At 73.8% G+C, this 57,054-nt stretch carries 47 protein-coding genes and 1 tRNA gene (1 of these 48 only partly in view); 18 read left to right on the forward strand and 30 right to left on the reverse strand.

The genetic code is table 11. The features are described 5' to 3' along the window. Positions 1–125 precede the first annotated feature (125 nt). The 4 genes from Q1V71_RS11670 to Q1V71_RS11685 all read right to left on the reverse strand — a co-directional run bounded on the left by Q1V71_RS11670 (position 126) and on the right by Q1V71_RS11685 (position 3,099). Positions 126–329, reverse strand: coding sequence for a helix-turn-helix domain-containing protein (locus tag Q1V71_RS11670; protein ID WP_300643985.1), 204 nt, complete (start codon positions 327–329; stop codon positions 126–128). 215 nt (positions 330–544) lie between these two features. Further along, positions 545–1,738: an acetoin utilization protein AcuC gene (locus tag Q1V71_RS11675; RefSeq protein ID WP_300643986.1), complete on the reverse strand. Its 1,194-nt coding sequence runs from the start codon at positions 1,736–1,738 to the stop codon at positions 545–547. 87 nt (positions 1,739–1,825) lie between these two features. Further along, positions 1,826–2,548 (reverse strand): hypothetical protein, encoded by a 723-nt coding sequence (locus Q1V71_RS11680; protein ID WP_300643987.1) that lies wholly within the window; start codon positions 2,546–2,548, stop codon positions 1,826–1,828. After that, positions 2,545–3,099, reverse strand: coding sequence for a hypothetical protein (locus Q1V71_RS11685; protein ID WP_300643988.1), 555 nt, complete (start codon positions 3,097–3,099; stop codon positions 2,545–2,547). The genes Q1V71_RS11680 and Q1V71_RS11685 overlap by 4 nt, the downstream gene beginning before the upstream one ends. Before the next feature lie 306 nt (positions 3,100–3,405). On the opposite strand from Q1V71_RS11685, the gene Q1V71_RS11690 reads away from it, so the two are divergent. The 3 genes from Q1V71_RS11690 (at position 3,406) to Q1V71_RS11700 (ending at position 7,767) form a co-directional block, all read left to right on the forward strand. After that, the gene (locus Q1V71_RS11690; RefSeq protein ID WP_300643989.1) at positions 3,406–4,827 is read left to right on the forward strand and encodes a trehalose-6-phosphate synthase; all 1,422 of its coding nucleotides are present in this window, start codon (positions 3,406–3,408) and stop codon (positions 4,825–4,827) included. A 115-nt stretch (positions 4,828–4,942) separates the two neighbouring features. Next, positions 4,943–6,295 (forward strand): alpha/beta fold hydrolase, encoded by a 1,353-nt coding sequence (locus Q1V71_RS11695; protein ID WP_300643990.1) that lies wholly within the window; start codon positions 4,943–4,945, stop codon positions 6,293–6,295. A gap of 182 nt (positions 6,296–6,477) precedes the next feature. Beyond that, complete coding sequence (locus tag Q1V71_RS11700; RefSeq protein ID WP_300643991.1) at positions 6,478–7,767, forward strand: aminotransferase class V-fold PLP-dependent enzyme; 1,290 nt, start codon at positions 6,478–6,480, stop codon at positions 7,765–7,767. A gap of 45 nt (positions 7,768–7,812) precedes the next feature. Here the strand turns inward: Q1V71_RS11700 and Q1V71_RS11705 are convergent, their stop codons facing one another. The 3 genes from Q1V71_RS11705 to Q1V71_RS11715 are packed head-to-tail and all read right to left on the reverse strand — an operon-like array spanning position 7,813 to position 10,132. After that, complete coding sequence (locus tag Q1V71_RS11705) at positions 7,813–8,736, reverse strand: carbohydrate kinase family protein (RefSeq protein ID WP_300643992.1); 924 nt, start codon at positions 8,734–8,736, stop codon at positions 7,813–7,815. Beyond that, the gene (locus Q1V71_RS11710; RefSeq protein WP_300643993.1) at positions 8,733–9,434 is read right to left on the reverse strand and encodes a class II aldolase/adducin family protein; all 702 of its coding nucleotides are present in this window, start codon (positions 9,432–9,434) and stop codon (positions 8,733–8,735) included. Before Q1V71_RS11710 ends, Q1V71_RS11705 begins: the two co-directional genes overlap by 4 nt. Further along, positions 9,431–10,132, reverse strand: coding sequence for a TetR/AcrR family transcriptional regulator (locus Q1V71_RS11715; RefSeq protein ID WP_300643994.1), 702 nt, complete (start codon positions 10,130–10,132; stop codon positions 9,431–9,433). Before Q1V71_RS11715 ends, Q1V71_RS11710 begins: the two co-directional genes overlap by 4 nt. 79 nt (positions 10,133–10,211) lie before the next feature. Between Q1V71_RS11715 and Q1V71_RS11720 the strand changes: the two genes are divergently transcribed. From Q1V71_RS11720 to Q1V71_RS11740, 5 genes are all read left to right on the forward strand, one after another. Beyond that, positions 10,212–11,762 carry an FAD-dependent oxidoreductase gene (locus tag Q1V71_RS11720; protein ID WP_300643995.1) on the forward strand — a complete coding sequence of 517 codons (1,551 nt, stop codon included), beginning with the start codon at positions 10,212–10,214 and terminating at the stop codon, positions 11,760–11,762. Beyond that, a complete protein-coding gene (locus Q1V71_RS11725) occupies positions 11,759–12,850 on the forward strand; it encodes a hypothetical protein (protein WP_300643996.1) in 1,092 nt (363 codons plus the stop codon). The genes Q1V71_RS11720 and Q1V71_RS11725 overlap by 4 nt, the downstream gene beginning before the upstream one ends. A gap of 127 nt (positions 12,851–12,977) precedes the next feature. Then, positions 12,978–13,673, forward strand: coding sequence for a uracil-DNA glycosylase (locus Q1V71_RS11730; protein ID WP_300643997.1), 696 nt, complete (start codon positions 12,978–12,980; stop codon positions 13,671–13,673). Positions 13,674–13,700: 27 nt separating this feature from the next. After that, positions 13,701–14,480 carry a dioxygenase gene (locus tag Q1V71_RS11735; RefSeq protein WP_300643998.1) on the forward strand — a complete coding sequence of 260 codons (780 nt, stop codon included), beginning with the start codon at positions 13,701–13,703 and terminating at the stop codon, positions 14,478–14,480. 84 nt (positions 14,481–14,564) lie between these two features. After that, complete coding sequence (locus Q1V71_RS11740) at positions 14,565–16,127, forward strand: fused MFS/spermidine synthase (protein ID WP_300643999.1); 1,563 nt, start codon at positions 14,565–14,567, stop codon at positions 16,125–16,127. A gap of 15 nt (positions 16,128–16,142) precedes the next feature. On the opposite strand, the gene Q1V71_RS11745 is transcribed toward Q1V71_RS11740, so the two are convergent. Together Q1V71_RS11745 and Q1V71_RS11750 are read right to left on the reverse strand one after the other, a co-directional pair. Continuing rightward, the gene (locus Q1V71_RS11745; protein WP_300644000.1) at positions 16,143–17,738 is read right to left on the reverse strand and encodes a succinic semialdehyde dehydrogenase; all 1,596 of its coding nucleotides are present in this window, start codon (positions 17,736–17,738) and stop codon (positions 16,143–16,145) included. 11 nt (positions 17,739–17,749) lie between these two features. Next, on the reverse strand, positions 17,750–19,381 hold the full coding sequence (locus Q1V71_RS11750) for a GMC family oxidoreductase (protein WP_300644001.1): 1,632 nt from the start codon (positions 19,379–19,381) through the stop codon (positions 17,750–17,752). Between the two features lie 163 nt (positions 19,382–19,544). Between Q1V71_RS11750 and pdxY the strand changes: the two genes are divergently transcribed. After that, entirely contained in the window at positions 19,545–20,396 is an 852-nt protein-coding gene (gene pdxY, locus Q1V71_RS11755; RefSeq protein ID WP_300644002.1) for a pyridoxal kinase PdxY, read from the forward strand. 79 nt (positions 20,397–20,475) lie between these two features. Here pdxY and Q1V71_RS11760 read toward each other — a convergent pair. The 6 genes from Q1V71_RS11760 to Q1V71_RS11785 all read right to left on the reverse strand — a co-directional run bounded on the left by Q1V71_RS11760 (position 20,476) and on the right by Q1V71_RS11785 (position 27,844). Beyond that, a tRNA-Thr gene (locus Q1V71_RS11760) sits at positions 20,476–20,547 on the reverse strand. A 34-nt stretch (positions 20,548–20,581) separates the two neighbouring features. Next, positions 20,582–24,025 (reverse strand): hypothetical protein, encoded by a 3,444-nt coding sequence (locus Q1V71_RS11765; RefSeq protein WP_300644003.1) that lies wholly within the window; start codon positions 24,023–24,025, stop codon positions 20,582–20,584. Positions 24,026–24,122: 97 nt separating this feature from the next. Next, a complete protein-coding gene (locus tag Q1V71_RS11770) occupies positions 24,123–24,836 on the reverse strand; it encodes an SDR family NAD(P)-dependent oxidoreductase (RefSeq protein ID WP_300644004.1) in 714 nt (237 codons plus the stop codon). 25 nt (positions 24,837–24,861) lie between these two features. Continuing rightward, positions 24,862–25,641, reverse strand: coding sequence for a serine/threonine-protein kinase (locus Q1V71_RS11775; protein ID WP_300644005.1), 780 nt, complete (start codon positions 25,639–25,641; stop codon positions 24,862–24,864). After that, complete coding sequence (locus tag Q1V71_RS11780) at positions 25,638–27,458, reverse strand: ABC transporter ATP-binding protein/permease (protein WP_300644006.1); 1,821 nt, start codon at positions 27,456–27,458, stop codon at positions 25,638–25,640. The genes Q1V71_RS11775 and Q1V71_RS11780 overlap by 4 nt, the downstream gene beginning before the upstream one ends. 248 nt (positions 27,459–27,706) lie before the next feature. Further along, a complete protein-coding gene (locus Q1V71_RS11785; RefSeq protein ID WP_300644007.1) occupies positions 27,707–27,844 on the reverse strand; it encodes a hypothetical protein in 138 nt (45 codons plus the stop codon). Between the two features lie 193 nt (positions 27,845–28,037). On the opposite strand from Q1V71_RS11785, the gene Q1V71_RS11790 reads away from it, so the two are divergent. Then, the gene (locus Q1V71_RS11790; protein WP_300644008.1) at positions 28,038–29,861 is read left to right on the forward strand and encodes a glycoside hydrolase family 13 protein; all 1,824 of its coding nucleotides are present in this window, start codon (positions 28,038–28,040) and stop codon (positions 29,859–29,861) included. A gap of 20 nt (positions 29,862–29,881) precedes the next feature. Beyond that, positions 29,882–31,081, forward strand: a complete 1,200-nt coding sequence (locus Q1V71_RS11795; protein ID WP_300644009.1) for a DUF4032 domain-containing protein — start codon at positions 29,882–29,884, stop codon at positions 31,079–31,081. Positions 31,082–31,361: 280 nt separating this feature from the next. On the opposite strand, the gene Q1V71_RS11800 is transcribed toward Q1V71_RS11795, so the two are convergent. The 6 genes from Q1V71_RS11800 to Q1V71_RS11825 all read right to left on the reverse strand — a co-directional run bounded on the left by Q1V71_RS11800 (position 31,362) and on the right by Q1V71_RS11825 (position 38,897). Beyond that, positions 31,362–31,931 (reverse strand): hypothetical protein, encoded by a 570-nt coding sequence (locus Q1V71_RS11800; RefSeq protein ID WP_300644010.1) that lies wholly within the window; start codon positions 31,929–31,931, stop codon positions 31,362–31,364. Positions 31,932–31,996: 65 nt separating this feature from the next. After that, the gene (locus Q1V71_RS11805) at positions 31,997–33,790 is read right to left on the reverse strand and encodes a choice-of-anchor P family protein (protein ID WP_300644011.1); all 1,794 of its coding nucleotides are present in this window, start codon (positions 33,788–33,790) and stop codon (positions 31,997–31,999) included. Then, the gene (locus tag Q1V71_RS11810) at positions 33,787–34,494 is read right to left on the reverse strand and encodes an ABC transporter ATP-binding protein (protein ID WP_300644012.1); all 708 of its coding nucleotides are present in this window, start codon (positions 34,492–34,494) and stop codon (positions 33,787–33,789) included. The genes Q1V71_RS11805 and Q1V71_RS11810 overlap by 4 nt, the downstream gene beginning before the upstream one ends. Beyond that, on the reverse strand, positions 34,491–35,372 hold the full coding sequence (locus tag Q1V71_RS11815; RefSeq protein WP_300644013.1) for an ABC transporter ATP-binding protein: 882 nt from the start codon (positions 35,370–35,372) through the stop codon (positions 34,491–34,493). The genes Q1V71_RS11810 and Q1V71_RS11815 overlap by 4 nt, the downstream gene beginning before the upstream one ends. Next, the gene (locus Q1V71_RS11820; protein ID WP_300644014.1) at positions 35,365–37,407 is read right to left on the reverse strand and encodes an ABC transporter permease; all 2,043 of its coding nucleotides are present in this window, start codon (positions 37,405–37,407) and stop codon (positions 35,365–35,367) included. Before Q1V71_RS11820 ends, Q1V71_RS11815 begins: the two co-directional genes overlap by 8 nt. Next, on the reverse strand, positions 37,407–38,897 hold the full coding sequence (locus Q1V71_RS11825; RefSeq protein ID WP_300644015.1) for an ABC transporter substrate-binding protein: 1,491 nt from the start codon (positions 38,895–38,897) through the stop codon (positions 37,407–37,409). The genes Q1V71_RS11820 and Q1V71_RS11825 overlap by 1 nt, the downstream gene beginning before the upstream one ends. Positions 38,898–39,110: 213 nt before the next feature. On the opposite strand from Q1V71_RS11825, the gene Q1V71_RS11830 reads away from it, so the two are divergent. Next, positions 39,111–41,411, forward strand: a complete 2,301-nt coding sequence (locus tag Q1V71_RS11830) for an arylsulfatase (protein ID WP_300644016.1) — start codon at positions 39,111–39,113, stop codon at positions 41,409–41,411. Position 41,412: 1 nt separating this feature from the next. After that, complete coding sequence (locus Q1V71_RS11835; RefSeq protein WP_300644017.1) at positions 41,413–42,066, forward strand: TetR family transcriptional regulator; 654 nt, start codon at positions 41,413–41,415, stop codon at positions 42,064–42,066. Positions 42,067–42,114: 48 nt separating this feature from the next. Here the strand turns inward: Q1V71_RS11835 and Q1V71_RS11840 are convergent, their stop codons facing one another. The 4 genes from Q1V71_RS11840 to cysS form a co-directional block, all read right to left on the reverse strand. Continuing rightward, positions 42,115–43,578 (reverse strand): ABC transporter substrate-binding protein, encoded by a 1,464-nt coding sequence (locus tag Q1V71_RS11840; protein ID WP_300644018.1) that lies wholly within the window; start codon positions 43,576–43,578, stop codon positions 42,115–42,117. A gap of 83 nt (positions 43,579–43,661) precedes the next feature. Further along, complete coding sequence (locus Q1V71_RS11845) at positions 43,662–45,401, reverse strand: metallophosphoesterase (RefSeq protein WP_300644019.1); 1,740 nt, start codon at positions 45,399–45,401, stop codon at positions 43,662–43,664. Positions 45,402–45,420: 19 nt separating this feature from the next. Then, positions 45,421–46,368 (reverse strand): 23S rRNA (guanosine(2251)-2'-O)-methyltransferase RlmB, encoded by a 948-nt coding sequence (gene rlmB / locus Q1V71_RS11850; RefSeq protein ID WP_300644020.1) that lies wholly within the window; start codon positions 46,366–46,368, stop codon positions 45,421–45,423. Positions 46,369–46,467: 99 nt separating this feature from the next. After that, the gene (cysS, locus tag Q1V71_RS11855) at positions 46,468–47,874 is read right to left on the reverse strand and encodes a cysteine--tRNA ligase (protein ID WP_300644021.1); all 1,407 of its coding nucleotides are present in this window, start codon (positions 47,872–47,874) and stop codon (positions 46,468–46,470) included. Between the two features lie 183 nt (positions 47,875–48,057). Here cysS and Q1V71_RS11860 point away from each other — a divergent pair, with 183 nt between their 5' ends. Next, a complete protein-coding gene (locus Q1V71_RS11860; RefSeq protein WP_300644022.1) occupies positions 48,058–49,314 on the forward strand; it encodes a C39 family peptidase in 1,257 nt (418 codons plus the stop codon). Positions 49,315–49,629: 315 nt separating this feature from the next. Here Q1V71_RS11860 and Q1V71_RS11865 read toward each other — a convergent pair whose 3' ends face one another. Both Q1V71_RS11865 and Q1V71_RS11870 read right to left on the reverse strand, forming a co-directional pair. Further along, entirely contained in the window at positions 49,630–50,370 is a 741-nt protein-coding gene (locus tag Q1V71_RS11865) for an SDR family oxidoreductase (RefSeq protein WP_300644023.1), read from the reverse strand. Next, positions 50,370–51,959, reverse strand: coding sequence for a molybdopterin-dependent oxidoreductase (locus tag Q1V71_RS11870; protein ID WP_300644024.1), 1,590 nt, complete (start codon positions 51,957–51,959; stop codon positions 50,370–50,372). Before Q1V71_RS11870 ends, Q1V71_RS11865 begins: the two co-directional genes overlap by 1 nt. Before the next feature lie 196 nt (positions 51,960–52,155). Between Q1V71_RS11870 and ispF the strand changes: the two genes are divergently transcribed. Both ispF and Q1V71_RS11880 read left to right on the forward strand, forming a co-directional pair. Then, positions 52,156–52,638, forward strand: coding sequence for a 2-C-methyl-D-erythritol 2,4-cyclodiphosphate synthase (ispF, locus tag Q1V71_RS11875; RefSeq protein ID WP_300644025.1), 483 nt, complete (start codon positions 52,156–52,158; stop codon positions 52,636–52,638). Then, positions 52,635–53,561, forward strand: a complete 927-nt coding sequence (locus Q1V71_RS11880) for an alpha/beta fold hydrolase (protein ID WP_300644026.1) — start codon at positions 52,635–52,637, stop codon at positions 53,559–53,561. Before ispF ends, Q1V71_RS11880 begins: the two co-directional genes overlap by 4 nt. 70 nt (positions 53,562–53,631) lie before the next feature. Here Q1V71_RS11880 and nirD read toward each other — a convergent pair whose 3' ends face one another. Further along, positions 53,632–53,979 (reverse strand): nitrite reductase small subunit NirD, encoded by a 348-nt coding sequence (gene nirD / locus Q1V71_RS11885; RefSeq protein WP_300644027.1) that lies wholly within the window; start codon positions 53,977–53,979, stop codon positions 53,632–53,634. Between the two features lie 204 nt (positions 53,980–54,183). Between nirD and Q1V71_RS11890 the strand changes: the two genes are divergently transcribed. After that, a complete protein-coding gene (locus tag Q1V71_RS11890) occupies positions 54,184–54,915 on the forward strand; it encodes a 2-C-methyl-D-erythritol 4-phosphate cytidylyltransferase (protein WP_300644028.1) in 732 nt (243 codons plus the stop codon). 40 nt (positions 54,916–54,955) lie between these two features. Here the strand turns inward: Q1V71_RS11890 and Q1V71_RS11895 are convergent, their stop codons facing one another. Together Q1V71_RS11895 and Q1V71_RS11900 are read right to left on the reverse strand one after the other, a co-directional pair. Continuing rightward, complete coding sequence (locus tag Q1V71_RS11895) at positions 54,956–55,516, reverse strand: 2-C-methyl-D-erythritol 4-phosphate cytidylyltransferase (protein WP_300644029.1); 561 nt, start codon at positions 55,514–55,516, stop codon at positions 54,956–54,958. A gap of 106 nt (positions 55,517–55,622) precedes the next feature. Then, positions 55,623–56,108 (reverse strand): CarD family transcriptional regulator, encoded by a 486-nt coding sequence (locus Q1V71_RS11900; protein WP_300644030.1) that lies wholly within the window; start codon positions 56,106–56,108, stop codon positions 55,623–55,625. 268 nt (positions 56,109–56,376) lie between these two features. Between Q1V71_RS11900 and Q1V71_RS11905 the strand changes: the two genes are divergently transcribed. Further along, positions 56,377–57,054 carry the 5' portion of a UbiA family prenyltransferase gene (locus Q1V71_RS11905; RefSeq protein ID WP_300644031.1) on the forward strand. 324 nt of this gene lie beyond the right edge of the window, so the window shows 678 of its 1,002 coding nt (coding positions 1–678); its start codon is at positions 56,377–56,379; the stop codon falls past the right edge of the window.

Here is a 57,054-nt window from a genome sequence, read left to right on the forward strand (position 1 = left end):
GTCCGGCGCGTCGGCGCAGGACCGGCTCAGCCTAGCCGCCGGTCCGGGGACCAGCAGAATCGGCCTCTCCCGTGGGACCCGCGGCCCGGACCCGGCGGTGGGCCGCTCGGCGGCGCGGCCGTGGCTCAGCCGGCGTCGTAGAAGCTCTTGCGGAGGTACTCGTTGGCGTCGGTCTCGCGCACCCGGAAGGAGCGGCCGACCCGCACCGCGGGCAGCTCGCCGGAGTGCACGAGGCGGTAGACGGTCATCTTGGAGACCCGCATCATCGCCGCGACCTCGGCCACGGTGAGGAACTGGGCGTCCGAGATGTCACCGGTGGAGTTGCTCATCGTGCACCGTTCTTTCTGCGCGGCTCGTCCCCCGGCTTCCCCACCGGAGGTACTACGACCACGTCCTGCGTGAGAATAGAGCCTGGTGTGACTCGTGGGGAAGGGGTCTACTCGAGCGATCTGAGTTTTACCGGCGTGTCGGCTTGAAACCCGCTCAGATTCCTTACTCACACCGATGTATCTCCGCAGGTCACACGGTGCCCGGAGGGGTGCGGCTACGGCAGCGGGTCGAGGCCGTGCAGCGGGAAGACCTCGGTGCGGGTGGCGTGCACCGAGCGGTCCAGCCACGTGGAGGGGTCGTAGCCCTCGCTCCAGTCGCGGTACGCCGGGTCGCGGCCGTCGCCCATCCGACGGGGCCCGACCCGACCGAGCCGGTGCTGCACGTGCTCGAGCCACGAGGCAGGGACGTCCAGGGTCGGCTCGAGCGGTCGTCCGGCCACCTCGGCCAGCAGGTGGGTCCAGGTGCGCGGCACGACCCCGACGATCTCGTAGCCACCGCCACCGACGGCCACCCAGCGTCCCTCGGAGACCTCGTGCGCGAGCTCGTGGAGCGCACCGATGGTGGCCCGCTGGCCGTCGACGCTGAGCATCAGGTGCGCCAGCGGGTCCTCGGCGTGCGAGTCGCAGCCGTGCTGGGTGACCAGCACCTGCGGGGCGAACTCGCGCAGCAGCGGCGGCACCACCGCGTGGAAGGCCCGCAGCCACCCGGCGTCGCTCGTGCCCGGGGGCAGCGGCACGTTGACCGCCGAGCCGGGGGCGTCGGGGCCGCCGGTGTCGGTCGAGGCCCCGGTGCCCGGGAAGAGCAGCTCGCCGGTCTCGTGCAGGGAGACGGTGAGCACCCGCGGGTCGTTCCAGAACAGCCGCTCCACGCCGTCGCCGTGGTGCACGTCGACGTCGACGTACGCCACCCGCTCCACGCCCTGCTCGAGCAGCCAGTGGATGCCGACCGCGACGTCGTTGTAGACGCAGAAGCCGCTGACCCGGTCGGCCATCGCGTGGTGCAGGCCGCCGGTGATGTTGGCGGCGTGGTCGACCCGCCCGCCCCACACGGCCCGGAAGGCCTCCAGGGTCGCGCCGACCACGTGCGCGGTCGCGGTGTGCATGCCCTCGAAGACGGGGTTGTCGTCGGTGCCGAGCCCGAAGGCCAGGTCGGCCGCACCCGTCGTGCCGGCGCGGGTGACGGCCTCGATCAGCGCGGCGTCATGGACGGTGAGCAGCTCGTCGTCGGTGGCGACCGGCGCCGGCGTCGTCCCCAGGCCGCCGGGCCCCAGCACGTCCAGCGCCTCGGCCAACCGCATCGTCAGGTCCACCCGCAGCGGCGACATCGGGTGCGAGGGTCCGAAGTCGTAGCCGGTCAGGAGGGGGTCGAAGACGACCGTGGACCGGGTGGGGGTCGGACAGGCTGGCACCCGGCGACGGTACTCCCGTCGTGCCGGGCGTACGGGGGCGCGTCCACCCGGGCACTCCGGGCACCCTGCCGCGGGACGGGCGCGTCGCTACTTCTTCTGCCGGCGCGATCCGCCGTGCCAGTCCTCCGTGCGCCCCACCTCGTCCTCGGTGACGCCGAGCGCCCGCAGCTGGGGCAGCTCGCGCAGCGAGCGCTTCATCTCCGCGAACCCGGGGAAGGTCGCCAGCCCGACGACGTGGTCCCACAGCCGCAGCGCGTCCTCGTCGGAGGGGAGCCGGCTGATGACCGGCCCGAAGAACGCCGCGCCTTCCGGAGGGCTGATGTGCAGGATCGGGGTCCCGACGTCCTTCCCGGTCAGCCCGAGCGCCTCGTCGGTGTCGGCCTGGACGACGGCGTCCCAGCGGTCGTCGTCGTACGCCGCCGCCAACCCGGCCGGGAGGCCGGCCTCCTCCAGCGCGATCCCCAGCACCTCGCGGCCGCGCTCGGGCCGCAGCGACTGCTCCGCGGGGTCGGCCTCGAAGATGCGCGAGCTGATCGCGGGGTAGAGGTCGGCCAGCACCTCGGGCCCGTGCGCGTCACGGGCGGCGGCGCAGACCCGCAGCAGGCGCAGCCCGGCGGTGTGGCCGGCCTCGTACTCCGGCGGGAAGTGGGTGTCGTAGTCGACGTGGGCGTTGAGCAGCCGTAGCGAGATCAACCGCCACTCGACGGTGTCGCCGCGCTGGCGCTGCACGGTGCGGAGCCACTTCGAGGTCATCCAGGCGAACGGGCAGACGGGGTCGAACCAGAACCGGACGTCGGGGGCGGCACTCACGCCCGCCACTCTCCTCCCCCGACCCGCGCGGCGTCACGCCCCGCGAGGTGAGCCAGCTGGTGCAGCTGCTTGCGGATCATCAGCAGGTCGCCCCAGGCCAGGGCCGCCGCCCGGACCCGCTGCGCCCGCGTGCGGCCGGGGACGACCATCCGGCAGTGGAGGCGGCACCGGTCCGGGCCGACCGGGTGGGCGGCGTACGTCACCGCGAGGGGGCCGGAGAGCCGCTCGCCCCGCTCGGAGAGCCGGCCCGTCCAGGAGTGCCCGGGCTCGACCTCGGTGACGACGTAGACCGTCGCCATCCGCTGGCCGACCTCGACCACCTCGGTGGCAGGGTCCAGCTCGGTCGGGCTGCGCCGGCCGAGGTTGTCGACGAGGTCGTAGGAGTAGGGCGCCAGCGCGAGCTGGGAGAGCCAGCGGTAGCCCCACGACGCCGGGGCCGCGCAGTCGACTGTCCGGTCGAGGTGGACCGTCGGGCCCTCGACCATCGCGTCGCACGGCAGCCCCAGGAAGAGCTCGTCAGGACTCGTCCCCCACGCCCACGGCAACCGCACGCGACCAGCCTGCCAGGGGACGCCAGCCGCGACCGGCGCGGCGCCGCGGTCGCACGGTGTCGCCGGGCGCGCGGGGCCGCGGTGGGACGGGGGCGCCCCCGGAGGAGCGTGGATGGGCCTGGCCCCCTTCTCGTGAGGGACGAACGAGAAGGGTGGTTGCGACGAAGGGGGCGCCTCGGGAGACCGCCACGCCGCGCGCCCCACCGACAGCCCCACCCACCAGAGCCCCCACCCACGACAGCCCCCGCCCCGGCGTACGGCGTTTCACCCGATCGGTGCCCCCGCACCCATGCCTAGGGTGGGCCCGTGCCCTACGACCTCGTGATCGTCGCCAACCGGCTGCCGGTGGACCGGGTCGAGCTGGCCGACGGCACCAAGGGGTGGCGGACCTCCCCTGGCGGCCTGGTCACCGCGATCGAGCCGGTGATGCGCGCCAACCACGGCATCTGGATCGGCTGGCCCGGCGGCACCGACAGCGACCTGGAGCCCTTCGAGAGCGATGGCCTGGAGCTGGCGCCGATGTCGATGTCGGCCCAGGAGATCGAGGAGTTCTACGAGGGCTTCTCCAACGCCACCCTGTGGCCGCTCTACCACGACCTCGTGGCCAAGCCGGAGTTCCACCGGGAGTGGTGGGACTCCTACGTGCAGGTCAACCAGCGCTTCGCCGAGCGGGCCGCCGAGCTCGCCGCGGAGGGCGCGACGGTGTGGGTGCACGACTACCAGCTGCAGCTGGTGCCGCAGATGCTGCGCACCCTGCGGCCCGACCTGCGCATCGGGTTCTACCTGCACATCCCTTTCCCTCCGGCCGAGCTCTTCCAGCAGCTGCCGTGGCGCCGCCAGATCCTCGAGGGGCTGCTGGGTGCGGACCTGGTCGGTTTCCAGCTCGCCGGCGCGGCGCAGAACTTCGTGCGCCTCGTGCGCCAGCGCGTGGGCCACAAGACCCACCGCGACCTGGTCTACCTCCCCGACGGCCGCACGGTCCGGGCCGCACCCTTCCCCATCTCCATCGACGCCCGCGGCTTCGAGGAGATGGCGCGCTCGGAGAGCGTGGTCGCGCGGGCCGCGGAGCTGCGCGAGGCGTTGGGCAACCCGCGCAAGGTCTTCCTGGGCGTCGACCGGCTCGACTACACCAAGGGCATCTACGCCCGGCTGCGGGCGTTCGCCGAGCTGATGGGCGAGGGCCACATCGACGTCGAGGACGCGGTCTTCGTGCAGGTGGCCGTGCCGAGCCGCGAGCAGGTCGAGCAGTACCGCCTGCTCCGCGACGAGATCGAGCGGCTGGTCGGTCGGATCAACGGCGACCACGGCCGGATCGGGCGTCCCGCCATCCACTACCTCCACTCCTCCTACCCCCGCGAGGAGATGGCGGCGATGTACGCCGCGGCCGACGTCATGGTCGTGACCCCCTACCGCGACGGCATGAACCTCGTGGCCAAGGAGTACGTCGCGTGCCGCTACCAGGACGACGGCGCGCTGGTCCTCTCCGAGTTCGCCGGCGCGGCCGACGAGCTGCGCCAGGCGTGGCTGGTCAACCCCCACGACATCAACGGCATGAAGTCGGCCCTGCTCGAGGCCTACCAGGCCGACGAGAAGGAGGTGACCCGCCGGATGCGGGCCATGCGCAAGCAGGTCACCCAGCACGACGTGCAGGCCTGGGCCGCCTCGTTCATGACCGGCCTCTCCGATGCCGGGGTGCACGACAAGGACGTCCGGACGCCGGGCGCCTGACGCTCCTGCCGCTCCGGGACGGCCGCCGCGGCGGCGTGCCCCGGGACCTCGTGTGACGGACGACCCGCGTAACCCGAAGGGGTGGGGAGTAGTTTTCCCCGAGGAGGTGGTCGTCGTGGATCGGATCCCGAAGCCCGACCAGGTGGTCAGCGCCGCGAGCAACGTGGCGCAGAAGGTGCTGTACGGCGGTCTCGCCGACCTGCGCCCGATGCCGCGCACCCTCATCGACGAGGGCGAGCTGCGCGAGGTCTACCACTACCGCCCCGTCGCGAAGGTCAAGGAGCAGGGCGACCCGGTCCTGCTCGTGACCCCGCTGGCCGCGCCGTCGATCTGCTACGACCTGCGCCGCGGCTGCTCGGTCGCCGAGCACCTGGTGACGAGCGGGCGACCGACGTACCTCGTGGAGTACGGCGAGGTCGCCTTCAAGAACCGCAACCTGGGCATGGAGCACTGGATCGAGGAGGTCGTCCCGACCGCGATCCGCGAGGTCTCCGCGCACGCCGGCGGTCGCCCCGTCCACGTCGTCGGGTGGAGCCTCGGGGGGATCTTCAGCCTGCTCACCACCGCCGACGGCCCGGACCTCCCCATCGCCTCGCTCACCGTCGTCGGCTCGCCCTTCGACGTCTCGCTGGTGCCGCTCGTGGCGCCGCTGCGCCCGCTGCTCAACCTCGGCCTGACCCTGGGCGGCGGCAAGGGCGCGATCACCCGGACCTACCAGCTCATGGGCGGCGCCCCGAAGCCGCTGGTCAAGTGGGCCTTCCAGCTCTCGTCGTTCCAGAAGCTGGTCACCAAGCCCCTCGCGGTGGCCACCCACCTCGACGACGCCGACTTCCTCGCGCAGGTCGAGGCGGTGGACCGGTTCACCGCGAACATGATCGCCTACCCCGGCCGGACGTTCGGGCAGCTCTACCACCGCTTCGTGAAGGCCAACGCGCTCAAGGGCGGCACGTTCGAGCTCGACGACCGCACCATCGACATCGGCTCGATCAAGGTCCCGGTGCTGGTCTTCGCCGGCGCCACCGACGGGATCGCGCCCGTCGCCGCGGTCAAGGCGGTCACGCCCCTGCTCAAGGGCTCGCGCGAGGTGCGCTTCGAGATCGTCCCGGGCGGCCACCTCGGCATGCTCACCGGTCGCGCTGCGCGCGGGACGACCTGGACGGTCCTCGACGAGTGGATCGACCAGTGGTCGACCGACGCGCAGGCCGGGGGACCCGCGGAGACCGCGGGCGCGTCGAAGCGCCCCGCCAGGACCGCCGCCAAGACCGCCGCCAAGACCGGCGCCAAGGGCAAGGGCGCCAAGGGCAAGGGCGCCAAGGGCAAGGGCGCCAAGGCGAAGGCCGCCGGTGGGAGCACCACGAAGGCCCCCGCCCCGCGCAAGCCCGCGGACGAGGCCGCGAGCAAAGACGCCATCGGCGCCAACCCCTCGCGGCGCTACTCCTCGCAGGGCTCGCGCAGCCTGGCTCGCTGAGCGCTCCCGACGTCGCGACGGAGCACCGCAGACCCGTGTCCACCAGGCTCGGCCGGGTAGCCCGATCGGGCCATCCGGCGCCGTCCGCTCACCCGGCGCCCAGCACCCGACCGCGGTCCTAGATTCGTGCCCCAGGGAGCCGGACGGCGCCCGCCGGGCACGGACACCTGGGGAGGGGTCGGATGGCCACGACGTCGAGCAGCACGACGACGTCGACAGGGCCGGCCGACGAGACCGTGCACGGCGGGCGTGCGGCACCCGCACGAGTGTCCCTGCTCGAGCCGGAACGCCGGCTCGTGGGGTTCGCCCTCGACCTCCTCGAGGCGCCCGAGGGTGCCGCGGGGCGGCTGACCAGCGGCGGCGACGACGCGGCCCTGCGGGTCGTGCTCGCCGCGCGCGAGGCACGGCCCGAGCTGCGGGCGCCGAGCCTGGTGCTCCCGGACACCGGCGACCCGGCGTACCTCCGGGCGGCGCGGGCGCTCGGCGTGCGCGCCGTGGTCGTTCCGACCGATGGCGCGGCCCGGGCGCAGGTCGGGCCGATGGCCCACGCGATGGACGAGCAGACGGTGCTGGCCGTGGTCTCGGCGCCCTCGCCGGCGCTGGGCGTCGTGGACCCGGTGACCTGGATCGGCACGGCGGCGAGCGCCAAGCGGGTCGCCCTGCACGTCGACGCGCGCGCCGGCGGCTGGTTGCTGGCGTGCGGGGAGCGGCTGGGCCGGGTGGGTCCCACGTGGGGCTTCGCGGCCCCGGGCGTCGCCTCGCTCGTGCTCGACCTGCCGCTGCAGCGCGGGGCCGCGACGCTGCTGCTCCACCGCAGCGCGGTGCCCGCCGCGCCCTGCGCTCCGCCCGGACCGGGCCACGCGTCCGCGCTCCGCGCGGTGCCCGGCGCCGCGGCCGCTTGGACCGAGGTCGCGGCCCGCGGCCTCGACGGGCACCTGCTCGCCGCGGGCTCCGTGCTCCGCGCGGTCGAGCTGCTGGCCGCCGCGGTGGACCCGCTCGCCGGCGTCCACCTGGCCGCCGAGCCGGAGGCCGGGGTCCTCGCGCTGTGGACCTCCGAGGGCTGCGACCCGTTCACGCTGGCCGAGCAGCTCACGCTGCTGGGGTGGTACGCCGAGGCACAGCCGTCGTGGTCGGGCGGCCCGGCCACGGTCCGGCTGGTCGTGGACGTCGCCGCCGCGACCGAGCCGGAGCGGCTGGTGGGGATCCTCGAGCGGGCCGTCGGTGCCGCGCGTGCCCAGGGGCCGATCTCCGTGCCGACCCGGGTGCGCGACCACCTGCCCCGGCTGGACCCGGCCCGCCTCACCACCGGCGACGTGGCGGTCCTGCTCGACGCCCTCGCCCTCGAGCCGCACACCGCTCTCGGCACCGCACGTTTCGAGGCGCTGCTCGACCTCGCCGAGCCGACCCTGCGCGCCGCCCTGCTCGCGCGGCTCGACGACCTCCTGCGCCAGCCGGTCCGCGCCGGCGGCTGACCCCCTGGAGTCCTGCCCGTTCGACCTCCACGTGGAGGCTGCAGGTCAGCGGGTGGGGGCGGTGCCCATGAACGCCTCGACCGAGGCGAGGTCGTAGGTGCCGGCGTCGGTGCCGAGGCCCGAGGCGACCTGGGCTGCGGCGGCGCAGCCGAGGCGGGCGCTGTCGGCCAGCGAGCGGCCCAGGGACCGGCCGCGGAGGAACCCGGCCGAGAACGCGTCGCCGCAGCCGGTGGTGTCGACCACGTCGACGGCGTACGCCGGGACCTCGACGACCTCGTCGGCGGTGACCACCAGCGCGCCGCGGGCGCCCTGCGTGACGGCGACGCAGCCGGCACCGGCCGCGACGAGGGCGCGGGCCCCCTCGGCCAGGTCGGTGGCGCCGGTGAAGCCGAGCACCTGCTCGTCGTTGGGCAGGAGGTAGTCGGCGTGCGGGAGCGCGTCGGCGATCCAGGCGAGCATGTCGGGGTCGCCGGGGGCCAGCACGTCCAGGGACGTGGTGGCGCCGGCGGTGCGGGCGGCGGCGAGCAGCTGTCCTGCGGCCTCGCCGCCGAGGAACTCCGGCCCGCCGAGGTGCACGTGGTCGGCCAGGTGCGCCGCCGGGTCCAGGTCGTCCAGGGTGAAGGCGCCGTTGGCGCCGATGCAGTGCCACGCGGGGCGCTCGCCCGAAGGCCGCACCGGGATCACCGAGGCCGAGGTCTGGTGCTCCTCCTTGCGCACGAGCCCGGTGACGTCGACGCCCTCCTCGGCCAGCAGCGCCAGCAGGGTCACGGCGGTCATGTCGTCCCCCACGGCGCCGTACGACGACACGTCGGCGCCCAGGCGGGCCAGCACGAGCCCGGTGCCACCGGCCGTGCCGGCAGCGGACATCCGGATCGTCTCGACGAGCTGCCCGTCGGATCCCTCCGGGATGGACTCGACCCCGATGACGTGGGTGTCCAGGACGTGCACCCCGACGACGCTGACCCTCATGCCCGACCTCCGTCGTCCGTGGGCGTGACCGTGCCGCTCCCGCTGGTGCTGCTGCTGGTGCTCCCGTAGCCGCTGGCCAGCGCGGCGAGAACGACCTCGTGCTGCTGCGCCTCGCTGAGCGTGCGGACCTCGCCGAGCGCGCTGGCCCGGTGGTGCAGGGCGCACAGCCACTCCAGGAGCAGGGCCCGCTCGAGCGCCTGGTCGAGGCAGGCACCGACGACGACCGCCCCGTGGTTGGCCATGAGGGCGGCGCTGCGCCCGGCGAGCGCGGCACGGACGCCGGCAGCGAGCTCGGGGGTCCCGAAGGTGGCGTAGGGCGCGACGCGCACCGACCCGCCGAGCAGCAGCTGCTGGTAGTGGACGACGGGCAGCTCGTCGAGCACGCAGGCGGCGGCGGTGGACCACGGGGCGTGCACGTGCACGACCGCACCGGCGCCTGAACGAGCGTCGGTGTGCACGCCGAGGTGCAGCGGCAGCTCGGACGTCGGGGCGGGCGAGGCGGGCTCGAGCGGGGTGCCGTCGAGGCCCACCGCGACGACGTCGGCTGCGGTGCAGCGGGCCAGGTCGACCCCGCTCGCGGTGACGAGCAGCCGGTCGCCGTCGCGCACCGAGAGGTTGCCGCCGGTGCCGACGACCAGGCCCTCCTCGGCGGTGCGCCGGGCCGCGGCCGCGAGCAGGGCCGCGGGGGTCGGGCTCACGCGGGGACGCCCCGGAGGCCGTCCTCGGTGGCGTAGCGCTCGAGGTAGGCGGTCATCATCGTGATGCCCTCCTCGACGAGCGCGGGGTCGCCGTCGGGGTCGGACTCGTAGGCGAGCTGGAAGACCCGGTCGCCGACCTCGACGGCCAGGGTGGCGGCGTCGAGCGTGAGGTCCTCGCGGCACAGGCCACGCTCGAGCCCGAACGCCCGCAGGGCGTCCGCGACCCGCACGTTGTGGGCGCGGCCGAACCGGGCGACCGCGACGTTGGTGCGCCCGCGCAGGTAGATCTCGACGAAGGCCGGGCGGCGGCGGTAGACGGTGACGAAGGCCCCCATCACCGTGCGCACGATCGAGGCGATGCTCAGCACCTCGAGCCCGGCGAGGTCCTCGGCGACCTGGGCGTCCATCTCCTCCATGTCGCGACCGGCGAGGGCGAGCAGGACCGCCTCCTTGTCGCCGAAGTACTGGTAGAGCGAGGCCACCGGGACCCCCGCCTCCGCGGCGATGGCGCGGGTCGTCAGCGCCTCGACCCCGTCGGCGAGCACCAGCCGCTCGGCCGCGTCGAGGATCGCCTCGACCCGGCGGCGGCTGCGCTGCTGGGTCGGCACCCGGCGTACCGAACCCGTGACGGGGTCGGTCGCAGCGTCGTTGGCAGCAGCAGCAGGATCCTCGTGCTCGGCGACACGCTCCACGGACATGGTGGGGAGTGTAGGGTACCGATCCTGAAACTGACACATGTTCACGTTTGCCTCTGCGGGTCGACCTGATCGGAGCACCATGGCACTGCACCTCCCGCCCCCGTCGTACGCCGGCGCGCAGCGGTCCACCGAGCGGCCCACCCTGACCCGACGCAGCGTCCTGGCCGCGGGCGCGACGACCGGCGGGCTGCTGCTCACCGCCGGGGCGGCCGAGGCCGCGCGCGACCGGTCCGCCTCCCCCGCCGGTCACCAGGGTCGGCTGCCGCGCACGGTCGACGTCGTCGTGGTGGGTGCGGGCATCTCCGGGCTCGTCGCGACCCGCGACCTGCTGGCCCGCGGGCTGGACGTGCTGTGCGTGGAGGCCCGCGACCGGGTCGGCGGACGGGTGCTCAACCACGAGCTGCGCGCCGGCGGCGTGATCGAGGCAGGCGGCGCCTTCGTGGGGCCGACCCAGGGCCGGATCACCGCGCTGGCCGAGGAGCTGGGGGTGCGGACCTTCCTGCAGCACAACGAGGGGAACAGCGTCTACATCTCCTCGCTGACCGGGCGCCAGGAGTACGCCGGCACCGTGCCGCCGGACCCCACGATCCTCCCCGACGCCGCCGTGCTGCTGACGCGGATCGACATGATGGCCGCCGAGGTCGACGTCAGCGCCCCGTGGTCGCACCCGAGCGCCCAGGAGTGGGACGCCATGAGCCTCGGGGAGTTCATCCGCCGCAACGCCCTCAACGCCGACGGCGTCGGCAACCTCATCAAGGCCTGGACCCAGCCCGGCTTCGGTGCCGACCCCGACGAGCTCTCGCTGCTCTTCGTCCTCTGGTACGTCGCGTGCTCCGGCGACGAGCAGAACGTCGGCACCTTCTCGCGCAACTCCGACACCGCGAACGGCGCGCAGGAGCGTCGCTTCGTCGGCGGCTCCCAGCTCGTCCCGCTGCGGCTGGCCCGGCGCCTGGGGGACGCGGTCGCCCTCGACGCGGCCGTCCGGCAGGTCGCCCAGGTCGACGGCGGGGTGCTCGTGCGCACCACGCGCGGGACGGTCCGGGCGAGGCGGGTCGTCGTTGCCGCCCCGCCGCCGATGGTGCTCGACATCGATTGGTTCCCGCGGCTGCCGACCCGGCGCCTGCAGCTGCTGCGGCACATGGACATGGGGCAGCTGATGAAGTGCGACGCGGTCTACGAGACGCCGTTCTGGCGCGAGGACGGACTCAACGGCTTCGGCATCAGCGACTCCGGCGCGGCCCGGGCGGTCTTCGACAACTCGCCGGCCTCCGGCTCCCCCGGCGTGCTGCTGGCCTTCGTCGGCGGCTCGACCTGGCGCGAGTTCGGCGTGCTGTCGCGCAAGGCCCGGCGCGAGGCGGTGCTCCAGGGCTTCGCCGCGATGTTCGGCGAGCGGGCGCTCTTCCCGGTGGAGTACACCGAGCAGGACTGGACCAAGGAGCGCTGGACCGGCGGCGGACCGACCGCCATCCACGCGCCCGGGACGCTGACCGACTTCGGTCCGGCGATCCGGAAGGTCTTCGGGCGGGTCCACTGGGCCGGCACCGAGACCTCGACCTACTGGTCGGGCTACATGGACGGCGCCGTCCGCGCCGGCGAGCGCGCCGCGGTCGAGGTCGGTGAGCGGCTGTGAGGAGGCTGCTCGGCGCGGCCGCGGCCGCCCTCCTCACCGCGGTACTGGTGCCTGCCGGGCCGCTCGCCGCGGCTGATGCCCCGGCGACGTACGCCGTCCCGGGCTCGGGCTCGGGCTCGGACAAGGCCACCGTCGCCAAGTGGACCACCACGGTCTTCGCGCGGGTCCCGTCGCCGGGCGCCCCGGCGTACGTCCACGCCCACACCAACGGCCGCGTCTACGCCGGCACGTACGCCGCCCCGGACGGGCAGGCCTCGAAGGTCTTCGAGTGGACCCGGGACGGCACGCTCCTGCGGTCGTGGGCGGTGCCCGGCCAGGACCTCACCGGCGAGCACGGCGTCCAGGTGGCCGCCCAGACCCGCACGGGCCTGCTGGTCGTCCTCGACACCACGACCTCGCGGGTCCTGACGCTGGATGTGCGCACCGGACGCTTCCGCACCGTCGCCACGCTCCCCGAGGGCTCGGTCCCCAACTACGCGACCTGGGGACCCGGCGGGCTCTACGTCACCGACTACGGCGACGGCGTCGTGTGGCGTGTGGCGCGCAGCGGCGAGGTCGCCGAGTGGCTGCGCGACCCGGTGCTGGACGGCGTGGCCGGCTTCGGCACGACCGGCATCCGCTACCTGCCCGAGGACCGGACCTTCCTGCTCACCCAGCAGACGCTGTCGACCGGCGCAGCACTGCCCACCAACGGCGCACTCCTGCGCGTGCCGCTCGAGGGCCGGGACCCCGGTGCGGCCGAGGTGCTGTGGACCTCGCAGCCGACCGACCTGCCCGACGGCTTCGGGATCGGCCGGCGCACCGGTCACGTGTACGTCGCGATGGTCGGGCCGACCAACCGGATCGCCGAGATCGACCCCGAGACCGGCCAGGAGGTCGACTCCTTCCCGGCCACCCCGCTGACCGGCGAGAACGGCTCGGAGATCCCCTTCGACTCCCCGTGCAACGCCACGTTCCTGGGCAAGGCCGTGCTCGTGGCCAACCAGTCGGCCGTGGCGGGCGACGCCTCGCACCATGCCGTGCTGCGGGTCTTCGTCGGGGAGCGGGGCGTGGCGCCGTACCTCCCCCGGCGCGCGACCTTCCGCTGACCCGGTCTGGGGTGCCGAGCCGGCGCATCCTTCCGGAACTTCGCGCCGGCTCGACCCCAGCCACACGCCGAGCCGGCGCATTCTTCCGGAAGAACGCGCCGGATCGGGGGTCGGTAGGTTCGGGGCCGTGGGAGCGCTGACCGGACTCGTGGAGAAGGGGCTCATGGCCCCGGACTGGGCCGAGGCACTGGCCCCAGTCGAGGAGCAGGTGGCCGCGATGGGGCGGTTCCTGCGCGAGGAGCTGGCCGCCGGGCGCACCTACCTGCCCGCCGGGGAGAACGTCTTCCGCGCCTTCCGCCGGCCGCTGTCCCAGGTGAAGGTGCTGGTCGTCGGACAGGACCCCTACCCCACGCCCGGGCACCCGATCGGCCTGTCCTTCGCCGTCGAGCGCGACGTGTGGCCGCTGCCCCGCAGCCTGGTCAACATCTACACCGAGCTGCGCGACGACCTCGGCGTCGTGCCGCCGCGCCACGGTGACCTGACCGCCTGGGCCGACGCCGGCGTCATGCTCCTCAACCGCGCGCTCACCGTCTCCCCCGGCCAGCCGGCCTCCCACCGCGGCAAGGGCTGGGAGCCGATCACCTCCGCGGCCATCGAGGCGCTCGTACGCCGGCACGAGGCGGGCCACCCGCTGGCGGCGATCCTCTGGGGCCGCGACGCACAGTCGTTGCGGTCGGCGCTGGGCGACGTGCCCTGCGTGGAGTCGGTCCATCCCTCGCCGCTCTCGGCGCACCGGGGGTTCTTCGGGTCCAGGCCGTTCTCCCGGGTCGACGCGCTGCTGCGCGAGCAGGGCGGCGAGCCCGTCGACTGGACCCTGGAATAATGTTGTAGAAACAAGCATTATGGGGGCATGAGCACCATGCCCGCCCTCTACATCGGCCACGGGGCCCCGCCGCTCCTCGACGACCCGGTCTGGTCCGGGCAGCTCCGGGCCTGGGCCGGCAAGCTGCCCCGCCCCACCGCGATCCTCATCGTCAGCGCCCACTGGGAGTCGGCACCGGTGTCGCTGTCCGCCAGTGGCGCACCCCTCGTCTACGACTTCGGCGGGTTCGCACCCAAGTACTACGCCGAGCAGTACGCCACCCCCGACGCCAGCGCGCTCGCCGCGCGGGTCGCGGCGATGATGCCGAGCACCGAGCCGGTGCACCAGCACGGCTCGCGCGGCCTGGACCACGGGGCCTGGGTGCCGCTGAAGATCATGTACCCCGACGCCGACATCCCCGTCCTGCAGATGTCGCTGCCCACGCACGACCCCGAGCGACTACTGCGGCTCGGCGAGCGGCTGCGCCCGCTGCGCGAGGAGGGCGTCCTCGTGGTCGGCTCCGGGTTCCTCACGCACGGGCTGCCCTACCTGCGGGAGTTCCGGATCGAGGCGGCAGCCCCCGGCTGGTCCAGCGACTTCGACGCCTGGGCCGGCGAGGCGCTCGCCCGCGGCGACGTCGACGAGCTCGCGGCCTACACCTCGCGCGCCCCCGGCATGCCCTACGCCCACCCCACGGTCGAGCACTACAGCCCGCTCTTCGTGACGCTCGGTGCCGCGACCGACCCGGGCACGGCGCCCGAGCAGGTCATCGGCGCGGACGGGGAGTTCTGGATGGGGCTGTCCAAGCGCTCCTTCCAGGTCGCCTGAGACGGCTCCCCCCTCCCCCCCGCCGCACGGTCGGCGCACGGTTGTCGCGCGGTCGGCCACCAGGCTCCTGCCAGGATCGGGGCCATGCAGCAGCGACCCGACGGCCCCGCCGAGCAGCCCGGGCCCCGGGGCGACGCTCCGGGCACCCCCGGCACGGGCATGTCGCACCGGACCGCCGTCGCCCTCGTGGCGGGCTCCTCGGCCGCGGTCCTGGTGGTGGAGATCGTGGCGCTGCGGCTGCTGGCGCCCTACCTCGGGCTGACCCTGGAGACCAGCACCATCGTCATCGGACTGGCGCTGGCCGCGATCGCGCTCGGCTCGTGGGCCGGCGGCCGAGCGGCCGACGCCGGCGACCCGCGGCGCCTGCTCGGGCCCGCGCTCGGGATCTCCGGGGCCGCGGTCGCAGCGACCCCGTCGGTGCTGCGGGTGGTCGCCGAGGGCGCCCCCGGGCTGCTGCTGCCGGTGGCCGCGCTGATGGTGCTCGTGCCCGGCGCCCTGCTCTCGGCCGTCACCCCGATCGCCACCAAGCTCCGGCTCAGCACCCTCGAGCGCACCGGCACCGTGGTCGGGCAGCTGTCCGGCATCGGCACGGTGGGGGCGATCGCGGGGACGGTGCTGACCGGGTTCGTGCTGGTCTCGCGCATCCCCGTCACCGCGATCCTGCTCGGCCTGGGCGTCCTGCTCGTGCTCGCCGCCCTCCCGTTCGCCTGGTCCGCGCGCCGCCACCCCGGCGCGCTGGCGACCGTGGGCGTCCTGGCGGCCGGGGGCCTGGCGGTCCCGTGGCTGCCCGGTGGCTGCGACGTCGAGACCGCCTACCACTGCGCCCTGCTCGAGGAGGACCCCGAGCGCGAGGGCGGCCGGCTGCTCGTCCTCGACGGGCTGCGCCACTCCTACGTCGACATCGACGACCCCGAGCACCTGGAGTTCGCCTACGTCCGCGCCGCCGCGGCCGCGATCGACGCGTCGTACTCCGGCGACGACCCGCTGGACGCCTACTTCCTCGGCGGCGGCGGGCTGACCCTGCCGCGCTGGCTGGCCGAGACCCGCCCCGGCACCACGAGCACCGTCCCGGAGATCGACCCCGGCGTCGTGCAGATCGACCGCGAGGAGCTGCCGCTCCCGGAGGACGCCGACGTGGACGTGCGCGTCGAGGACGCCCGGCTCGGCCTGGGGCGGCTGGGCACGGACAGCGTGGACCTGGTGGTCGGCGACGCGTTCGGCGGCGTGAGCGTGCCGTGGCACCTCACCACCGAGGAGGCGCTGACCGAGGTCGAGCGGGTCCTGCGTCCCGGCGGCACGTACGTCGTCAACCTGATCGACCACGGGGAGATGGCGTTCGTCCGGGCCGAGGTGCGGACCCTGCAGCAGGTCTTCGAGTACGTCGTGGCGCTCGGCGAGCCGGGGTCCGGGGTGCGACGGGTGTCGGGATCCTCCGACACCCGCTCGCTCGACCAGGGCAACGTCGTCGTGGTCGCGTCGGACTCGGCCGTGGACCTCGACTCGGTCGCGGCCGGCCTCGAGCAGCGCGACACCGGGTGGGTCACGCTGGCCGGCGACGCGCTCGCGGAGTGGGTCGGGGACGCGATGGTGCTCACCGACGACCACGCCCCCGTGGACCAGCTGCTGACGCCGTACGCGACGGGGTAGCCGCGCAGCCGGACGTCAGCGGATGCCGAGCCTGCGCATCATCTTCAGGCCGCCCAGCATCCCCTTGACGTACTCGTCGTAGTCCTGGCCCGGCCGGGCGCCCATGACCTGCTTCTTGAGCACCGCGAGCTGCTGCACGTCGGTGTACTTCAGCAGGCCCTGGTCGCCGTGGCGGGCGCCGACGCCGGAGGCCTTCACGCCGCCGGAGGGCGTGCCCTTCGAGGCGAAGGCCGTGGCCAGGATGTCGTTGACGTTGACGTTGCCGGACTCGATCCGCCGCGCGACGGCGGTGGCCGCCTCGACGTTACCGCCCCACACCGAGGCGTTGAGGCCGTAGTCGGTGTCGTTGGCCAGGGCGATGGCCTCCTCGACGGTGTCGTACGGGTAGAGCGACACGACGGGGCCGAAGGTCTCGACGGTGGCGTGGAGGGCGTCCGGCGGGGTGTTCTCGAGGATGGTCGGCTCGAAGAACGCCGGGCCGAGGTCGGGACGGGCCCGGCCGCCGGTGAGGACGGTGGCGCCCTTGGCGACGGCGTCCTCGACGTGCGCGCGGACCCGCTCCATGTGGTCGACGGAGACCAGGGAGCCCAGGTCGGGTCCGAAGTCGTACGCCGCCCACACGTCCAGCGCCTCGGTGGCGGCGACGAACTTCGCCTTGAACTCCTCGTAGCGCGAGCGCGGGAGGTACATCCGCTCGATGTGCATGCAGATCTGGCCGGTGTTGCCGAACGCGCCGAAGATCGCGCCCTGCACGACCTCGTCGAGGTCGGCGTCCTCCAGCACGATCATCGGGTTCTTGCCGCCGAGCTCGAGGCAGCAGGCGATCAGGTTGCGCCCGCAGCGCTCGCCGATCACGCGACCGGTCGCGGTGGAGCCGGTGAACATGACGTAGTTGGCGTTGTCGATGAAGGTCGGGCCGACGTCGGGGCCCTCACCGCACACGACCTGGAAGAGGCCCTTCGGCAGACCCGCGCGCTCGAGCATCTCGATGCCCCACAGCGGGGAGAGGGCGGTCTTGTTGTCGGGCTTGAGCACGATGCCGTTGCCCGCCATGAGCGCCGCGATGGAGTCGGAGATCCCGGTGGCGAAGGGGAAGTTCCAGGGGCCGATGATCCCGACGACGCCCTTGGGCATCCGCACCTCGGTCGAGGTGGTGAGGAACGGGACCGGGCCGCCGCGCGTGACGGGGGCCAGCAGCTTCTTGGCGCGCTTGAGGTAGTGCCCCATGACCATCGGCGGGTCGCAGGTCTCCTCGATCGCCATCCGCCGGTTCTTGCCGGACTCGACCTGGATCAGGTCCGCGGTGAGCTGGGCGTTGTCCAGGAAGAGCTGGTGGGCCTTCTTGAAGACCTTCAGCCGGTCCTCGACGCTGCGACGCGCCCACTGCGCCTGGGCCGAGCGGGCCGCGGCGAACGCGCGCTCGATGTCGGCCGGGCTCGACTGCGGCAGCTCGACCAGCTTCTCACCGGTGTAGACCTCGGTGAGGTGCCAGGGAGCCATCGAGCCGTCGCTGGAGACCCGGGCGACCAGCCGCGCGAGCAGCGCGTCGGTGACCGAGGCCGGTCGCTCCAGCCGCACGGGGCCGGTCGTCGTGTCCGTGGTGGTCGTCATGGTCGTGCCTCTCAGCCGCGGCCGAGCACGAGGTCGGCCCCGCGCTCGCCGATCATGATGGCGGGCGCGTTGGTGTTGCCGCCGGTGATCGACGGCATGATCGAGGCGTCGCACACGCGCAGGCCCTCGACGCCGCGGACCTTGAGGTCGGGGGTCACCACGGCGGTCTCGTCGACGCCCATCTTGCAGGTACCGACACCGTGGTAGACCGAGGTCGCCCGGTTGAGGATCGCCTGGCGCAGGTCGGAGCCCTGCAGCGACCGGCCGGGGTGGATCTCGTCCTTGACCGTGCCGCGGAAGGCCTTCGCCGCGAAGATCTCGCGGACCAGCTCCGAGCCCTCGGTGAGCAGGTCGAGGTCGGCGGACTCGGCGAGGTACGCCGGGTCGATGAGCGGCGTCGCGGTCGGGTCGGCCGAGGCCAGGCGCAGGGTGCCGCGGCTCTTGGGGTAGATCAGGGTGGTCAGGACCGTCAGCGCGGGACGCGGGTCCACGTCGTGGCGGATCGGCTCGTCCTGGTTGGGCGAGACGTAGGCCCACGGCAGCAGGTGCAGCTGCAGGTCCGGGACGTTTCCGACGGCCTGGCTGGACCTGAGGAAGGCGAGCACCTCGAAGACGGAGTTGGCGAGGAACGTCGAGCCGGGACGCAGGACCTCCTTGGCCACACCCTGGGCGAAGAAGAGCGGCTTGCCGCGCAGCTTCGACGTCGTGGTGTGGAAGGTCATCGCGTGGAACATGTGGTCGTGCAGGTTGTCGCCGACCGGGAGGTCCGCGACGACCTCGATGCCGTGGTCCTTGAGGTGCTGGGCGTGCCCGATGCCGGAGAGCATGAGGATCTGCGCGGAGCCGACGAAGCCGGCCGAGAGGATGACCTCCTTGCCCGCCCGGATGGTGCGCTCGGAGCCGTCCTTGTCACGGACCCGGACACCGGTGGCCCGACCGTTCTCGATCACGACCTTGGTGACCAGCACCTGGGTCTGGACCTCGAGGGTCGAGGGGGCCAGGTGGTGGATGTAGCCGCGGGAGGCGGAGTAGCGCAGGCCGTCGGCGGCGTTCTGCTGCATCCGGCCGACGCCCTCCTGCGAGGCGCCGTTGTAGTCGTCGAGGACCCGGCAGCCGGTCACCTCGGCGGTGGCCTGGATGAAGTCGAGCGAGCCCTCCTGGGGCGTCTTGTTGACCGTGACCCGGATCGGCCCGCCCTCGCCGCGGAACTCGTCCGCACCGCCCTCGTAGTCCTCCATCCGGCGGTACGCCGCGTTCACGCTGTCGGCGTCCCAGCCGGTGTTGCCCTCGGCAGCCCAGGAGTCGTAGTTGGCGCGGTTGCCGCGCACGTAGACCATCCCGTTGACCGAGCTCGAGCCGCCGAGCACCTTGCCACGCGGGACGGGCATCTTGCGGTCGAGGATGTGCTTCTGCGGCACCGAGTAGTAGCCCCAGTCGACGGTCCGCTTGATCTCGGGGACCGCGTGCATCGGCCCGATCATGCCGGGCTTCTTGGTCAGGAACTTCTCGTCGGTCTTGCCCGCCTCGAGGACGATGACGCGCGCCCCGGACTGGGCCAGGCGGCCGGCGATCGCCGCGCCGGAGGAGCCGGAGCCGACGACGACGTAGTCAGCCTCGTTGGAGTAAGGAGCCTTCTTGGCCATGATCCACCCTTGACATACCGACGGAATGTGTCGGCGCTCACCCTACGCCAGAACTGGAACCTGTTCTAGTGGATCTCGCGGACTCCTCGGCCGGTCTTCACGTGCCGGCCGGCCGCCCGCCTCCCCCGCCCCACGGCGTACGACCCGGTGACACGATGGGCCCGTGCGCGTCCTGTCGATCCAGTCCTCGGTGGCCTACGGCCACGTCGGCAACTCCGCGGCCGTCTTCCCGCTGCAGCGGCTCGGTCACGAGGTGTGGCCGGTGCTGACGGTCCACTTCTCCAACCACACCGGGTACGGCGCGTGGCGCGGCCCCCTGCTCGACCCGGCCGACGTCGCCGAGGTGATCGCGGGCATCGACGACCGCGGAGCCCTCGGCACCGCGGACGCCGTGCTGTCGGGCTACCAGGGCGACCCGGCGGTCGGCGGGGTCGTGCTCGACGCGGTGGCCCGGGTCAAGGAGCTCAACCCCGACGCGCTCTACTGCTGCGACCCGGTGATGGGCGACGTCGGCCGCGGGATGTTCGTGAAGCCGGGCATCCCGGAGTTCCTGCGCGACACCGTCGTCCCGGCCGCCGACGTCATCACCCCCAACCACTTCGAGCTGGACTTCCTCTCCGGCACCACCACCCGCACCCTCGAGGACGTGCTCGCGGCCGTCGAGGTCGTGCGCGCCCGCGGACCCCGCCACGTCCTGGTCACCTCGGTCCTGCACGACCAGGTGCCCGAGGGCCACCTCGAGGTACTGGCCGTCTCCGACGAGGGCGCCTGGGCGGTCACCACCCCGCTGCTGCCCATCACCCCCAACGGCTGCGGCGACGTCACCGCCGCGCTCTACCTCGCCCACCTGCACGAGACCGGCTCCCCCGCGGACGCGCTGGCCCGCACGACCGGCACGGTCTTCGCAGTGCTGGAGGAGACGCTGGCCTCCGGTCACCGCGAGATCCGGCTCGTCGACGCCCAGGACGCGATCGCGGACCCGCCGGCGACGTTCACGCCGCGCCAGGTGCACTGAGCGCCCTGAGCCCGAGGTCCGGCGACCGGAGTGCCGACGACGTGCCTGGCGCGTCGGGCGCACTCCGGTCCATCCAGAGAGCCGCGTGGGAGGGTCGAACTCCCGACCGTCCGCTTACAAGGCGGGCGCTCTACCACTGAGCTAACGCGGCGTGCCCGGTCACCCGGGCCCGCCGATCCTAGTGGTCAGCGACGCACGACCGTCGCCGGGCGCCCCTCCTGTCCGAGGGCGTCGACGCCGGTCACCACGACCTGCACCCGGTCCTTCTTCCCGACCTTGGGGATGCTCAGAGAGGTGCGCGTGGTGTCGAGCAGCAGCCGTCGGCCGTCCTCGAGGGCGACGGTGACGCGCCAGTGGTCCACCGGCGCGCCCGCGCCCTTCCTCCACGACACCACCAGCTTGCCCTTGCCGGGCTTGGCCTTGAGGTCCTTCGCCTTGCCGGGAAGCTGGGGGCCGGGCGCGTCGTACGTCGCGACGTCCACCGTGTCCACGGCCTGGCCGCGGTCATCCACGACGACCGCCGTGACCGTGCGCGGGCCGGCGGGCCCGGACACGTCGAAGGTCAGCGAGCCGGAGGCGTCCGAGGTCTCCCCGAGCACCGCGGCGACGCCCTCCTGGCCCGTCTCCACGAAGCGCAGCGACCGCGACGCGGCACCGAGGTTCGTCGCGTCCCACGTGATCGTGCGGGTGCGCCCGGAGCCGGTCAGGGAGGCCTCCACCGAGGAGACGGGGTACGACGCAGCGACCTGGAACGCGGGGGTGCTCTCCCGACGGGAGCCGCCCGCGCCGGTCCACCGCATCGCCAGCGGACGGCTCGCGGGCGAGGCGGTGATCCGGTACGCCGAGCCGGTGACCGAGCCGGCCGTGGCGATCACGACGCGCACCGAGCCGGTCGCCTCGCTCGGCACCAGCACGACGCGCTCGTTGCTCTGCGGCTCCAGCGGCGCCGACGGGTCGGACTCGACGACGACCGCGCCGTCGATGTCGCGCACTGTCACGAGCGGGACGCCACCCACCCCCGGCACGTCGACGTTGTAGGAGCGCGGGTCGCCCGGCGGCAGGAACACGGTGCCGTCGGGGCCGACCACGACCTCGCTCGAGGACCCGGAGCCACCGCTCTGCGGCGTGCGGTACTCACCGAGGTCGCAGGTGGTGCCGACGTCGGGGCCGCTGGCCCACTTGTAGCCGACGAGGAAGCACAGCTCGAAGGTGAACGGCTCGATGCCGAACGGGATCGAGGCGTAGGCGCCGATCCCGATGTCGGACACGATGCCCGCGGCCTCGGCGCAGAGGATCACGCACACCTCGGCCTCGACCCCGGCGAGGAAGGTGCCGGCTTCCAGGTTGACAGCACCCTCGATCTTGCCCCTGACGCCGAGGCGGGCCAACCCGATCGCGAAGTCGGCCATGAAGGCGAAGCGACCGTCGGTGTAGAAGTCGGCGCTGCCCCCGGCGAGGTCGAAACCGTAGAGCCCCAGCCTGCCCTCGATCCGCAGGTGGGCCGGCCCCGAGGGGGGCTGCTCGAAGAAGAACCCGCCACCGGTGCCCGGCGGGCTGCCGATCGCGTCGAAGGTGATCGGCCCGTCGGGGGTCGGGGCGGCCAGGTCGACGCCGCCACCGAGAGCGAAGCCGTCGGTGCCGTCGTAGTCGAAGCCGGCGTCGTTGAGCCACAGGCCCGGGTAGACCTGGAAGGGGAACGGCGGCCCGCCGTAGGCGAAGGAGAGCCGGACGAGCTTGCCCTGGCGCAGCCCGAGGCTCAGCCGCGCGTACTCACCGACCGGCGGCAGCTTGAGGTCGACGGTGCCGGTCCAGGTCGAGCTCGAGGCGTCGTACGTGACCGTCAGGTCGCGCATCCCGAACTCGCCGATCGCCAGCGAGGCCACCTTCAGCGTGATGCCGCGGAGGTCCAGCCCGCCGAGCATGGTGGTGCGCAACGTGGTCGCACCGGTGACGAGGTCGAAGGGGCGCGGCAGCGCGAGGTTCACACTGACGAACGCCTCGTCGTTGCCGAAGTCGACGCTCGCGCGCCCGAGCGCGGGCAGGTCGAGCAGCTTGATGCCGAACTTCTCCAGCCCCTCGAAGGTCGTGGGCTTGTCGACGTCCCAGGTTCCGGCGTCCTTGGAGAAGACGATCGGGCCGGCCATCTGCACCACGCCGGCGGACGCCGCGATCGTGTGGGCGACGGTGTCCACGGTGACCGTCGTCGAGGACTTCCCGCCCACGAAGCGGATGCCGTTGACGTTGACGTCGCCCTTGGTCGACCAGCGGCCCGCACCCTTCGGGCTCTCCTCGAAGCACCCGCTGCCCTGCACCGCCGCCAGGACGCCCGGCTTCACCAGCACCTGGCGCGTGCACTTGCCGGAGTTGTCGACAGGCACGAAGCCGCCGACGGACGACGGCGGCTCCTCCGGGTCGCCGTCGGGCACGACGCCTCCGACGGGGATGACGGCGACGTACGCCGCCCCGTCCTGCCTGTTCTCGTCCCACACGACCGCGCCGCCGCCGTCCCCTGCGGTGGAGACCCGGAGGTTGAACGCGCGCACGTTCTCCACGACGGTGCCCGGGACCGTGAACCCCGCCCCGGTCTCGGAGTACGACGCGCGGATCGGCGCGAGCAGACCCTCGTCGGTCCACACCGCGGTCAGGCCGCCCGCCGCGTCGGCGGCCATGGTGCCGAACAGCGAGTCGCGGATGTCGGTGGCCAGGAAGGGCATGCCCAGCTCGCCGGTGTCGGGCGAGAGCCGGCGCACCTGGTAAGCGTCGCGCAGGGGGTTGTCGTCGTACTCGACGTGCGTCATCAGGTAGGTCCCCGAGGGCCCGCTGACGATGGTCGGCTCGTCCTCGTCGGGCAGCGGGACCGAGCCGTCCCAGTTGCCGGCGTCGTTGTAGTCACCGCCCGCGCCCCGGTCGTAGACGCGGACGTAGGTGTCCTCCAGGTTCGTGTAGGCGGTCACCGGCGTGGTGTCGTCGAGGAGCGCGACGCCGCCGGAGTAGTAGGCCCCGCCCTCGGCGGTGTCGTCGAGGGTGGCGTAGCCGGTCACCGGGGAGTCGTCGGTCGGCATCACCTGCACACCGGCGCCCAGCGGGGCACCGGAGCCGGAGAACCCGGTCATGAGGGTGTTGAGCCCCGGCCCCTCGACCACCGACTCGGGAGCGACCGAGCCGATGGTCCGCGGCTCCCCGAAGGTGGTGCCGCCGTCGGTGGACTCCCACAGGGCCGTGCCCTCGTCGTCGCCGCAGCAGTAGTAGGCCAGCACGCCGATCGTCCCGTCGCGGCGCAGCACGACGCCGACCGGGCCGAACTGGAAGGTCGGGGTGGTGCCGAGGTCCTGGTAGTCCTGGCACGCCGAGGCGCCGCGTGGCAGTCGGCAGTAGACGGTCCAGGGACCGTCCGCGCGGTCCTCGCGCCAGGCGATGTGGGCGGTGCCGGCGGCGTCCACCGCGACGTCCGGGACCGAGGCCGCGTCGTCGGAGAGCAGGATCGGCGTGCCGGCGGCCTCCCGCTGCTCGACAGCGGGGGTCCCGGCGGCCGGGCCGGGCAGGGACGCTGCGGAGCCGGCGAGGGACGCGGTCAGGACGACCGCGGCGGTGCACCGGGAGACGAGGGATCGACGAATCGCACGACGCATGAGGGAGCACTCCTGGTCAGGAGGCGCCGGGTCGCGCCGTTCGCGAGCCTAGGGCTCATCCCCGCGGGTGAACAGTGACGGCTGGACCAGCTGCGGATCAGCCCATGCCCCCGTCGAAGGCGAGGACCGAGCCGGTGATCATCCGGGCCTCGGGCGAGGCGAGGTAGACGATCGAGGAGGCGATCTCGTCGGGGGTGATGGCCCGGCCCGGCAGCATCATGAGCAGCCGGTCCTGCACGCGGGCGTCGAGGTCGGGCGGGTAGGACGCGGCGACCTGGTCGACCAGCGGGGTGGCGACGGTGCCGGGGCAGACGGCGTTGACCCGGATGCCCTCGGGCGAAAGCTCGAGCGCGAGGGCCTGGGTGAGCTGGGTGAGCCCGCCCTTGGCGGCGGAGTACGCCGCGGAGTAGGGCTGCGGGATCCGTCCGGCCACGGACGAGACGTTGACGATGCAGCTGCGCTTGGCCGCGCGCAGGTGCGGCAGGGCGGCCTGCATGAGGAAGAACGGACCCTTGAGGTCGACGTCGAGGGTCCGGTCGAAGACCTCCTCGGTGACGGTCTCGAACCGGCCGAACTGCACCACGCCCGCCACGTTGGCCAGCACGTCGATCCGCCCACCCTCGGCGCACACCGCGATCGCCGCGTCGACGGCCGCCTTCGAGCCGACGTTGCACTCGACGTACGTCACCCCGTCAGGGACCGTCGGCGCGATGTCCAGACCGAAGACGGTGTCCCCCAGGTCGCGGAAGCGCTCCGCGGTGGCGAACCCGATGCCGGAGGCTGCCCCGGTGACGACGACGACGCGACTCATGGCGCGAACCTAGAACACGTTCTAGTCAGTCGGCAACCAGGCCGCGTGCCACGGCCAGCAGCTCCTCGAGCCGGGGGCGGTCCCCGGGCCGTGGGGCGAGGGCGGCGACCAGCGTCGTCGCGAGCTCCGGCGGCGTGCCCGGCGGGCAGGCGCGGGTGATCGAGCGCCGCCACCGCGACTCCGGCACCGGGTCCCCGCGCAGCGCCTCGAGCGCGGTCAGCGCCAGCCCGTGCACGTCGGTGGCCGCGGAGGCCTCGTCGCCGCGCCGCTGCTCGGGCGCCTGGTAGCCCGGCGTCCCCGAGCCGCGCCTGGTCGGCCCGGGTCGCTGCACCAGGCTGAGGTCGATGAGCACCGCCCGGCCGTGGTCGACGACGACGTTGGCCGGCTTCACGTCGAGGTGCAGCCAGTCGTGGCGGTGGAGGTAGCCCAGCGCCGAGCCCACCTGCGCCAGCAGCTGCGCCACGTCCTCGGCGGCCAACGGCCCCTCCTCCACCACCGCCGCCAGCGTCGCGCCGCGCAGGGTCTCCAGCACGATGCCGGGCGGCTGCTCGAGCACCTCGTAGCCGCGCACCAGGTGCGGGTGCCCGACCCTGGTCACCGCCTCGCCCTCGCGCCGCCACGCCTCCAGCACCTCGGGCTCGTGCACCCGCTCGGGCCGCACCAGCTTCAGCACGCACCGCGCACCCCGTGCCTCGTCCCAGGCGTCCCAGGTATCGAAGCGCCGGCCGTGCCCGAGCAGCGACAGCAGCCGGAAGCCCGCCACCTCCGGGGCGGGTACGACGGCGGCCGGCCCGCCCCCGGTCACGACCCGGCCCCCACCGGCTCAGCGGGTCGGCACGGAGCGGCACCCCTGCGGGGGTCGGGCTCGGCGACGGCCAGGACGACCGTCCGGTCCACCCGCTCCAGCACGAGAGGGTCGTGGGTGAGCACGAGGACGGTCCGGCGCGGGTCGCGCACCGGCTGACCGGGTGCACCCAGCAGGTCGTCGAGCAGCGCCGCGGCGGTGGCGGCGTCGAGCCCGGTCGTCGGCTCGTCCAGCACCAGGAGGGCGGCGTCGCGCAGCAGGGCACGCGCCAGGACGACCCGCTGCCGCTGGCCGCCCGACAGCGACCGACCCCGCGGGCCGACGCGGGTGCCCAGTCCGTCGGGGAGGCGTCGTACGAACTCCAGGACGCCGGCGCGGCGCGCGGCCTCCTCGACCTCCTCGGGCGTGGCGCCCGGTCGGCCGTAGGCGATGTTGTCGGCGATGCTCGCGTCGAGCAGCAGCTGCTCCTGGTGGACCAGCGTCACGGCCGCGCGCAGCGAGGACCGGGTCACCGCGGCGACGTCGTGCCCGTCGACGCGGACCGCACCGGCGTCAGCCGCCACCTGGCCGGTGAGCAACCGCGCGACGGTCGACTTCCCGGCGCCCGAGGGCCCCACGAGGGCCACCCGCTCACCCGGCCGGAGCTCGAGGTCGAGCCCGCGCAGCGCCGGCGCGCCCGCCCCGGGATAGGTCGCGCCGGCGCCGGCCAGGACCACGTGCGCACCGACCGGCGAGCGCGGGAGCTCGACCGCGTCCGGCAGGTCGGTCTCCGCCGGCGCGTCCAGCAGCTCGACGACCCGCTCGACGCCGGCCGAGGCGGAGTAGAGCGCGGGCACGAGGTCGGCGAGGTCGCGCACCGGCCCGAAACAACGGGCCAGCAGGGTCAGGAACGCCAGCAGCCCGCCCAGGCTGAGCCGGTCCGTGGACAGCGCCCACACCCCGCCGAGCACGACCAGCAGCACGCCCGCGAGCTCGAGCAGGTCCACGACCGGTAGGAAGACCGCGCGCACGCGGCTGCCGACGAGCTCGGCGTCGGCGATCCCCTGGTTCTGCCGCTCGTAGGCCGTCAGCGCCTCGTCCCGACGCCCGTAGGTCTGCACGAGCGCGACGTTGCCCAGCGCCTCCTCGGTGACGCTGGCCAGGGAGCCTCCGCGGCGCCGCCGCTCGCGGGAGACCTCGCGGGTCAGTCGCGCGAGCGCGGTGGCGGCCCACCAGAAGAGCGGCGCGACGAGCAGCGCGAGCAGGGTGAGCTCCCAGGAGAGCCACGCCAGGGCGGCGACGGAGAAGATCAGCCGCATCACGGCACCGACCCCGACGGAGAGCTGGCCGATCATGAAGGACTCGACCGCGGACACGTCGCTGGTGAGCCGGGTGAGGGTGTCGCCGGCACGGCGCTTGTCCGAGACCAGCGCGGGCTGGTCGAGCACCCGGGAGAAGCAGTCGCGCCGCAGCGGGACGAGGAAGCGCTGGGAGACCCAGGTGGAGGTGTAGTCCTCGGCACCGCTCACCACGCCGCTGGCGAGGTTGAGCCCGAGGTAGACCAGTGCCAGCCACAGCAGCGGCCCGGGGTCGGCGGGCACCAGCACGTCGTCGACGAGCCGCTGGAAGAGCAGCACCTCGACCGTGGCGATGGCCGGCCCGAGGGCGAGCAGCAGGACGACGAGGAGTAGCCAGCCCCGCACCGGCCGCAGCCGCGGCCAGAACCGCCGGGCGATGGCGACGAGCGTGAGCCCGGGTGCCGCGTCGACCAGCGGGGCGTCGTCGGCCCGCGGGCGCAGCAGGGCGCCGAGCGACCTCTTGCGCTGGGTCCCGGTCATCGCGTCTCCTCCTCCACGCACCGGACGGTGAGCCCCAGGCTGTGTCCCTCGGCTCTCGGCCGTCGCGAGCGTCGTCCTGCGGAGTGCCTCGCAAGGCGGAGGAGGGAGGCGATGCGCCAGCATCGACGACCGACGACAACGCGGCGAGGTGCCCGCAGGGCGGCGCGCAGCAGGCCATGGAGCCGAGGGACACAGCCGTGGATGGGCTCCCCGTCCGGTCGCACTCGTCGAGCGCCTGGTGCTCGCGGTCAGTTCGTGCGCGAGCGGGTGTTGCTGCGGCGGTTGCGACGACGGCGGCGCCGGCGGCGGCCGTCGTTGCTGTCGGTGTCGGCGCGCCGCGCGGTGGTGGCCGGCGACAGGGCGGTGATGAGACCGGAACGAGCCATGGTGGTGTCCTTTCCGAGACGGATCCCGAGACGGGTCCGAGAGGGAGCCCCGGGGAGGGAGCCCCGGGGCCGCCGGGCTGGCTGCCCGACGAGAAGAACTCTGTCCCCGGCTCGTGAGGTGACCGTGAGCCGCAGATGAGGGCCTTCTCACGGGAGTTCCGCGGGCTCGGCCGTCGCCCGCGATGATGGGCGCATGAGCCTGCTGCACGAGCCCCACCACGACGGCTCCCCGCTCTACCTCGACACCGAGACCCCGGCCCTGGGCTGGCCGGTCAAGGTCCGCCTGCGCACCCACGCCGCGGACCCGGCCGGCGAGGTCGAGCGCGTCTGGCTCCGCACGACGTACGACGCCGAGCCGGTCTTCCACGCCTGCGCCCCGCACGTGCCCGACCCGGCGGTGGGCGCGGTCGGCGCGGACCCGGGCGCTCGCTGGTGGGAGGGCGAGCTGCCGGTGCACAACCCCGTCACGCACTACCGCTTCCTGCTGGCCCACGCCGACGGCACGCAGCGCTGGCTGACCGCGGCCGGCGTCGTCGAGCACGACGGGCCGGACACCTTCGACTTCAAGGTCAGCGCGCACCCGGCCGCCCCCGCCTGGGGCCGGGAGGCCGTGGTCTACCAGGTCTTCCCCGACCGGTTCGCGCGCTCCGCCGCCGCCGACGAGCGACCCGTGCCCGACTGGGCCGTGCCCGCCGACTGGGACGACGAGGTGGTCTTCGAGGGCACCGACCCGCGCACCCCGCTGCAGCTCTTCGGCGGCGACCTCGACGGGGTCACCGAGCACCTCGACCACGTGCAGGCGACCGGGGCGACGGTGCTCTACACGACGCCCGTCTTCCCCGGCGAGAGCAACCACCGCTACAACGCCTCGACCTTCGACCGCGTCGACGACCTGCTGGGCGGCGACGCTGCCTACGCCCGGCTGGCCGAGGGGCTGCACGCCCGCGGGATGCGGGTGCTGGGCGACCTCACCTCCAACCACACCGGCGACACCCACGAGTGGTTCCGCGCGGCGCTGGCCGATCCCGACGACCCCCACCGTGACTGGTACTGCTTCCGACCCGACGGCTCCTACGAGTGCTGGATGGGCCACCACACCCTGCCCAAGCTCGACCACACCAGCGAGGCGATGCGCGCTGCGATGGTCGAGGGGCCCGACTCGGTCGTCGCCCGCTGGATGCGCCCGCCGGTCCACCTCGACGGGTGGCGGATCGACGTCGCCAACATGACGGGTCGACTCGGCGGGATCGACGTCAACCACGAGGTCGCGCGTGCCGTGCGCCGCACCGCCGAGCACGAGAGGCCCGACGCCTGGGTCATCGGCGAGCACAACCACGACGCGTCCGCCGACCTCGACGGCGACGGCTGGCACGGCACGATGAACTACTCCGGCTTCTCCTGGCCGGTCTGGTCGTGGCTGCGCGACCCCGACTCCCCTGCTCGTGCCTTCGGTCGCCCGCTGCCGGTCGCCCACCGCGGCGGTCCGCTCGTGCACCGCACGATCCGCGAGTGGCAGGCCCGCTACGGCTGGCGCGCCACCGCCCAGTCCTGGAACATCCTCGGCTCCCACGACTCCGCCCGCATCCGCACCCTGACCGGGTCCGGCACCCTGCACCGGGTCGCGGCCGGGCTGCAGTTCACGCTGCCCGGCGTGCCGATGCTCTTCGCCGGCGACGAGATCGGGCTCGAGGGCGTCCTCGGGGAGGACTCGCGCCGCCCGATGCCCTGGCACCGCCGCGAGACCTGGGACGAGGCCACCCTGTCGACGTACGCCGCCCTGGCGGCCGCGCGCGCCGAGCACCCCGCCCTCGTGCACGGCGGCCTGCGGTGGGCGCACGTCGACGAGGACTGCCTGGCGTTCCTGCGCGAGCACCCCGCCGGGACCGTCCTGGTCGTCGCCCGCCGGGCCGCCGGCGCTCCTCTCGAGCTGCCCCTCCCGACCACCCCCGAGCTGCTGCTGACCACCGAGCCCGACGGCCCCGTCGACGGACCGTCGGTCACGCTCTGGCGGCTCTGAGCCGACGTAGGCTCCCCTCCATGCGGATCGTCGCCGCCCGCCCCGACCCCGGCCTGGTCCGGCTGCCCTGGTCCACGCCGCTGGAGGACTGGGGCACCGACGTCGTGGTGCCGCTGCCCCGGGGCCTGTCGCGTCACGTGGTACGGATCGTGCGCCAGGGCGAGCGGGTGTACGCCGTCAAGGAGACGGTCGAGGAGATCGCGTTCCGGGAGTACCGCACGCTGCGCGACCTCCAGCGGATGGGGCTGCCCGCCGTCGTGCCGCTCGGGGTCGTCACCGGGCGCACCGACGCCGCCGGCCAGCCGCTGCCGGCGTGCCTGCTCACCGAGCACCTGCGCTTCTCGCTGCCCTACCGCAGCCTGTTCTCCCACGGCGCCACCGCGCAGAACCTGCCCTCGCTCGTCGACGCCCTGGTGGTGCTGCTGGTGCGGCTGCACCTCGCGGACTTCTACTGGGGCGACGTGTCGTTGTCCAACGTGCTCTTCCGGCGCAGCGCCGGCGGGTTCGCGGCCTACCTCGTCGACGCCGAGACCGGCGAGCTCAAGGAGCAGCTCTCGCACCGCCTGCGCGAGCACGACGTCACCGTCGGCACCGAGAACGTCTTCGCCGAGCTGCTCGACCTGCAGGCCAGCAACGCCGTCGCCGGCGAGGTCTCGCCCCACGACGTGGTCGAGATGCTCGTGCGGCGCTACGACGAGCTGTGGGCCGAGCTCACCGACCAGGAGGAGTTCTCCACCCACGAGATGTGGCGGATCGAGCAGCGGATCGAGCGGCTCAACGACCTCGGCTTCGACGTCGAGGAGCTCGACATCGTCACCGACCTCGACGGCGACCGGGTCCGCATCCAGCCCCGGGTCGTCGACCTCGGCCACCACCGCCGCGAGCTGCAGGCCCTCACCGGGCTCGACGTCGAGGACGCCCAGGCCCGTCGCCTGCTCAACGACATGGCCTCGTTCTCCGCCCACCACGACCTGGGTCGCGAGGACCGCGGCATCGTCGCCTCGCGCTGGCTCACCGAGATCTACGAGCCGATCACCCGCCTGGTACCCAGCGGCCTGGGCGGGCGTCTGGAGCCCGCCGAGTTCTTCCACGAGGTGCTGGAGCACCGGTGGTATCTCTCCGAGCGAGCCGGCCACGAGGTCGACATCTTCGAGACCGCCCGCGACTACGTCGACACCGTGCTGGGCTCCAAGCCGGTCGAGGTCATCCCCACCGACTGAGCCCCGGCGGTGCGGGGACGGGCAGGCGGGCCGCTCGTGAGGGACGAGCGAGCGGCCTCTCCCAGCGACGGACGGACCGCGCGGCGCCGCGCTCGGCCGGGGGCGCGGCGGGGCGCGGGCCGACGACGGTGCCCCCGGAGGAGCGTGGTTGGGTCTGGCGGCCCTCCTCGTGAGGAACGAGCGAGGAGGGCTGGTAGCGACGAAGGGGGCCGCCGTCGTCGGTCCGCGCCCCGCGGCGCGTCCCCGGCCGAGCGCGGCGCCGCGCACCCCCGGAAGCGCCCTACGGCTTGCAGACCCGGCAGGCGGTGAGGTGGGCGGCGTTGGCGCCGGCGGGGCGCAGGTCGTCGCGGTGGGCGATCAGCGAACAGTCGCGGCGGTGCAGCGTGGTGCCGTCACCGGCGACGACGGGCAGCGCGTCGGTGTCGGTCTCCGGGGCGTGGATCGCCGCGGCCCGCGAGGTGACGTCGGCCAGCACGAGCAGGGTGTCGGCCAGGCGCTTGGAGGACTCGCGACCGTCGTCGGCGATCCGGGCCAGCCACGCCCCGAAGTAGAGGAACCCGCCCGCGAAGGTCAGGCCCAGGCCGAGCAGGCCGCCGGAGACCAGGTAGGAGATCTGGTCGTACTCGAAGGGCGTGTTGGCCGCGCCGTACCACCCCAGCACGATGACGACCAGGCCGAGCGGCAGCAGCACCGCACCGGCCCAGAACAGCACGACCTGGAGCAGCTTGTAGTTGTTGTTGACCACCGGCGCGGCGCCGGAGCCACCGCCCCGGGAACCGGCACGCGGCATCGCAGCACCCGCGCCGAGGCGCGAGCCGGAGGCGGGGGTGGAGAGGGTGGTGTCGGTCATCGCGGGTCTCCAGTCGATCGTGGCGGTGGCAGGTGCTGCGGGTGGGTACGTCGGCGCGGGGCCGGTCAGGCCTTGCGGAGGTCGGGCAGGCCCGACTGCAGGCCGTGGGCGCAGGCGGCCCCGCCACCGAGGGCGAGGATGCCGAGGCGTCGGAGGTAGGAGCCGAGCACCGTCGCCAGGATGATGGCGCCGAAGAACAGCGCGCCCGGGATGGAGAACAGCTCGGGGAGCCCAGCGCCGGCAGGCGCTGCATCGACCAGGGCGTCGTCGCCGATGGCGGGCTCGCCGCCGCCGGCTGCGGGGGCGTCGACCGGCGCGCCGGCTGCAGGAGCGCCGGGGACCCCGGCGGAGCCACCGGCACCGGGACCGCCGCCGGAGACCGGGCCATTCTGGCCGTTGTCGGTCTGTCCCGGCTTGACCTCAGGGATCTCGATCTCGGGGCTGGTGTCGACGGCCGAGGACGCGTTGCCGAGGGTGAGCACGATCTTCGGGGCGAGGTTGAGAGCGGCACCGAGCAGGCTCTTCAGCTGCGCCGCCTCCTCGGGGAACGGCAGGCCGCTGATCGCCTCGGAGATCTGGTCGATCGGCAGGACGTCGAGCTGACGGCGCAGGACGCCGGCGTCGATGACGATCTGCAGTCCGCCGACGGCGACCGAGCCCTGATCCTTGTCGGTCTCCTCGGTGGGCTGGGGCAGCAGCAGCTGGATGCCCAGCGCCTCGAGCGCCTGGTTGGGGTCGGCCGGCAGGCCCGGCAGGTCCTGGCCCTGCCCGGCGGCCTCGAAGCCGTCGGACCCGAAGCGGAACTTCTGGCCGGCGATGGTGAGGGTGCCGTAGTCGGTGACGCCGCGCGTGACGGCCTTCGCACCGTCACTGGTCACGGTGGCGGTCGAGACGACCCCGTCGAGGGTGATGACGCCGCCCAGGAGGCTGATCTCGCCGAGCGCGCTGCGCGAGATCGCGCGCACCCGCTCGATCCCGTCCTCACCCTCGCCGCGGGTCACGGTGGACGTGGCCCCCATGCCGCCGACGTCGATGAGGAGCGCCAGCTGCGCGGGGATCGGGCAGGCGACCTCCTCCTCGGCGCGGTTGCCCTTGCCGCCGAGCGCGCCGGTCAGCGAGCCGAGGCCGTCGCCGAGCCCGGAGGTCACGGTGCTCAGGCCGGTCGTGAGGCCGGAGAGCCCGTCGAGACCGGGGATCGGCAGCCCGGGCAGGCCAGGCAGACCGGGGAGACCGGGGATCGGACCCTCCTCGCCGCCCTCTCCGCCCTCGGCCGCGGCCTCACCGGGCTGCCCGAGCCGGCAGTCGGTGGAGTAGCCGGCCGCGGCGGTGGTCTTCTCGGCCGAGGCGCTGGTGCGCTGGATGGAGCCCGGGAACTGCTCGTCGGACTGGGAGGCGGGGCCGGCCGGGTGGTTGGAGTTCACCTGGACCGGGTAGCCCTGCTCGGCAATCGGCCCGGCCAGCTCCGGCGGGAGCCCGAGGTTCTCCACGATGGTCTTGAAGCCCTCACCGACGGCGGGACCCGGCCACAGCAGCGACGCGCGCCCACGCGTGGTGGAGGAGTCCGCGACGACGGAGCTGTAGCCGATGTTGAACTCGACCTCCGGCTTGGCCGGGATCGGGATGGTCGGCTCGAAGATCTCCAGCCGGACCGGCGTGGACGTCGTCGTGGCGGCGTACCCGGCGAACTCCGGGTCCGCAGCACGCACGGACGCGGCGGCGACCGGCGCGCTCGTGGGCGCCGGCGCCGCGGTGGCGCCTCCGGCCAGGGGCAGCGCGAGGGACACGACCGCCGAGGCGGCCAGGCCGGCCCCGAGGCGACGGGCGCGCGAGCGCCGGAGGACAGTGCGACGGCCGCTCATGCGGCACCTCCCAGGATGACGTCGGACATGGTCTCGAGGATCTCGTCGGGCTCGCCGGTGGCCACGACCCGACCGCCGGACATGACGGCGGCGTAGTCGGAGATCTTCAGGGCCGTGCGGGCGAACTGCTCGATGCACAGGATCGAGACGCCGGTCTCGGTGATCCGGCCGACGGTCTCGTAGAGCTCGTCGACGATCAGCGGGGCCAACCCCATGGAGAGCTCGTCGAGCAGCAGCAGGGCCGGGTCGGAGGCCAGCGCCCGCGACATCGCGACCATCTGCTGCTCGCCGCCCGACATCGTGCCCGCGAGCTGCTTGCGGCGCTCCTTCAGGCGCGGGAAGTAGGCGAAGGCGGTCTCGAGGACGGCCTCGGCCGGCACCCCGGCGTACGACATGAGGAGGAGGTTCTCCTCGACGGTGAGGTTCGGGAAGACCGAGCGGCCCTCGGGAATCGTGCACAGGCCGAGGCGGGCCAGCTCCTCCGGGCCGCCGGTGCGCACGTGCACGCCGCCGAGGTGGATGTCGCCCGAAGTGGGCTTCTTCTGCCCCGAGATGACCTTGACCAGCGTGGACTTGCCCGCGCCGTTGGGGCCGAGCAGCGCCATGACCGCGCCCTTGGGCACCGAGAGGTTCACCCCCCGCAGCACCTCGATGCGGCCGTACGCCGCGTGCAGGTCGACGATCTCCAGGATCGGCACGCTCACGAGCCCACTCCTTCGCGTGCGGCGGGGATGACCATCGTGTCGTCGGAGACGGCCGGCAGGTCGGTGACGGTGTGCGCGTCGGCGTCGGCCTCGTCGGAGTAGCCGAGGTAGGCCTTCTGCACCGCGGGGTCGCGGCGGATGGTGGCCGGGTCGCCCGAGGCGATGATCGAGCCGAAGTCCAGGACGTGGATGACGTCGCAGACCGCCATCACCAGGTCCATGTCGTGCTCGACCATGAGGATGGCGCGCCCCTCGGCGGCCAGGTCGCGCAGCAGGTCGCCGAACGCGTCGGTCTCGGTCTCGTCCAGGCCGGAGGACGGCTCGTCGAGGAGCAGCAGCTTCGGGTCGCCGGCCAGGCACCGGGCCAGCTCGAGCAGGCGCGCGGTGCCGGTCGGGATCGAGTCGGCGCGCTCGTCGGCGTACGCCGCGATGCCGACCCGCTCCAGCAGGGCGTCAATGTTCTTGCCGTGGCCCCCGGGGAGGAAGCCCTTGAGCACGCCGCGGTGGATGTCAGCGGCGACCTTGACGTTGTCGCGGACGCTGAGCGATCCGAAGGCCTCCAGGCGCTGGAACGTGCGGCCCATGCCGCGCTTGGAGCGCCGGTGGACGGGGGTCGAGCTGACGTCCTTGCCCTGGAAGCGCACGGTGCCGCGGGTGGGCTTCTGCAGCCCGGAGATGACGTTGAAGCAGGTCGTCTTGCCGGCGCCGTTGGGCCCGATCAGCCCGGTGACGGTGCCGGGGTCGGCGGTGAAGCAGGCCTCGTTGACGGCCGTGACGCCGCCGAACTGCACGACCACGTGGTCGACCTCGAGCAGCGGCCCGTCGTGGCGGCCGCTCGCGCGGTGCGAACCCGCGAAGGTCTCGGCGAGGCTAGACACCGGCGGGCTCCTTGTTCTCTGCCGGTCCCTGGTCGGGGCCGGGGGTCGTGGCCGCACCGCCGCCGAGTCCGACGGTGGTCAGCGACTGGTCGGCCGCGGCGTTGGCGTCGTGCTCGGCCCGGGCCTGCTCCCGCATCCCGCCCAGGCTGCCGCCGGGGACCGGGAGCACGGGGATCCGCTCGCGGATCCGGTTGCCGAAGCGGCGGTCGAGCAGGCGGCCGAGGCGGAAGAGCTGGTTGGCCAGGCCGTTGGGGTCGCGGGCCAGCAGGATCGCGCCCACGGCAATGACGACGAAGAAGAGGCCGGCGATGCCCGGGTAGTCGGCCTGGAGCACCGGGAGCATCATCAGCCCGACCCCGCCGAGCGCGGCGCCGGTCACCGAGGTGACGCCGAAGACGACCGCGAGCAGCAGCAGGGTGAAGGAGCCGAAGAACTGGAACTCGGCCGCGCCCACGGTGCCGCGCAGCCCGGCGTACAGCGCCCCGGCGATGCCGGCCATGCCGGCCGAGGCGGCGAAGAGGCCGACGCGGAACCAGCGCTGGTCCAGCCCGAGGGTGCCGCAGGCGGCGGGGCTGTCGCGCAGGGCGACGAGCATCCGGCCGAGCGGGCCGGCCCGGACGACGAGCAGGGCCAGGCCCATGAGGACGAAGAACACCGCCATCACCCAGACGTAGCCGGCCGTGGAGTCGACCTGGTAGCCGAGGATCGAGAGCCGCTCGGCCGAGAGCGAGCCGTTGAAGCCGAAGGCGAAGTCGGCCTGGAAGATCATCCGGTCCATGATCACCGCGAAGGCGAGCGTGGCCAGCGCGAGGTAGAGACCGGTCAGCCGGATCACCGGCAGCGCGACCAGCGCGCCGACACCGGCGGCGACCAGGCCGGCCAGCAGCAGGCCGACGAGGTTGGGGCTGTCGATCTTGATGTAGGCCAGAGCGCCCACGCCGACGAAGGTGATCTGCGCCAGGGAGACGTGCCCGCCGTAGCCGGTGAGCAGCACCAGCGAGAGCATCACGATGGCGTACGTCGCCGCCGTGCCGACCAGCAGCAGGTTGGCCTCGCTGAGGGCGCCGGCGACCAGGGCCACGCCCAGCAGCAGGGCACCGGACCACGACAGCGCCTTGAACGGGCTGGGCAGCGGCGCGGAGACGATGCCCTTGACCTGGCCGATGCGCAGCTGCGCCTGGGGCATCAGCACGATGACGGCGAAGAGGAACAGCGCCGGGACGACGTTGCGCACGGAGTTGAGCAGCCCGTCGGTGGGCAGGTAGCCCGAGGCGTAGGAGGTGACCAGGCCCAGCGCCATCGCCCCGACGAAGGTGAGCGGGAGGTTCTGCAGGCGGCCCAGGATCGCCGCGGCGAAGGCGTTGATGACCAGCAGCAGCAGCGCGAAGTAGTCCAGGCCCACGGTCGAGACGAGCAGGACGCCGGCGAGGGCCGCCAGCGAGGTGCCGATGGCCCAGGAGAGCGCGGCGACGCGCTCGGGCTGGCCGCCGAAGAGCTTGAGCAGCTCGGGGTTGTCGACCGAGGCGCGCATCGCGGTGCCGATGCGGGTGCGGTTGAGCAGGACGTAGAGCCCGACCGCCACCACCAGGGACAGCACGATGGTGATGATCTGGTGGGCGGTGATGAAGAACCCGAACATCTCGTAGGAGGTGCCGGCGAAGAACGGCTGCACCGAGCGGGCCTCCGGCGGCCAGACCTGCTGGGCCAGGCCCAGGGTCGCCACGAGGATCGCCACGGTCACCACGAGGGAGACCGAGACGGGCGCGTCACCCAGACCGCGGGCCACGAAGCGCTGGAGGAACCAGCCGATGGCGGGCGCGACCACGAAGAGCACCAGGAAGAGCGCCAGCAGCGTGGGCATCCCCTGCCGCACGCTGAAGTCCCAGAAGACGAAGGACAGCAGCATGCCGAGCGCACCGTGGGCGATGTTGAAGACGCGGGTCGTGGAGTAGGTCAGCACCAGCCCCGAGGCCGCGATGGCGTACGCCGCCCCCGAGACCAGCCCGAAGATGGTGAAGGCCAGGAACGAGCTCATCAGGAGACCTCCGTGACGCCTGTGCAGGTGTACTTGGTCCCACCGATCGGCACCCACTTGCCACTCTTGACCTGGACGAAGCGCCAGCAGTCACCGGTGCGCTTGGGACCGACGCCCTGCGGGGCGTGCATGCCGTTGGCGGTCCACTTGTCCACACCGCGCAGCGCCTCGACCAGCGCCGGGCGGGAGAGCTTGCCGCCGAGCTTGGAGGCCTGCTCGACGAACAGCCGCGCCGCCGACCAGGCGAAGAGCCCGAAGAAGTCGGGCGTCGCGCCGGGCTTGGTCTGCTGCAGCCAGCTCGTGTAGAGCTGCATCTCGGAGTTGGTGGAGGCCTCCTCGAAGGGCACGAAGTTGATGAAGGCCACCGTGCCCTCGGCCGCGCTGCCGGCGCCCTCGAGGTAGTCCGGGTGGTAGGCGGTCGGGTCGACCACGAAGACGTCCGGCTCGAAGCCCTGCTGCTCCATGGCCTGGGCCATCCGGACGTACTGCGGGATGCCACCCAGGAACTGCACGTGCCGGGCGCCCTCGTTCTTCAGCTCCTGGACGTACGGCGCGTAGTTGAACTCCGTGGTGTCCACGCTCTGCTGGTAGACGAACTTCATCCCGCGCGCGGTCATGGCCTTGGGCTGGATCTGACCGTTCTCGGCCGCTGCGCCGGCGCTGAGGTAGACCATCGCGGCGTTCTGCGCGGCCTGGGCGAAGTTCTTCTTCAAGAAGTCGGGGACGGCGTTCTGGAACTGGCTGGCGACCGTCGACTGGGCACCGAAGCAGGTGCTGCACTCCGAGCGTGCTCCGGTCACCGCGGTGGAGCGGATGTCCGGCAGCCCGCAGCCCTCGGCGGTGGAGGCGCCACCGGAGTCGAAGGCCGACATCGAGCCGACCATCGCGAAGACGTTGTCGCACCCGTCGACGTAGTTGCGCTGGTCGGCGCTCGCGTCGGTGCGGGAGTCGTAGTTCTTCAGCTCGATCGAGCGGCCGCAGATGCCGTCGGGGTTGCTGCGGTTGTAGTAGGCGACGAAGGCCTTGACCGCGTCCTGGGCCGACTCGAAGAGTCCGGGGACCGGGCCGGAGATGTCGGAGGCGTTGCCGATCGTGATCGTGCTGTCGGTGATGCCGGTGGTGTTCTTGAACCCCTCGCAGCTGCCGGTGGGGATGGGCGCGTCCGCGCCGGGCCCGCCGGCCGAGCCCCCGGTGCCGCCGGTGCCGCCGGTGCCCGCGGTGCCGCCGGACCCCGTCGTACCACCCGTGCCGCCGGCGCCGCCGGTGTCCCCGCCCACCGCACCGGGGACGGAGCCGTCGGCGGCCACGACCTGGCCGTCGGGGCCGACCACGACGCCGCCTGCGCCGAGGGTGCCACCGGCGCCCGCCACCTGGCTGGGGTCCAGCTGCGAGCCGCACGCTGCCAGGAGGAGCGCCATGCTGGCTGCGACGACCGTCAGGGCCGAGCGACGGATGTGCGTACGGGTGCGGACCGAGCGGGCCACGGGCACCAGACCTCCTGGGGTGATGAACAGCATTCACGTTCTGGGGAATCAACGACCACCTCAGTCAAAGGTGACGCCTCCCACACAGGCAAGGGGGTGGCGCGCTCCTCAGGCAGGACCGTCTCACCAAGTGGAACATGTTCTAGTTTTTCACGCGAGAGCACAGGTCGAACTGGCATCCGGCTGCCACGCGGCTCCGGCGCCGCCTACGCTCCCGGCATGCCCGCGATCTCGCCGCCGCAGCACGTCGTCGACCAGGCACTGGCCTCGCAGTCGCGGCCGGTCCCCTACCCGCGGCCGGGCGCCGACGCCCCCAACGTCCTGATGGTGGTGCTCGACGACGTGGGCTTCGCCCAGCTCGGCTGCTTCGGCTCCGGGATCGCGACACCGCGCATCGACGAGGTGGCCGAGCAGGGCCTGCGCTACCAGCGCTTCCACGTGACCGCCGTCTGCTCCTCGACCCGGGCGGCGTTCCTGACCGGTCGCAACCACCACGCCGTCGGGATGGGCGTGACCGAGGAGGCCGCCATGGGCTTCCCCGGCTACACCGGGCGGATCCCGCGCAGCGCGGCGACGATGGCCCGGCTGCTGCGCGACAGCGGCTACAACACGATGGCCGTCGGCAAGTGGCACCTCACGCCACGCACCGAGACCTCCGCGGCAGGACCGTTCGACCGCTGGCCGCTGGGCCAGGGCTTCGAGAAGTACTACGGCTTCCTCGGTGCCGAGACCAGCCAGTGGGCACCGGAGCTGGTGCGCGACAACCACCACGTCGAGCCGCCGGCCACGCCCGAAGAGGGCTACCACCTCACCGAGGACCTGGTCGACGAGACGATCCGGATGATCCAGGACCAGCAGCAGGCCACGACCCGCAAGCCGTTCTTCTGCTACCTCGCCACCGGCGCCGCGCACGCCCCCCACCAGGTCGACCCGGAGTGGGTCGAGCCCTACCGCGGCGCCTTCGACCACGGCTGGGAGGCCTACCGCGAGGAGGTCTTCGCCCGCCAGGTCGCCGCCGGCGTGATCCCCGCCGACACCGTGCTGACCGACCGCCCGTCCTGGGTCCCGGAGTGGTCCTCCCTCACCGCCGACGAGCAGCGGCTCTACGCCCGCTACATGGAGGTCTTCGCCGGCTTCCTCACCCACACCGACCACCACCTCGGACGCCTCTTCGACTTCCTCGAGGAGATCGGGATCGCCGACGACACGATCGTGATGGTGATGTCCGACAACGGCGCCAGCGCCGAGGGCGGACCCAGCGGCACGCCCAACGAGGCCGCCGGCTGGCTCGGCCTGCAGCCCGACGCCGCGACCGCGATGGACCGGATCGAGGACCTCGGCGGGCCCAACGCCTCCAACCACTACCCCTGGGGCTGGGCGTGGGCCGGCAACACCCCGCTGCGGCTGTGGAAGCGCTACTCCTGGCTCGGCGGGGTGCGCGCACCGTTCGTGCTGCGCTGGCCCAGCCGGGTCCCCGACCCCGGCGCCGTGCGGGGTCAGTTCACCCACGCCGTGGACCTCTTCCCCACCCTGCTGGAGGCCGCCGGCGTCGACCTGCCCGAGGCCGTCGACGGCGTGACCCAGCAGCCGGTGGACGGTGCGTCCTTCCTGGCCAGCCTGACCGACGCCGGGGCCGCCGAGCACCGGCCGATGCAGTACTTCGAGATGATGGGCTCGCGTAGCCTCTACCTCGACGGCTGGAAGGCCGTGACCGACCACGTCGCGAACCAGTTCGGCGAGCGCGACCACGTGACCGGCAGCTTCGACCACGCCACCGACCGCTGGTCCCTCTACGACCTGCGCTCGGACTTCTCCGAGAGCACCGACCTCGCCGACGCCCACCCCGACCTCGTACGCCGGATGGAGGGCCTGTGGTGGGCCGAGGCCGGCCGCAACCAGGTGCTGCCGCTCTTCGAGTTCCCCGGGTCGATGTTCCACCTGCACCCCGGCGAGTTCCCACCCCCGCAGGAGGCGACCTACCGTCCCGGCGGCGCCCCCGTGGTGGAGCCGATGCTGCCCGCCACCGGCGGCGGCTTCTCCCTGCGCGCCCACGTGGAGGTCCCCGACGAGCACGCCTCGGGCATCCTGGCCGCCATCGGCGACCACCAGGGCGGCTGGGGCGTCTACCTCCTCGACGGTCGTCCGACGGCCTGCTTCGCGCTGCTCGACGCCACCGACCGGGTGCAGGCCTCTGAGCCCGTTCCCGCCGGTGCCCACGTCGTCGGGCTCGACCTGCGTCCGGCCGGCGCGGACGGGCCGCAGCGCCTCGAGCTGTCCGTCGACGACCGCGTGGTGGCCTCCGGCGAGGTGCGCGGGACGTCCTTCCTGCCGCAGCTGTCCTCGGCCGCCGTGGGACTGACCGTCGGCCGCGACCGCGGGCTCCCGCTGTGCGGGGACTACCGCCCGCCCTTCGCCTTCACCGGCCGGCTGGAGAAGGTCGTCCTGCGCAGTGGCGCCGGTGCCACCTTCAGCGTCCCGGACACCGAGGACCGCGTGCGCGCGGCCGTCGCCGGCGACTGAGGTGCCGAGCCAGCAGACCGGCGGCGACCCCGCCGAGGACCCCGCCGAGGACCCCGTCCCGGGCGCGGACGACCCGCTCGCGCTCGGGCGCCGCGAGCAGCACAAGCGCAGCACCCGCCGCGCCCTCGAGGACGCCGCGCTGACCCTCTTCGCCCGTGACGGCTTCGACGCGACCACGGTCGAGGCGATCGCCGAGCGGGCGGAGGTCTCGCCCCGCACCTTCTTCCGCTACTTCGCCACCAAGGACGAGGTGCTGGACATGGGCTGGGCCGCACGGCGCGAGCGGATCCTGGCGCTGCTGCTCCTCGCACCCGACGGGCTCGACGACCTGGCCGCCGCCGTGTGGGTGCTGGAGAGGATGGCGATCGAGCTCGAGCCCGAGCGGGACCGGGTCCGGCTGCGCGCGGTCGCGGCCGCCACCTCACCCGCCCTGCGCGGTCGCTCGGCGGAGGCGCTCACCGCGTGGGAGGCGGCGGTCGGCCTCGGACTGGCCCGCCGACGCGGGCTGGAACGCCCCGACGAGGCCGCCTCGGTCGCCGCCGCGGTCTCGCTCGGGTTGTGGGGCTGGGCGGCCCGGCACTGGATCCACCCGCGCTCCGGCGTACCGCTGCGGGAGCTCGTGCGCACGGCGGCCTCGCACCTGCCCGGCCGCTGACGCCCTGGACGGCCCCGTGTCCCGACGGCTCAGCCTCCCGATCTGGGCTCAGCGCACGACGGTGGTGCCGTTGCAGGTGTAGTCGCGACTGCCGAGCGGCACGAACTTCCCGCCCCTGACCTGCAGGAAGCGGAAGCACTCGCCGGTGCGCTTGGGCCCGACGTTCTGCGGCGCGTGCAGGCCGTTGGCGGTCCAGTCGTCGGTGCCACGGATGGCCTCGAGCAGGGTCTCGCGCGAGAGCTTGCCGCCCAGGCCCGCCGCGAGCTCGACGAAGAGCCGCGCCGCGGACCACGAGAAGACCCCGAAGAAGTCCGGCGTCGCCCCGGGCTTGGTCGTCTGCAGCCAGTCGAGGTAGAGCTTGGTCTCGGGGCTGCGGTCGGCCTCCTCGAAGGGCACGAAGTTCGTGCAGATCGTGATGCCCTCCACGTCCTCGCCGCCCTGCTCGATCAGCGCCGGCTCGTAGGCCGTGGGGTCGATCATGAAGACGTCGGGCTCGTAGCCCTGCTGGGTCATCGCCTGGGCCAGGCGCACGAACTGCGGGACCGCGGCGGTCATCTGGACGTACCCCACGCCCTCGTCCTTGAGCTCCTGCACGAACGGCGCGTAGTTGAACTCCGAGGTCTCGATGCCCCGGACGACGGTGAACCGCATCCCTCGCTGGGTCATCGCGCGCGGCTGCAGCTGGCCGTTCTCGGCAGCGGCACCGGCGTTGATGTAGAGGCTCGCGGCGTTCTGGGAGGCGTCGCGGAAGTTCTCCAGCACGTAGTCGGCGACCGCGTTGTTGACCTCGCCCGCGATCGTCGACTGGGCACCGAAGCAGGTGGAGCACTCCTGGCGGTCGCCGGTCACCCCGGCGGAGCGGATGTCGGGCAGGCCGCAGGCCTCGGTCGTGGCCGCGCCACCGGAGTCGAAGGCCGACATGGAGCCGACCATGGCGAAGACGTTCTCGCAGGCGTCGACGTGGTTGCGCTGGTCGGCGCTGGCGTCGGTGCGGGAGTCGTAGTTCTTCAGGACCAGGGTGCGCCCGCAGATGCCGTCGGGGTTGACCCGGTTGAAGTAGGCGACGAAGGCCTTCGTGGCGTCCTGGGCGGACTCGAAGAGCCCCGGCACCGGGCCGGAGATGTCGGAGGAGTTGCCGATGGTGATGGTGTCGTCGGTGATGCCGGGGCCGTTCTGGAAGCCCTCGCACGACCCGGTCTTGATGGGTGGCCCCTCGCCCGGGCCGGCGCCGCCGCCGGTGGTGCCGCCCGTGGTGCCGCCACCGGTCGTGCCGCCGCCCCCGGTGGCTCCCGTCCCGGTGCCGCCCGTGGTGCCGCCGTCGGAGCCGGTGGTGCCTCCGGTGGTCCCACCGTCGGCGGACACCGGCTGGCCGTCGGCCCCGACCACGACCCCGCCCGGGGCCGTGCCTCCCGCCGCGACCACGTCTGCGGGCGCGAGCTGGGAGCCGCAGGCGCTGAGGACCATCACGAAGGCGACGGACACCGTCGCCAGCCTGGTGCGGGAGCGGGACACCGGACCTCCTCGTGGTCGCCTGTTGCGTCTGGGGGCTCAACGAGCCCCACCCCCGGAAGTGACGCGGATCACGAGAACGTGTTCTACCTGCCGTCGCGCCGATCCTGCTCCCGGGGGCGGCCGGTGGCGTCGTCGGCGTCCGGGCCCTGCTCGCGCGGGCCGGTGCCCGGACCGCTCGCCGGCCCCGGGTCCGGCGTCCCCGAGGGCGAGGGCACGAGGACCGAGCCCTGCTGCTCCTCGCCGGGCCCGCCGTCCTCCTCGGCGCCGGTGACGGTGTCGGGCCGGACCAGGACGGTGTACTCCCCGACCTCCCAGCGGCCGTTGGTCTGCAGGAAGACGCCCTGCAGACCGACCGGCCTACCCTCGCGGTAGGTCACCAGGGTCATCTGGGCCTCGCGGCGCGGCTTGGAGCCGAGCGCGATGGCGTACGCCGCCCCACCCGTCGTGCCGTTGGTGTAGCGGTAGCCCACCTGGCCCTCGGGACCGACCACCGGGTCGGGGCCCACCTCGACGTGCAGGTGCCCGCCCACCGCCAGGTCGGCGCAGCCGCGCGCGAGGGCCTCGGAGGCCAGGTTGACGTCGTGGACGAGCAGGGTGCCGATCGGGCCGTCCTCGGCGGCCGTGTCGCAGGCCACGTCGGCCAGCCGGCTGCCGACCTCCTCGAAGGAGAGCCCGGTCTCGTCGCGCCAGCTGCCGAGGCCGGAGGACCGCGGGTCGGCGACGCCCAGCAGGGTGCTGCCGCCGGGGCCCTCGACGACCTCGCCGTCGAGCATCGTCCACCCGTGGTCGGCGAGGTAGTCGGCCACGAAGTCGCCGCTGTCGTGGTTGCCCGCCACGCCGAAGCGGTCGTAGCCGTCGAAGGCGGCGCTGACCGAGTCCAGCGAGAAGGCCTCCCAGGTCGCTCCGGTCGAGGTGTCGTCGCCGGCGTTGAGCACGACCGTTGCGCCGGCCCGGTCGCCCACCGCGCGCGCCACGGCGTCCATCCCGATGTTGTCGTGGCGGTCGGAGACGAGGATGGCGACGGTCTCGTCCTCGGCCGGCTCGCGCAGGTCCAGCTCGAGCGCGTCCTCGGCGGCCTGGGCGTAGAACCCGCGCGACTTCTCGTAGGTGTCGACCGCGCTCTCGATCAGCCGTCGGGTCTGGCTGGTGGTGACGTCGCCGCGCACCTCCACCCCGTCCAGCTCCTCCGGCAGCGGCACCTGCGGACCCAGGAACTCCGCCAGCGGGATCCACGGCCGCGCGTCCTCGACCCGCTCGTCCGCCGGGGTCCACGGCTGCCACCAGGCCAGCCCCACCGCAGTGACGGCCGCGACGGCGACGGCCCCGCGCCGGCTCGGCACCGAGCGCAGCAGCTCGCGTCGGCGCGCCGGGCCGACCAGCACCCAGAACAGCACGGGTACGGCGCCCACGGCCGCCCCGCGCAGCGCGGCCTGCCACGCCATGTCGACCACGGCCTCGCGCACGCGGGCCCGGGCACCCTCGGGGCTGGAGGCGATCACGGCGTACCGGTCCACGAGCTCCTCGGTGCTGGAGGCGTCGGTCTTGCCGAGTCGCACGTCGACACCGAGAGGAGCCCCGGAGTCGATGCGCAGGTCGGGCAGGACCGGCCCCGTGCGCACCACGACCTGGCGCGAGAGCGTCGGCTGGAGCACGGCGTCGTGGCTGGCGAGGGTGACCTCGCGCGAGGAGCCGAGGAAGAGGGTCAGCCCGGCCAGGACCGAGAGGCCCAGCCAGGCCGCAGCCAGGGCCAGGACGTGGAGGCCGGCGCCGGTGCGTCGTGGCAGACGCAGGACGCGCCGCGGGCCCGCGGGCCCGTCGGTCACGCCCTGCGACGGCACGGGATCAGTCCCGGGCCCTCGCGACGGCGTACAACGCGACGCCGCAGGCGACCCCGGCGTTGAGCGACTCCACGGAGTTGGCCATGGGGATCGAGACGAGCAGGTCGCAGGTCTCGGCGACCAGGCGCGAGAGCCCGTCGCCCTCGGAGCCCACGACCAGCACCAGCGGCCCGTCGGCCAGGTCCATCGCCGGCAGCTCGACCTCGCCGTCGGCGGCGAGGCCGACGACCATGCAGCCGGCGTCCTGGTAGGCCTTCAGCTGGCGGGTCAGGTTGACGGTCTGGGCCACCGGGATGCGGGCGGCGGCACCGGCGCTGGTCTTCCACGCCGAGGCCGTCATGCCGGCGGCGCGCCGCTCGGGGACGACGACGCCGTGGGCCCCGAAGGCGGCGGCGCTGCGCACGGCCGCGCCGAGGTTGCGGGGGTCGGTGACGGAGTCCAGCACCACGATGAGCGGCTGCTCGCCCATCTCCGCGGCCCGGTCGAGCAGGTCGTCGGGGTGGGCGTACTCGTAGGCCGGGATGCGCGCCGCGAGGCCCTGGTGCACCGCGCCGCCGGTGTGCCGGTCGAGCTCCTGCTTGCTCACCTCGAGCAGGCTGATGCCGCGGTCGGAGGCGAGCATGAAGGCCTCGCGCAGCCGGCCGTCCCGCTCGGCGCCCTCGGCCACGTAGAGCGCGTTGACCGGCACGCCCTCCCGCAGGGCATCGACGACCGGGTTGCGCCCCGCGATCCACTCGGCGTCGCTGCTGGTGCGGCGACGCGGGCGCGAGGCCTGCGCCTGCTTCTCGGCGCGCTTGGCCGCCTTGTGCGCCTGGTGGTAGGGCCGGTCCTTCGCCTTGGGCGTCGGGCCCTTGCCCTCCAGGCCGCGACGCACGCGGCCGCCGGAGCCGGCGGTGGGGTTGCCCTTGCCGCTCTTCTTGATCGCGCCCTTGCGCTGGGAGTTGCCTGCCACGTCAGTGTCCTTCTTCGGTTGTCGAGCAGTGAGCGCCGGCGAGCGGCTCCACCGCTGGTCGAGCAGCGAGCGAAGCGAGCGTCGTCGAGACCCCGGCCATCAGGCGAGGCTCCACTTCTGTCCGTCGGGGGTGTCGGTGATCTCCACGCCGGCCTCCTTGAGCCGGTCGCGGATCGCGTCGGCGGTCGCGAAGTCCTTCTCCGCGCGCGCCTCGGCGCGCTGCTGGAGCAGCCCGGAGACGAGGGCCTCGACGACGGCCGCCATCCGGTCATCGCCCTTCTCCTCGCCCCACGCCGGGTCGGCCGGGTGGAGGCCGAGGACGTCGAGCATGGCCAGGACCGAGGCCAGGTTGCCGCGCAGGGCTGGGCCGTCCCCGCCCGCGAGCAGCTTGTTGCCCTCGCGGACGACCTCGTGGATCGCGGCGACCGCGGCCGGCGTACCGAGGTCGTCGTCCATGGCCTGCACGAAGTCCGCGCAGGCGATCCCGGGCTCGGGGAGCCCGCCCACCGCGTCGGCGGCACGCTCGACGAAGGCCTCGATGCGGCGGAAGGCGACCGCCGCCTCGCCGAGGGCCTCGAAGGAGAACTCGACGGTGGAGCGGTAGTGCGCTGCGACCATGTAGTAGCGCAGCTCGATACCGCGGAACCGCTCGAGCACCGCGGGGATGAGCAGGCTGTTGCCCAGGCTCTTGGACATCTTCTCGCCGGCGGTGGTGATCCAGGCGTTGTGCATCCAGTACGCCGCGAAGCCGTGCCCCGCCGCACGCGACTGGGCCAGCTCGTTCTCGTGGTGGGGGAAGCGCAGGTCGACGCCGCCGCCGTGGATGTCGAAGGCCTGCCCGAGGTACTTGCCCGCCATCGCCGAGCACTCGATGTGCCATCCGGGCCGGCCGGGACCCCACGGGCTGGGCCACGAGGCGGTCTCGGGCTCGGTGGACTTGCGCCCCTTCCACAGGGCGAAGTCGCGCGGGTCGCGCTTGCCGCGCGGGTCGGCGTCCTCGGCGGCCTCCATGTCCTCGATCCGCTGGTGGGTCAGCGCGCCGTACCCCGGCCAGCTGCGCACGTCGAAGAACACGTCGCCGGTGCCGTCCTCGGCGGCGTACGCGTGCCCCTTGGCGATGAGCTGCTCGATCAGCGCGACCATCTCGGGGACGTGGCCGGTGGCGGCTGGCTCGTAGGTCGGCGGCAGCACGTTGAGCGCGGCGTAGGCCCGGTCGAGCTCGCGCTTCATGTCGTAGGCGAGGTTGTACCAGGGGCGGCCCTGCACCTCGGCCTTGGTGAGGATCTTGTCGTCGATGTCGGTGACGTTGCGGATGAAGTCGACCGCGAACCCGCGGTGGGTCAGCCACCGGCGCAGGACGTCGAAGTTCACCGCGCTGCGCACGTGCCCCACGTGCGGCTCCGACTGCACCGTGAGCCCGCAGACGTAGACACCGACCCGTCCCTCCTCGAGGGGCACGAAGTCACGGACCTCGCGGGTCGCGGTGTCGTACAGCCTGATGCTCACCCGCCTCAGTCTAGGAGCGCGCCACCCCCACCCCCGATTCCCCGCTGAGTCGGCCCTCGTCCAACGGTGACTCGGCACCGGTTCGACGGTGACTCGGCACTGGTTCGAGCGTGAGTCGGCGCTGGTTCGAGCGCATCGTTCATCCTGTGACGCATGTGACAGGAGTGACGTACCCTCGATCGGGTGCGTCGCCTCCTCCCCTCCCTCGCGCTGGCCCTGACCCTCTCCCCGCTGGCACCCGTGACCCCGGCGGTCGCCGACACGTCCGCACCGGGTGCCCGCCGTGCGGCCGAGCATGCGGTTCAGCGTGCGGCCGCGAAGATCCAGACCGACCTGCGCGGCTGGTCCGGCGCGGACCTGGCCTCGGGCCGCACGGCCGGCACCGAGCTGCGTCGGGGCCGGCTCTTCCTCGCCGACCCGGTCGGCACCCGCACGCTCGGCGGCACGACGTACGACGTCGGGCGCTGGGTCTCGAGGTGGGCCCGTCCCGGGTTCGGCTTCACCGAGCTCGTCGCGAGCTGGGAGGCCAAGACCCCGGGTGACTCGTGGGTCGAGGTCGAGGTGCGCGGGCAGGACGCGTCCGGGCGCCGCAGCTCGTGGGACAGCCTCGGGCGCTGGGCCTACGGCGACAAGCACCTGCGCCGCACGAGCGTCCCCGGCCAGGACGACGACCTCGCCCGCGTCGCGACCGACACCTGGCGCACCGCCTCCGCGGCCGGCCTGGACCGCTGGCGCGTGCGGGTCAGCCTCATGCGTCGTACCGGCGCCACCACCAAGGCCCCCAGCCTCGGCCACCTCTCGGCCACCACCTCGCGCCGCCCCGACACCCGCCCGCCGACCTCGAAGCCGGGCGTCGTCGCGCAGGCCGGCGGCGCGGTGCTCGACGTGCCGCGCTACAGCCAGATGGTCCACACCGGCCACTACCCGCAGTGGGGCGGGGGCGGCGAGGCCTGGTGCTCCCCGACGTCGCTGTCGATGGTGCTGGCCTTCCACGACGCCCTGCCCCCGGCCCGCGACTACGCCTGGGTCCCCGACGGCCACGGCGCGCCCTGGGTGGACCACGCCGCCCGGATGACCTTCGACCACGGGTACGACGGCGCCGGCAACTGGTCGTTCAACGTCGCCTACGCCGCCCGCCTGGTCGGCCGGGCCGAGGTCTCCCGCCTCCCCGACCTGCGCGCCGTCGAGCGCCTGGTCGCCGACGGCCTCCCGGTCATCATCTCGATCGTCTTCGACGCCGGTGAGCTCAGCGGCGGCCCGCTCACCTCCTCCGACGGCCACCTGCTGGTCGTGGTCGGCTTCACCGCCGACGGCGACGTCGTGGTCAACGACCCCGCCGCCGACTCCCCCGCCGGCGTACGCCGCACCTACGACCGCGCCCAGCTCGAGCGGGCCTGGCTGGACGCCTCCACCGGCACCGCCTACGTCCTGCGCCCCTGACCCGAGCCCGCCCCGCGTCCAGCCCCGACCACCAGCCACGGAGGCGGGGGTGCGCGGCCGCGGTCGGATGGCCCGGTGCGCGGGGCCGCCGCCGGCTCACCCGGCCTGCGGAGGCGCGGCCGGACGCAGACGCCCCCGGAGGAGCGTGGTTGGGTCTGGCGGGCTCCTCGTGAGGGACGAGCGAGGAGCCTGGTAGCGACGAAGGGGGCGTCTGCGGGAGGCGGTGCCTCCGCAGGCCCTCAGGAGGCCGCGGCACCGCGCGGCCCCACCCGACCGCGGTCGCGCACACCCGACCGACCTACCGACGACCCACCCTCAGCAGCCGTAGCCCCCGTCGACGTCCAGCTTCTGGCCCGACACGAACCCGGCCCGGTCGGAGGCGAGGAAGCAGACCGCTTCGGCCACGTCGTCGGCGCTGCCGAAGCGCCCGAGCGGGATGTTGCGACGGGTGATCTCGAGGGCCTCGTCGGACAGCTCGCCGGAGCCGATGAGCCGGGCGGCCATCCCGTCGGTGAGCATGCCGGGACCGACGGCGTTGACCCGGACGCCGTACCTCCCCTCCTCGACCGCCAGCGCCCGCACCATCGCCTCGACGGCGGCCTTGGGCGCCGAGGAGAGCCCGTCGCGCTTGGGGAAGCGGGAGGTGGCGGCGGTGGTGACGGCGACGACGCAGCCGCGCGACTCGCGCAGGGCCGGGAGCGCGGCGCGCACCACGGTGAAGAAGCCGCCCGCGTCGTCGTGCAGCTGGGTGGCCATGTCGGCCGCGGAGACCCTCCCGAGGTGGACCATCGGCACGTGCGGGCCGGCGGCGTGCACGAGCGTGTGCAGGGCCCCGTGCTCGGCCAGCACCGCCGCGACGACCGCGTCGGCCTGCGCGGCCGCGTCGCCGGCCCCCAGGTCGAGCGGGTACGAGGCCACCCCCTCTGCCGGCGTACGACGGTGGGTGACGACGACCCGTGACCCGCGGGCTGCGAGCAGGGCCGCGACCCGCGCCCCGATGCCCCCGTTGCCGCCCACGACCAGGGCTGCCCCGGGGCGGCCCGCGAAGTCCTGCATCAGGAGTCCTGCGCGCTGAAGTCGACCACGTGGTGGCCGGTCGCCCCGTCGGGCAGCACGTCCCGCTCGACGGGGGTCTGCACGACCCCGTCCCCGTCGGTGGCGCGCACGCGCAGCAGGTGGTCGCCCGGGCCGACCTCGATCGAGCCGCCCCACTGCACCCACGTGTCGTCGCTGGGGACCCGTCCGAGCTCCATCGGCTGCCAGGGGCCGCCGTCCAGGGAGACCTCGACGGCGGAGATGCCGGTGTGCTGGTGCCAGGCGACGCCGCCGACCTGCACGGTGCCGCTGGGGACGCTCGACCCCGAGCGGGGCACGTCGATCCGGGAGGCGGTCTTGATCGGGCCGAGCTCGCCCCAGCCGCGCTGGGTCCAGTAGGCGTCGACGTCGGCGAACCGCGTCACCTCCATGTCCACGACCCACTTCGTCGCCGAGACGTAGCCGTAGAGCCCGGGCACGACCATCCGCACCGGGAAGCCGTGGTCGATGGGCAGCGGCTCGCCGTTCATCGCGACGGCCAGGAGGGCGTCGCGCCCGTCGGTGAGGGCCGCGAGCGGGGTGGCGCAGTTCCACCCGTCCTCGGAGGTCTGCAGCACCGCGTCGGCGCCGGGCAGCACCCCGGCCTGCTCGAGCAGGCCGTCGATCCGCACCCCGCTCCACCAGGCGTTGCCCACCAGCGGCCCGCCGATCGGGTTGCTCACGCAGCACAGCGTCACCCAGGCGTCGCTCAGCTCCTCGTCGAGCAGGTCCTGGTAGGTCACGACGACCTCGCGCTCGACCATCCCGTGGATGCGCAGCGACCAGTCCTCGGGTGCGATCGCGGGGGTCACGATGGCGGTGTCGATCCGGTAGAACTCCTCGTTGGGCGTCTGCCACGGCGAGATCCCCTCGACCTCGAGCCGCGACCCGGCGGGCACGCGCGGCGCCCGGACGTCGAGGCGCAGCAGCCGCCGGGTCTCCTCGACCTTGCGACGCCCGCTGCCGAGCAGCCGTCCGCTGACCCCGACGATGGCCGCGACCCCGCCGATCGCGGCGACCCTGATGAGGAACTCCCGCCGTCCCTTGACGTACGCCGGAACCGACCCGGCCCCCGGTAGCGGCCGCCCCGAGCCGGCTCCGGCGGGGGTCGCCCCGGCGTCGACGCGACGCAGGGGCTCGGTCAGCAGCGAGAGCGCGACGAGCCAGGTGACGTAGCCGATCGCCACGGGCAGCAGGTCGACGGTGGCCCAGCCCGCCGAGGAGACGACCGCGACCGCCGCGAGGACCGCGAGGAGCGAGTAGACCAGCACCGGCACCCACCAGCGGCGCCTGGCCCAGCGGCCGACGAAGAAGAACAGCGCGACCGAGAGCACCGTCATGACGCCGAGCAGGAGGGACTTGTTGTAGGCGCCGAAGAACTTCAGCGCGAACTGCACCACCGGTCCCGGGGTCGTGCGCACCACGAGCTCGGCGATCGCCACGAACGGCGCCTCGCGGATGGTGAGCACCATGGCCGCGGCGTAGCTCGCGACCACGCCGGCTGCGCCCGCGAGGAGACCGGCCAGCGGCCACGCGAGGGCTCGACGGTCGAGGGAGGGACGCTCGGGCACGGACCCATCATGTCCCAGGCACGGGTGCCGGACGGGAGCGCGGCGGTGACGGTCCGGTGACGGACGACCCTGGCGCTGGTCGCGGTGCGGGCGCCGCGAGCCACGACACCCCGCCGCACCCAGGTACCTGCGACACGCGTCCCGGAAAAACCCGGGACGGCCCCGCCCGGGGCCCCGCGGCCGTTAGCCTCCGAGGGTGACGACCCGTCTCCCCCGCGTGGGCACCGGCACCGACGTGCACCGGCTCGCCCCCGGCGTACCCCTCCACCTCGCCGGCCTCTCCTGGCCCGACGAGGACCACGGCCTCGAGGGCCACTCCGACGCCGACGTGGCCGCGCACGCCGCGTGCGACGCGCTGCTCTCGGCCGCGGGCCTGGGCGACCTGGGGTCCAACTTCGGCACGAGCGAGCCGGAGTGGGCCGGCGCCGCGGGCACCGCCCTGCTGGCGGAGACCGCCCGCCGGGTGCGGGCCGCGGGCTTCGAGATCGGCAACGTCGCGGTCCAGGTGATCGGCAACCGGCCGCGACTGGGTCCGCGCCGCGCCGAGGCCGAGGCCGCCCTGTCGGGCGCGGTCGGCGCGCCGGTGAGCGTCTCGGCGACGACCACCGACGGGCTGGGGCTGACCGGCCGCGGCGAGGGGGTCGCCGCGATCGCGACCGCGCTGGTGGTGCCGGCATGAGGACGCACGCCCTGCACGTCGACGACGGCGCCCGGCTGCACGTGACGGTCTACGGCCGCGAGGACGCCGAGCTCACCCTGCTGCTCGCGCACTGCTGGACCGCCGACGAGCAGGACTGGCACTACCAGGTGCGGCACCTGCTGGCGACGTACGGACCCGACCTGCGCCTGGTCACCTGGGACGCCCGCGGCCACGGCCGCTCCGACGTCGCCTCCGAGCGGGACTGCACCGTGCCGCGCCTGGCCCGCGACCTGGGCCAGGTCGTCGACACGTTCGCCACCGAGGGCCCGCTGGTGCTGGCCGGGCACTCGATCGGCGGCATGACGATCATGGCGCTGCCCGAGGTGCGCCCCGACGTGGTCGAGCGGGTCGCCGGACTGGTGCTCGTCGCGACGTCCTCCGGCGGCCTGGACACCGTGACCCTGGGCTTCCCCGAGATGGGGCCGCTGCTGCGCCGCCAGCTGCCGCGGGTGCTGGCGACCCGGGCCCGGCTGCTCACCCGCTCCGAGCGCCGCCGCACTCCCTCGATCGAGCGCTGGGTGGTCAACCAGATCCTCATGGGCACCCCGCTGCGGCTGCGCGACGCCGGCCTGGTCGTCGACCAGCTCGTGAGCTGCGCGCCCGCGACGATGTCGGGCTTCTACCGCGACCTCATGGGCCACGAGCGCACCGATGACCTCAAGGCGTACGCCGGTGTCCCCACCACCGTCATGGTCGGCAGCGCCGACGTGCTCACCCCACCCGTCCACGCCCGCCGGCTCGCGTCCGCGATCGACGGGGCCCGACTGCTCGTGCTCCCGGGTGCCGGCCACTACCTCCCGCTCGAGCGGGACGAGGCCGTCTCCGCCGAGCTGGTCTCAGCCGTCGAGCGGGCCCGCGCCGGGGTGCGGTCAGCGCCGGTCGCCCTCGCGCAGCGGGGATAGTCCGCACGCCCAGGCAGGTTCGCAGCACGCGACACCTGCGTGCGCGTGCGGACTACCCCGCTCCGCCAGCTCAGGCCGCGCCCTTGCGGTGCCCGACCAGCACCACCCCGTCCACCACCTTGACGTCGTACGCCGGCACCGAGACGTGCTCGTCGTCCAGGCACCGGCCCGTGCGGAGGTCGAAGCCGTGCCGGTGGCTGGGCGGCGCCACGAAGGGCACGTCCTCGCGGCGGCCCACGATGCCCCGGGCGAGCATCGAGGCCTTGGCGAACGGGTCGTGGTTGCCGAGCGCGTAGACCGAGCCGTCCTCGAGCCGGAACAGCGCCACCGCCTGCCCGTGCACCAGCGCCGTGGCACCCCGCTCGACCTGCAGCTGCTCGACGCGGCAGACCGGGTGCCAGTCCTCCCGAACGGTCATGGCTCCCTCCTTCGGCCACCGAACCTAGGAGCGCCGGCGTACCACCCGGGTTTCGCCGTGTAACGGCCGTGAAAACTCCGCCGCTCGTCCTCCCGACGGGATCCCCCTGCGGTCACTCCCGCGAGCAGCGCCGGGGACGGGCGCGCATCGGGACCACCCCCGGGACGGCCGCGGGACCGCGCCCCGGTCGGTAGCCTGCCGCGCGTGAGCACCGAGACCCCCGAGGAGGCACCTCGCCCTGGTGGCGTCACGGTGGTCGTGCTCGGCGCCGGGTCGGGGACTCGGGTCGGGGCGGACCGCAACAAGGTGCTGCTCCCCCTGCGCGACCGCCCGCTGCTGGCGTGGTCGGTGCTCCACGCCCTCGCCGCCCGCGGTGTCGACCGTGTCGTGGTGGTCACCGCCCCCGGCGAGCGGGACGAGGTGGCCGGGGCCCTGGCACCGCACCTGCCGGTCGACGGCCCAGCGGCGGAGGTGGAGGTGGCCCTGGTCGACGGCGGCCCCACCCGGCACGCGTCGGAGTGGAACGCCCTGCGAGCCGTCGCGCACCACGTGGAGGGCGGCCGCACCGAGGTGGTGGTGGTCCACGACGGCGCCCGCCCGCTCGCGAGCCCGGCCCTCTTCGACGCGGTCGTGACCGCCGCGCACGAGCACGGCGGTGCGCTCCCGGCCACCCCCGCGACCGCACTGGTGACCGGGACCCTCCGCCCCGCTGCCGGCCCGCTCGTCGGCGTGCAGACCCCGCAGGCCTTCCGCGCCGCGCCGCTGCTCGACGCCTACCGGGCCGCCGGGCGGGACGGCTTCGAGGGCACCGACACGGCTGCGACCTTCGAGCGGTACGCCGGGCTGCCGGTGCGTGCGGTCCGGTCCACCGCCGCCAACCTCAAGGTCACCTGGCCCGAGGACCTCGCCCTGGCCGAGACGCTGCTCGGGGGCTGAACCGCGGCGTGCGACCGAACGGTCCGCGCCGTCGCCGGCATCAGTGCGCGGTGAACGCCTCGAGCAGCCGCACGTCGGACTCGTCGGCCACCCGGCGCCCCTCGGGCGGGGCGGTGGCGGCCACGACGGGGAACCGCTCGGCGAGCACGCCGACGAGGGTCGCGAAGTCGGTGGACGGCAGACCGTCGAGGGCAGCCACGACCGCGGCGGGCAGCACCACCGGCGAGGTCACCTGCAGGACGGTGTCGCGGTCGACCCCCTCCCCGACGTACCCCTGCGGGTCGAGGCCCTTGAGCGTGTCGGTGACGGGTCGGGTGCCGACGACGACCGCCTGCTCGGCCTCGCAGCGCTCCAGGCAGGCGACGAGGAAGTCGGCGGGGGTCATGGGGCAGAGGGGGTCGTGCAGGACCAGCGGCTCCCCGGCCTCGACCAGCGCCTCCCAGGCGGTGCCGAGGTCGACCTGGGTCAGGCCGGCCTCCCCCAGCGCCCACGCCGCGCACGCGACGAGCGCCTCGCCGTGCAGCAGCGCGAACGGCAGCGAGCCACGGTCGGCCTCGACCAGGAGGCCGAGCGCCTCGCGCTCCTCGGAGTACTCACCCACGAGACGCACGCTAGCCCCTGTCTCGCCCGGAGAAGGACGAAGCCCCCGGGACCGTCCCGGGGGCTTCGTCGTGCTGCTGTGGAGGCGTTGCCTCAGCCTCGAGGGCTCAGGAGGCGAGCACCTCGTCGAGGATGGCCTCGGCCTTGTCCTCGTTGGTGTGCTCGGCCAGGGCCAGCTCGGAGACGAGGATCTGGCGGGCCTTCGCCAGCATCCGCTTCTCGCCGGCCGACAGGCCGCGGTCACGCTCGCGGCGCCAGAGGTCGCGGACGACCTCGGAGACCTTCATGACGTCGCCGCTGTGCAGCTTCTCCAGGTTGGCCTTGTAACGGCGCGACCAGTTGGTCGGCTCCTCGACGTGCTCGGCACGCAGGACGTCGAACACGCGGTCGAGGCCCTCCTTGTCGACGACGTCGCGGACCCCGACGAGGTCCAGGTTGCAGGCCGGCACGCGAACCACCAGGTCCTGCTGTGCGACGATCCTCAGCACGAGGTACTGCCGGTCCTCCCCCTTGATCTTCCGCATCTCGATGTCCTCGATGATGGCGGCCCCGTGATTGGGGTAGACGACCGTTTCGCCGACGGTGAAAGTCATATGTGAAGTTCCCCTTCCTAGGCGACCATCTTAACACGGGTTCTCGGCGTGTCGGCGCGCGTTTGTGCAGGTCAGAGCGCTAGGGAGGGCTTGACAGGACCGCGGTCCGCATGCTGGCGACCGCCCTCGACGACGTACGACGGCCGGTCCGCGATCCCCCGGGCCGGACGATCTCCCGGGCCAGTCGGGCGCCTGCGCGGGCGCCCGGGTCCCCGATGTCCTGCGGAAACACCCGGACGGCGCTCGTGATCGCGACATACTGCGGGGCATGGCCAGACCACACCTGCGACGACGTCGCACCGAGACCACCGACGCGCCGCCGTCGGCTGCTCCCGGCGCGGCCGAGGGAACCGGCGCAGACACCCTGACCGAGGAGCGGACCCCCGAGGAGGAGCGCCCGCGCCCCGGGAGCTGGCTGAAGCGACGCCGTGAGGCCGCCGCCCAAGGCACGGCGGAGGGCCCCGGGACGGGCTCCGACGACGCAGCGGTCCCGGTCACCGCCGCCGGGTCGACCGGGGGCACCCGCAGCGCCGTGCCGCCGCCGCCCGCCGTCGTACGCCGTCCGGTGCTGGACGCGACACCGGTGCTGCTCCTGCGCGCGGCCCACCCCCGCCAGGCCGTCGTGACCGCGGTCCTGGTGACCGTCGCCGCGGCACTGGCCGACCGTCCCACGCGCGACCTGGGCCTGGTCCTGCTCACCGTGCTCGTCGGGCAGACCCTGCTCGGCTGGCACAACGACGTGGTCGACCGCCGTCGCGACGCGCAGCACCAGCGCACCGGCAAGCCGGTCGCCGACGGGCGGCTCGAGCCCGGCGAGGTGTGGTTCGCGATCGCCTGCGGCGTGCTGCTCGTCGTGCCGCTGTCGCTGTCCAACGGCCTGGTCGCCGGCGGGGTCTACCTCGCCTCGCTGCTCATCGCCGGCCTGGGCAACCTCGTGCTGCGCACG

This window comes from Nocardioides sp., assembly GCF_030149505.1.
GTDB lineage: Bacteria > Actinomycetota > Actinomycetes > Propionibacteriales > Nocardioidaceae > Nocardioides.

What these genes read in the sequence shown, in the direction of transcription:
- Q1V71_RS11720 (WP_300643995.1), top strand. Translation starts at nt 10,212, where the DNA reads ATGGCACTGCACCTCCCGCCCCCGTCGTACGCCGGCGCGCAGCGGTCC.
- Q1V71_RS11765 (WP_300644003.1), bottom strand. Translation starts at nt 24,025, where the DNA reads ATGCGTCGTGCGATTCGTCGATCCCTCGTCTCCCGGTGCACCGCCGCG.
- Q1V71_RS11715 (WP_300643994.1), bottom strand. Translation starts at nt 10,132, where the DNA reads ATGTCCGTGGAGCGTGTCGCCGAGCACGAGGATCCTGCTGCTGCTGCC.
- Q1V71_RS11770 (WP_300644004.1), bottom strand. Translation starts at nt 24,836, where the DNA reads ATGAGTCGCGTCGTCGTCGTCACCGGGGCAGCCTCCGGCATCGGGTTC.
- nirD (WP_300644027.1), bottom strand. Translation starts at nt 53,979, where the DNA reads ATGACCGTTCGGGAGGACTGGCACCCGGTCTGCCGCGTCGAGCAGCTG.
- Q1V71_RS11745 (WP_300644000.1), bottom strand. Translation starts at nt 17,738, where the DNA reads ATGACGACCACCACGGACACGACGACCGGCCCCGTGCGGCTGGAGCGA.
- Q1V71_RS11805 (WP_300644011.1), bottom strand. Translation starts at nt 33,790, where the DNA reads ATGAGCGGCCGTCGCACTGTCCTCCGGCGCTCGCGCGCCCGTCGCCTC.
- Q1V71_RS11865 (WP_300644023.1), bottom strand. Translation starts at nt 50,370, where the DNA reads ATGCAGGACTTCGCGGGCCGCCCCGGGGCAGCCCTGGTCGTGGGCGGC.
- Q1V71_RS11740 (WP_300643999.1), top strand. Translation starts at nt 14,565, where the DNA reads ATGCAGCAGCGACCCGACGGCCCCGCCGAGCAGCCCGGGCCCCGGGGC.
- Q1V71_RS11900 (WP_300644030.1), bottom strand. Translation starts at nt 56,108, where the DNA reads ATGACTTTCACCGTCGGCGAAACGGTCGTCTACCCCAATCACGGGGCC.
- Q1V71_RS11785 (WP_300644007.1), bottom strand. Translation starts at nt 27,844, where the DNA reads ATGGCTCGTTCCGGTCTCATCACCGCCCTGTCGCCGGCCACCACCGCG.
- Q1V71_RS11795 (WP_300644009.1), top strand. Translation starts at nt 29,882, where the DNA reads ATGCGGATCGTCGCCGCCCGCCCCGACCCCGGCCTGGTCCGGCTGCCC.
- Q1V71_RS11880 (WP_300644026.1), top strand. Translation starts at nt 52,635, where the DNA reads ATGAGGACGCACGCCCTGCACGTCGACGACGGCGCCCGGCTGCACGTG.
- Q1V71_RS11830 (WP_300644016.1), top strand. Translation starts at nt 39,111, where the DNA reads ATGCCCGCGATCTCGCCGCCGCAGCACGTCGTCGACCAGGCACTGGCC.
- Q1V71_RS11735 (WP_300643998.1), top strand. Translation starts at nt 13,701, where the DNA reads ATGAGCACCATGCCCGCCCTCTACATCGGCCACGGGGCCCCGCCGCTC.
- Q1V71_RS11790 (WP_300644008.1), top strand. Translation starts at nt 28,038, where the DNA reads ATGAGCCTGCTGCACGAGCCCCACCACGACGGCTCCCCGCTCTACCTC.
- Q1V71_RS11800 (WP_300644010.1), bottom strand. Translation starts at nt 31,931, where the DNA reads ATGACCGACACCACCCTCTCCACCCCCGCCTCCGGCTCGCGCCTCGGC.
- Q1V71_RS11705 (WP_300643992.1), bottom strand. Translation starts at nt 8,736, where the DNA reads ATGAGGGTCAGCGTCGTCGGGGTGCACGTCCTGGACACCCACGTCATC.
- Q1V71_RS11670 (WP_300643985.1), bottom strand. Translation starts at nt 329, where the DNA reads ATGAGCAACTCCACCGGTGACATCTCGGACGCCCAGTTCCTCACCGTG.
- Q1V71_RS11820 (WP_300644014.1), bottom strand. Translation starts at nt 37,407, where the DNA reads ATGAGCTCGTTCCTGGCCTTCACCATCTTCGGGCTGGTCTCGGGGGCG.
- Q1V71_RS11700 (WP_300643991.1), top strand. Translation starts at nt 6,478, where the DNA reads ATGGCCACGACGTCGAGCAGCACGACGACGTCGACAGGGCCGGCCGAC.
- Q1V71_RS11780 (WP_300644006.1), bottom strand. Translation starts at nt 27,458, where the DNA reads ATGACCGGGACCCAGCGCAAGAGGTCGCTCGGCGCCCTGCTGCGCCCG.
- Q1V71_RS11750 (WP_300644001.1), bottom strand. Translation starts at nt 19,381, where the DNA reads ATGGCCAAGAAGGCTCCTTACTCCAACGAGGCTGACTACGTCGTCGTC.